Genomic DNA, 57671 nt, shown 5'->3' with positions numbered 1-57671 from the left:
TTATGAAATATTTTGTACTCAGCTATCTATTTTGGATACTTGTCCAGTAGCTCTCCCTTCTTTTAAATTATTTAATTTTAAACATTTGTATTTCAGTAAATCTTATTTCCTTTAATTTTTGCTTCTTAACTTTCATACCTCTTAAAAATAATGTTAACTGTAATTTTAAGATTATAATTTTAGCCTTGTTTAGTTGAAAAATTCTATATAATTATATTTTGCTATTTTAGAGTTTTTTATTTATATCCTATATAGTTCAAATTTTTTTATTAATTTTATTATAAATATTTTATATATTTCAACATATATACATGATATATCCGAAAATACTACATTAAAGTTCTACTTTAGTAGAACTTTTGAACGCAAAATACGCCAATTAAAAATATTTTCTTTGCTCTAAATAAATAACACTTGCTTCAAATAAATTACACTTACTTCAAATAAATAATCCTTATTTCAAATAAATTACACTTGCTTCAAATAAATAATCCTTGCTTCAGATAAATAACACTTGCTCTAAATAAATAATTATAATAAAATAGACCTATAATAATTACATAAAATCTATTATAATTATATAGAACCTTCTACAATTAAAATATTCTTTAACATATAATTATATTTTTCTTAAAATAAAAAACATTATATCTTAATTCTATTTTAGTAGAATTTTTTTGTCAAGAATATAATTAAATTTAATTAAAAAATATAAAAAAACGGAATTATTTAAAAAATTTAACAACCTTACAATAATTCCAAAATATTATTTCTATGAAAATTTTGATACCATAAGTAACTCAGCTATAAGCGCATGAAGCATAAGTTACTCTTTTTTAATAAAACTTGACAAGAAAAGAATTTATTATTATTCTACTCTAATAGAGTTACTTTGTCAATAAAGAATAAAATTATTTTCAAAATATTTTCATTCTTCATTCTTATCTGTTATTATCTTATAAAATATTACTTAGTCTGAGGTAATTTTAATGTTGTTTTTAGACCTTGACAATCAATACTCTTAATATCTAACTTACCCTTATGTGCATTAATAATACCTGCTACTATAAGAAGACCTAGACCATGATTTTGACCTTTAGCATATGCCTCACTCAAACCATTATGAGCCTTTAATAAACTATTAATTTTTTCTTGGCTCATGCCTCTTCCATCTGTCAATACAATATCTAAAATTGCACAATCTGGCTTTATATTTCTAAATATCCTAACAACTTCTTCATAACTTGATGCCAAAAATACTCTACTAAACCCCTCTTTTCTTAGGATTTCATCTATCATTTTCAGTAATTCCTTGTGCTCATCAATTACAAGTATTTTTTATCTTTTATTCACTCCATAACCATTACCCTCTTTTAGTATATCCATTACCCATTTTCACAAATTTGTCTCAATAGACTATTTAAGGTTATCGTAATGTAAACTTCAACTATCTGAAATGTAACTTATTTACGTATGACATTTAGATGACTCAAAGTCAATTATTTAAACTTTTAAAGTCTTCTAAAATATCTTATAATACTTTTAAATAATATAAAAGGGGGGTTGAATATATTTGAATCAAGATGTGGTGTCTGTTGTGACAGTTGTACAAGAAAAGAGCAAGTAAATTGCACTGGTTGCCCAACTATGGAAAAACCATTTTGGGGTGGAGAATGTAAGGTTAAAACTTGCTGTGAAGGTAAGGAACTTAATCATTGTGGGGAATGTGATATTTTCCCTTGTGATATGCTTTTAAATAAGGGAAAAGACCAAGGTTTTGACCCTATGATAAATATTGAGCAATGCAGAAAATGGCTTGAAGAAACAGTTTCTAATTAATTATCTTAGAATGTTTTGTTAAGTAATTTATCTAATCCTTTGTTAGGTAGTATATTTAGTCATTCGTTAATTGGTATATTTATACATTTATTGACTGGTATATTTAACCATATAGATAGATTTACATAAAACTTACGACTATTGACTTGTATATTTAACCATATGGATAGATTTACATAAAACTTACGACTAAAAAAGAGTTGAGTATTAGTTTTTATTATTTAAAAATGATATTCAACTCTTTTTTATGCCTAACTTTTTTGATTTTTTAATCTTTCCAATACCACCACTTTAATTTTTCTGGTTCTGGATTTTCAGTTGATGCAAAATATACTGCACATCGGTATACATATAACTAACATCTATCTATATGCTGTTCACGCATTAAGCATTCTTTTTCATACATTTGTGCTGGGTTTGCATCTTTAAGTGATTTAATCATTGTACACCCCAACATTATTGAAGATTTTCTGTTGCTTTTCCTACGACTAGAGTTTTTGCAATTCTCCACCTTTTTTCTGAATTTGATTCTTCGTATCAAATTATCAAAATCACTATTCATTCCGAGGTAATCTATCTCTTTTAAAAAAAGTACCTTCCAAGCTGTTTCACTAAGTGGCTATTTTATTATTTTTATTTTCCTTATCTATATAGTAATACATTTCATTATATAGTGATAGATTTCATTATTTATACAATGATATGTATTACAAAATTTAGATTAAGTAATATGTATTATAAAATTTAGATTAAGTATTTTATTTTAAATTTTAAATACAATTTAAAGTTTTGATTTGAAATATACTTTACATTACTTTATTAATAATTGAAATATTATATTTTATTTTGAAATACTATATTTCATTTTGAAATTATTGTATTTCATTTTAAAATACAAAATAGGTAAATAAAGTATCACTACTAACACTCTTTAAGAAAAGGTTTGTATAAATTTTTATTGAATTCATTTGATTCGTATTTAAATTGCAATAAATTACATAAAAAAATAAAAAAATTATTATTAATCCAAAAAGTTGGCATATTTCATGCTTTTATAATTTAATATAAATCTAAAATTTAATAAGGAGAAGAAAATGAATAAAAAACAGTTGATGAAATTCTTACTTGTTGCATCTATACCAATAATTGTATGGAGTTTGCCTACACCACAAGGATTAAAAAAAGAAACTTGGGATATTGTTGCTTTATATCTAGGTTTACTAGCAGGTCTTGTTATTAAACCATTTAAAGAACCAATAATTACTTTAATCATCGTAGGGGTAGCACTTATGTTCATGGATGAATCAATACTGCTTCATGGATACTCAGACAAGATGACTTGGTTTTTAGTTGTTGTAACGATTGTCTGTACAGCTTTTGTAAAGACAGGACTGGGAAAACGTATGGCGTACAACCTTCTACTAAGAGCAGGAGATTCTACTCTGGGACTTGGATACTTAATGATGATAAGTGATTTAATACTTAGCCCAGCTACAGGTTCAAATGCATCTAGAACAACTATTATATACCCTATATTTAGAAATATAGCAGAAGGTGCAGGTTCTAAACCTGATGATGAACCTAAAAAATTAGGTGCATATTTAACAGTATTAACATATGTAGTCTCTCAAGGTACAGCGGCACTATTTTTGACAGGTATGGCAACCAATGCTATAACAGTTTCTTTAGCAACTAGTATGTTAGGTGTTAACTTAACTTGGGGAACTTGGTTTATGGCATCAGTTGTACCAGCAGGTTTATTCTTACTAATAGCCCCACTTATAGTATATAAGATATATAAACCGGGCTTAACTCACCTAACAGATATTAAGCCACAAATAAGAAAAGACTTAGAATCATTAGGTGTTATTACAAAGCATGAAAAGATATTAGTTGTATTCTTTATTCTTGCAATTCTTGGATGGATGTTTGGTGAAAAAATACCTTTTGTAAACTTAAATATGCAGGTAGTAGGATTTGTATTCTTAGCATTGGTTCTTATAGCAGGGATTTTAGATTGGGATGATGTTATTGGTGCTAAAGGAGCATGGAATGTATTTATATGGTATGGTGCATTTTATGGTATTGCTGGTTCGTTAGCTGATGCAGGTTTTTATAATTGGCTAGCTGATAAATTAGGTACAGTACTTAATCTATCAAATGTAAATGGATTATTAGTTACAGTAGTACTATTGTTAGTGAGTTTGGCAGTTAGATACTTCTTTGTATCAAATAGTGCATTTGTAGCATCTTTTTATCCTGTACTATTTGCAATAGTTTTATCTACTAAAGCAAATCCAATGGTAGTCACATTATTACTAGCATTCTTTGCAAGTTATGGGGCTTTATTAACTCATTATGGAAATGGAGCTGGTCTTATAGCCTTTGCATCAGGATATGTATCTCAAAAGGATTTCTGGAAAGTAGGTACTATCATGGTAATGATTGCGTTAGTAATATTCCTAGTAATAGGTTTACCTTACTGGAAAATAATTGGATTATGGTAAGTATATATTAAATTTATATATTGGAGATGAATAACTATGCTAGATTTACTTATTATAAATGGTCATGTAATAGACCCTAAAAATAATGTAAATGGAAATAAAATAATTGCTATATACAATGGAAAAGTAACTGAATATAAACATGGTGATAAAGCAAAACACACAATAGATGCAAGAGGTAAATTTGTTTTTCCAGGGTTGATTGATGCACATGCTCATATGTTTGCAGATGGAACTGAAATTGGTATATATCCAGATAGTACCTACCTTCCAACTGGTGTTACTAGTGCAATTGATTGTTCTGCAGGAGTAGCAAATTACCAACTTTTTAAATCTTCAATTATAGCTAGAAGTAAAGTAAATATAAAAAGTTTCTTGCAAGTTTGCTCAGCAGGCTTGGTAACTACTAGTTACCATGAATGTATTGACCCAAAGTATTTTAATCATGAAAAAATAGAACGAATATACAATGAAAATAAAGATAATATATTAGGTCTAAAAATAAGATTAAGTGAAAATTTGGTAGATGGTCTAGGAATAGAGCCATTAAAAGAAACTATTAAAATAGCTGAAAAAATAGGATGTCCTGTTGAAGTTCATTGTACAAATTTACCAGTTCCTACAGAGGAAGTATTAAACATATTAAGACCAGGAGATATATTTGAACATGTATATCAAGGTGTTAAAAATACTATCCTCGACTCAAATGGCAATTTATATGAATGTGTGAAAAAAGCAAGGGAAAGAGGAATCATATTTGATACAGGAGAAGGTAGAAAACATGGTGATTTTGAAGTCATGTTAAAAGCAAAAGAACAGGGATTTATAGCTGATATTTGTAGTACAGATTTGGTACTAGAAAGCATGTTTAGAAGACCTATATTCTCTCTTCCAAACCTTATGTCTAGATACATATGTATGGGAATAAGTCTATATGATGTTGTAAAAATGACAACTCAAAATCCAGCTAAACTTATGAAAATGGAAAATCAGATAGGATGTTTATCAGAAGGTGCAAATGCAGATATAGCAATATTTGACATCATGGATGTTAAACAAATTTACACAGATTGGAAAGGTAGTAAATTCGAGGCAGATAAATTATTAAAAACAGAAATGACCATCAAAGATGGATTTATAGTATATTGTGCCCCAGATTACATATATGAAAATTAATTAGGAGGAAAAAAATGGGTTGGAAAATATTATTACCACAAGAAATAATGCAAGAAGGTAGGGATTACTTAGAAAGTAGAGGTCATGAACTAATAACTGGTTCAGGCATGGAGACTAAAGATATAATAAATGATATAAAAGGTATTGATGCAATTATAGTTAGGCTATCTAAAATAACGAGAGAGGTATTTGAAGCTGCTGATAATCTAAAAGTAATAGTGCGTCATGGTGCAGGATTTGATACTGTCGATTTAGAGGCAGCAAAAGAATTTGGTGTTCAAGTATTGTATTGTCCAGTAGCAAATAGTACTTCTGTTGCAGAGGTAACATTAATGTATATGTTATATTGCTCTAGAAATTATACAAAAGTAAGAAAAAGCTTTATAGATGACTACTATAAAGCTAAATTAAGAACGCCTAAATGTGAGCTTGATGGAAAAACTGTAGGAATTATTGGATGTGGAAACATAGGTTCAAGAGTTGCTAAGATGTGCATGGATGGATTTAATATGAAAGTAGTTGCATATGACCCATATAAATCATCTAAAGATTTTCCAATAGGTGTAGAAGTGACTAGAGATATAAATAAAATATACAAAGAAAGTGATTTCGTTTCTGTTCACTGTCCAACAACTTCTGTTACTAAAAATTTTATAGGAAAAGAACAGTTTAATATGATGAAAGAAACAGCATTTTTTATAAATGCAGCTAGAGGAAGTGTCGTAGATGAACAAGCTTTATATGAAGCATGTAGAGATAATGTTATAGCAGGTGCTGGTTTAGATGTGTTACAACAAGAGCCAGTAGACTCAAAAAATCCTATATTGTATTTAGATAATGTAGTGGTATCCCCTCATATAGGAGCAGCAACTAAAGAAGCTACTAATAGAGCCTCTTTACACTCTGCAATTGGGGTTAATGAGGTATTTGAAGGTAAAAATCCTACTTGGCCAGTAAAATTAATAGATTGGGATAATGCAACTATATACAATGATTAGTAAACACTTATTAGGAGGAATTTAAAATGGCAATAGGAAATAGAGTATATTTAAAAAGAGACTTACCAGATAAAGAACTTGTAAAAAGATTCAGCGTATTACCAGCAGCAAATGTGGGAGACTGTATGTATAGGTCAAGTGCATTAAGCTCAGAAATAAAGTTAATGTCTTCGCCAAAAAATAGAATGTGTGGAGTTGCATTAACAGTAAAATCAAGACCAGGAGATAATTTAATGCTTCACCAAGCCCTTAATATAGCTCAAGAAGGAGATGTAATAATACTATCTAATAATGGAGATAGAACACAAGCTATCATGGGAGAAATCATGTACAAATATCTTGCAGATTTCAAAAAAGTAGCTGGAATCGTAATAGATGGTCCAATAAGAGATATTGATGTCATATCAAAGTCTAGTTGTCCAATATATGCTACAGGAACTACTCCAGGTGGTCCATATAAGGAAGGTCCTGGTGAAGTAAATGTACCTATATCTATAGGTGGAATTGCTGTCAATCCAGGTGATATAATATTAGGAGACCAAGATGGTGTAATAGTAATCCCTAAAAATGATGCAGTAGACCTTATTGAGAAAGCAGAAGCAAATGCTAAACAAGACCACGCTAAGGTCGTAAAGGCTTCTGAAGGAACTGCAAATAGAGACTGGGTAAGGGAAACTTTAGAAAAAAAAGGCGTGGAAATTATAGATGATGTTTATAGAGTTCAATAATAAATGACCTCTATTCTATATCTATAAAATATTTATATATATAAATTTCAAAATACGATTAACTACCAATTTAGTTAATCGTATTTATTTTATTTAATGAATATTTTATGAGACTGTAAATTAATTTGTGCTTTTAAAGATAATTTCCACTTTATAGAAACAATTATTTATTTACTATTAATATTTCCCAATATATGAATTTTATTTTAATAAATTGTAAAAAATGTATACTGGGATATTTCTAAATATTTTTGGAAACCATATATATTATGGCAAATTTTTAGAATGTGATTTTTTAAAATTATATTCTATTATCAAAGAATATAGATAACTGATTATATATACGGATGATTTATCCATAAACTAACCCTTATTGGTGATTTGTTTTACTAAAATCAATTTACTTTATATGGGAATTAAACTTTAACTAGCACAATAGACCAAATAATCATGGAGTATTCGATTCGAAATACGTTGACCATAATGGTGTAAAATTTAATAGGTATTGGATTAATTTACAGATTTAAATTAATATGAATAGTTTAAATCAGTTGGAAACAGTGGGTTTATTTGCCTTAATGTGTAAAAAAATGCTTCTTCCATATGCTTCCACTATATTGAAATTAGATTTTTCTAAATTTTCCACAAATATATATTAAGAATATTTCTAATAATATATTCGAGAACATAATACAATTGGCAAATACTATATATGAACTCTCACTTTCAAATAGCTGATATTGCCAATTAGACCTTAATAATTCATCAATATACTCAACGAATAATCTGGATAATACAAAAGCAATAATTATAGCAAATATACCTATAATTACCATTTTAATACTAATCTTTATTTTTCTTTGATTCATTTATTCTCCACCCTCCCTCTTTACTTTGTTTCGTACAATATAACAATTATGACCTTATGATTTTATAATATTTTATTTATAATTTTATCATTTTTGTATTTTCTTTACTTGTTCATATCACTATTATATACGATTTTTTCATAGATTTAAAAGTATTATAATCCACTTATAATTAAGAAAAGAACTCTAAATAATTAGTGTTCTTTTCTTATCAACTTACGAAACCGTTGGCAACATGAAATATTTCAACGACACGTCGCTTAGGCGAAGTAAATTTTTTATTTATTATCGTTACATAGCATTTGTAATTAGTTTTATAATTTAGTTAAAAACTTTGAGAGGTGTTTTTAAATTGTCTAAAGTATTTTTTAATATTTTAGATGTATTAATTTTATTTTTCTCTAAAAAGTGTACTAATCTGTATTTTCTTTGCTTTTCTAAAGGCATTAAATGAAGAAATTTTTAATTCAAATTTGTTTTTATAATAACCTATGAATGTTTCTATTATTAAGAGTAAAAAATTTACAAATAAATATAAAAATACAATAATAAATATTTTTTCAATATTTTTATTACCTATTTGCAAAGAATTTATAATTTCTTGCATTAAATTAAGAGATAACAATGGTAAAATTGATAGTATTATTGAAGAAATCAAGCTAATAAAAATAAATTTTTTATCAGTATCTAATATTAATTTTATTATTCGTTTTATTTTTAAGATTTTATTATTTTTAATAATTATCACTTCCATTTTAATTAATAGTTACAGTTATATAAAGTTAAGTTATAATTGAAATAAACCATACATATAAATTTATTTTTAGAAATATTAATGACTTTTGATCTTTGCAAATATGATGTGTAATTAAATTATTATTTTCAAACTATTATTAAAATTCATTTTTTTATGAATATTCTATTTATTATTAGTATAATAATAGTTTTTTATAATTTCAACATTTATTTTTATACATAATAATACATATCTTTATAATAAAACTTATAATTTTATGTTATTAATATATGTTTCAAAAAATTATTACTATTAAATTTATAATTCTGCTACCTAAAAGAATAAAATCATGTTATTTTTTTAATATAATTTATTTTATCATTTAAAACAAATTAACAAAATATTAAAATTTTTACTCTTTATTATTAAATTCTACTAGCAAAGTTATCTGTATCTACTAATATCTTTACTCTTTAAATATTTAATATCTTAATCTATATTTGAATTTATTCTTGACAACAAAACTTGGCATGCTATAATAATATTAATACCAAGTAAACTTGGCATATATAAAAGGAGGTTTCTAAATGAATAAAGAAGAAATTTTAAAAAAGAGCCGCCAATCAAATAATGATGAAGGTATAAAATATATACAAGATAAAGGAAGATTAGTAGGTTATTTTGTATTTTGCTGTGTATATATTTTTATCATTCTATTTAATGCTTATGTAGATCAAAAAAGCTATGCTGCATCTTCATTATTTTGGGCATTTTTAACTGCTGAGACTATTCCAAAATATAAATTTACACATAAAAAATCTTATATTATTGTTGGAATTATAGGTACAATTATTACTATTTTTTATTTAGTTAATTTTGTACTCTTATCATTGAGGTAGTCCAATGAAAAAGAATTAATATTAAAAAACAACTTAAAAACAGCTATGGAAGAAATAAATTTGTCTCAGAGTCAATTAGCTGAATTAGTTGGTGTATCAAGTAACACTATCAGCTCAATAGAAACAGGAAAGTTCAATTCAACAGCAAAACTAGCACTTATTTCGTGTATAGCTTTAGATAAAAAATTTGAAAAATTATTCTATTTTTAATTATAGTAAACAATATAATAAATATAAAGTAAATTATCAGATGGATGAAATTAACTCTATAAAAGAATATTTTTTTACTATAGTATAATCAATAATAAACTCAGCTGTACGTCATTTATATATTTTTTCAAAAAAATCACCATATAATATATATATTTAAGTGGGTGTAACATGTTAAATAATAGAGATTTATTAATGGCTAATATGGTTAGTATTATAGTCCCAATTTCTCGATTCAACAAAGGAGAAGCTAATGGAATTTTTGATGAAGTAAAAAAAGTGGAAATAAAGTTGTTATTAAGAATAATATATCAACTTGTATTTTAATTACACCTGAAAAATATGAAGAAATAATAAATACTATAGAATATTATAAACTTATTCTTGCAACAGAAAACAGAATGAAAAATTTAATTGAATCAGAATTAATATCAAGAAATGAGTATTGGATAAAAAAGATAAACAATAAAAAAAGAGTAATGTAAAATAATTTGTGCTTCAAGGTTAATGAAAATAAAGACATAAAAAGGAGTGATAATTATAGCTACAGCAAAAAATATCATAAATGAATTCTATAATTTGAATGAAAACGAAAAGGAAGAAGTAATAAAAGAACTTTTAAATTTTAACGCAAAAAAAAATCTTGATAAAATGATGGATGATACAATAAATGATAATATTGAAGCTCTAAGAAAGTTGGCTGAATAACGTATATATCATTAACATTAGATGAGATTTTAAAATATCATCAAAAAATAATAACTGAAAGTGGTGGCTCTCAGGGTTTCAAAGATATAAAATTATTAGATAGTGCTCTTAATAGAGCAAATGCAACTTTTTCTGGAATTGACCTGTATAAAACAACTAAAGAGAAAATATCAGTTACAACACATAGTTTAATAAGTTTTTTTCTTCGATTCCTGAGATATCTCTAATATTTTTAGGAACGACTGCTGGGCTAAAGTCATTATCTCTGTCTCTTGGAACGTCTAGTTGCAAATCTCCAAATTGTGACTTTACAGTTTTTTTGCTATATCCATTTCTTCTATTAGTTGTATTCTTGTTATGGCTGTCACCCTTTTCATAACCTAGTTCCAATGCTATTTCTTGTTCTGACATCTCTTGTAATATATCTTTGAACATATCTCTTAGATAGCTACTTATATCTCCAGATTTTATAAATTCTCCATCTGATATAATTTCTTTGACTAATTGTTTTCTTAAAGTATTCATAAAAAATCTCCTTTACGACATTTGATTATATTTAAATCATTGCGATAAAGAAGATTTTTATTAACCTTGAAGCACAAATTATTTTACATTACCAAATACTTAACTACCAATTTAGTTAATCGTATTTATTTTATTTAATGAACATTTTATTTAATTATTATCTTGATTCAATTACTAGTTTATCTTATAGCCATCTTATTTAATGGCTATCTTAATTTAATTATCATCTTATGGACATCTTATTTAATAGCTACCTTAATTTAATTATTATCTTATAGGCATCTTATTTAATAGCTATCTTAATTTAACTACTAGTTTATCTTATAGCCATCTTATTTAATGGTTATCTTAATTTAATTACTAGTTTATCTTATAGGCATCTTATTTAATAGCTATCTTAATTTAATTACTAGTTTATCTTATGGACATCTTATTTAATGGCTATCTTAATTTAACTACTAGTTTATCTTATGGACATCTTATTTAATGGCTATCTTAATTTAACTACTAGTTTATCTTATGAACATCTCATTTAATTACTATTTTACTCAGCAATTATTTAATTTGAAAGCTTATACTTTTTAAGTTTACGCCAAAGGGTAGTAGTACTAATCCCTAATTGGCTTGCTGTAGTTGATTTTACTCCATTATTTTTCTCTAATGTTTCAAGAATTAATTTTTTTTCATAATCTACAATTTTATTGTCTACCAAAATAGGAGAATAATCTACTGTAGGAGCTGAACTTATATCCTTTTTAAAATGTGGTTCAGAAATTAATATGTCAGAAACTAAGTTCTCATCTATAAAATTATCATCACACATAACTACCAATCTTTCTACTATATTTTTTAACTGTCTTATATTACCAGGAAAATCATATCTACTTAATATTTTAAGTGCAGACTCAGATATTGAAACTGGTTTGTTGTAGTGAGATATAATAGAATATGTCAGTTGCTTGATATCTTCTTTTCGCTCTCTAAGAGGAGGTAAATCCAATTTCAACACACAAAGTCTGTAAAATAAATCTTCTCTAAAGTTATTATTGTCAATCTGTTCAACTAAGTTTTTATTAGTAGCTGTTATAACCCTTACATTAATAGGTACAACTTTAGTATCACCTATTCTAGTAACTTCCCTCTCCTGTAATACTCGTAGCAGTTTGACTTGAACATCTTTAGAAATCTCTCCTATTTCATCTAAAAATATAGTTCCATTATGTGCTAATTCAAAGACACCTGCTTTCCCTTCATTTCTAGCACCTGTAAAAGCACCCTTTACATATCCAAACAATTCACTTTCAAGTATATTTTCAGGTATAGCTGCGCAGTTTATAGCCACAAAAGGTCCATTAAATCTATTGCTATAATTATGTATACTTTGAGCAAATATTTCTTTCCCAGTACCAGATTCTCCAGTGATTATAATTGTAGAATCAGATTTGGCAAATTTTTTTGCCATATTTACTGAGTGCATCAATGCATCACTTGAACCTAATATATCGTTAAAAGTACTCTTTGCAAAATGAGATTTTGAAATCAGACTCTCCCTTATTTCTTTTTCTGTAGATTGAATGTTTTCTATGTCTTGTATAGTTGCAACACACCCAAAATGTAAGTTATCAATTATGATAGGAAAACACTGAACCTCCCATGACTAAAGTCACAGGGTTCCTGCTTCATAGAATTTTGCATACTAAAATATGTATTCTCCACAGGCTATCCCCGTAGTTCCTACGGTTCTTACATAAGTTATTTATTTTGAATTTTTATTAGTCTTAATCCTTCTTTTAATATATTTATACTTGCATTTATATCTCTATCGTGAGTTTCATTACAACTAGGACAAATCCATTCTCTTATATTTAAGTTTTTCACTTCCTCGTTTTTGTACCCACATTTATTGCATATTTGCGAACTTGCAAAGAACTTACCTACCTTTACAATTTGTCTATCATGCCAATTAGCCTTGTATTTTAATTGACGAACAAATTATGACCATGACACATCAGAAATAGAGAGAGATAGTTTACGATTTTTAATCATGTTCTTTACTTGTAAATCTTCTATGCAAATAATATCATTCTCTTTTATTAGTTTAGTAGATAGTTTTTGTAGAAAATCCTTCCTTTGATTAGCTATATGTTCTTGAAGTCTAGAAACTTTTAATCTTGCTTTATTTCTATTTAAACTACCGATTGTTTTTCTCGATAATTCTCTTTGTAATTTAGAAAGTTTGTTTAATGACTTCTTAAGGTACTTAGGATTTTCTATAAATTGTCCACAACTTGAGATACAAAATTCTTTAATTCCTAAATCTAGACCTATCTGATTATTAGTATTTTCAAATGTTTCAATATCTACATCAGTACAGCATAATGATACATAGTATCTACCACTTGGTTCTTTAGATACAGTAGCATTAAGTATTCTCCCTTTAGGGACTTGTTTATCCCTTACTTTAACCATACCAAGTTTAGGTAATTTTATATATTGACTAAAGTACATAATGTTTCCATTTGTAAAGTTCGTTTTATATGAAAATCTATTAGTTTTCTTTGATTTAAATTTAGGAAATCCTGCCTTTTCTTTAAAGAATTTTTCATATGCGTTTTCTAAATCTTTTAAGGCGTTTTGTAGTGAAAATTTGTCAGGTTCTTTAAGCCACTTTAATTCTTTTTTTAAATTGGTCAAATCAGAACTGCACTGTTTATAAGTAAAAGTTTCTTTATCATTTTTATAAACTTCTATTCTTTTAGCAAGATATTTATTATATACAAACCTACAACACCCAAAAGTTTTGTTAATTAACTCTTGCTGTTTTTTATTTGGATACATTCTAAACCTATAAGCTTTTTCCACTACTATCACCTCACTTTACCTGTTTTTTCTGATTAATTAATATATTTTCTTATCTGCTCCCCTGTATTTTATGATACAGTAGCAACTAAATATATTAATTAAATCTTCTTCAATTTCATTTGTTAATACTGGAAGTCTATATTTTACACACCATGCTATATGGTATTGTACTAAATATACATATCTGAGTCACTTCAATTTTTCATCACCCATCCTAATATTAACAAGTGCAATTTTTTTAAACAAGTATTTTGAAGAATTTTATATTTATTTTTAAATAACATATACAAGAACCATAAGTCCTAACTTTTATCATTTTTGAGGTTGTCGTTCACATAAGTTCGCTACTACCTATGCAGTTCTCTTATGAACTTCTTACACTTTCATGCAAGCACAGACTATATCTTATCCTTCGGCATTATCCGTTAAGGTCTACCCACTTCCACTACCAATAGCTTGTAGTGTACTTCCCTCAAGAGGAATAGTCGTTGAAGTTTCTCCTATTTAGAGCTTACCTGCTGATTGCCCATTTTAAAGTACTTAGGGTTTAACCTTATACCATCTAACCAATTTTTTCTACTTTCGTAACTTTCACACTTAGGTTTATTTCATCCTTATGTTTTAGTTTGATTAGCTTTAGGGGTTTTTAGCAATTCAAGTAGTATTGGATAGGTTCTATCCTATCTCTACATATAAGTTTCCCTATATGCTGACTATTTTAGCTACTAACTCATGACTAAAGTCACAAGTGTGTGTAGCTATTTTTTAATCAAATCTAATAATAATATCCTTTTTATTTAAAAATACACATGTTTATTATATCAGAAAATCCTAGTTTTAATTTCATAAATCTTTCTTTTAATACATTTATTAAAATTTAAAAGTATTCTTTATTACTGTTCATTTATATTTATTGTTTACTTTATTGGATATTTATATAGTAAATATATTACAAAATTGGTATACCCACACTTAGAATTTCAAAATAAAAATACATCTTTAATTAAATTAACAATGCTTACTTTGATAAAGTTACATTATTATTTGTAATATATATACTTTTCTTTCATTGCTTTTAATTACTAAAAATAGTTCACTATTATCTTCTTTTTTTAGATACAAGTACCTATCTTCTATACTTATTTTTATAGGATTTTCTTTAAACACTTTCTCTACTTGCTTCTTACGTTCCAAATCTCCTTTGGAATTATTTATATTCAATATTTTATTTTTGAAATCTTCTATATCTTGCTTTATAGTATCTATATTTTTATAATCTATAAACTTACCTATATTTGATTTTCTTATTTTGTTAAAATCATTATCTGAATATTTGTAGGTAATAAAACTTTCTCCATCTCCAAGAAAATCAGGCTCTGAATCTAATTTCACTACTTTTTCACTAGGTGAAGGTATATTTATATTCCAAAACTCGTTTAATCTTTTTGTATCACCAGATAAACAAATTGAAATCCACATCAATATAAAAATAAGTAAAAATGTAATGATAATTGTAATAAAAATAAGACTAAGTATTTTTTTTATATCCTTATTAATCATTCCAATATCTCCTTTATTTTTTAAGTATATATACTACATATCCTACCATATTGATGATGCTAATTTACATAATCATCTAAAGATTAGAACATGTTCATAAATATATTTTGATTATTTATAAAAAATTAATTTAGAGTACATCATCATACAGCAGATATAAAAAGGAAGTAAAACTTAAAATAAAAACTGGGATAAAAAGTATTAAATACTCTTCATCCCAGTTTTTATTTTAAGCTTCTTATTTTAGTAAGCTTTTGCCATTACTACCATACTATCTGCTTCTTTTCCACAGTAAACACACTTGTGACCTAATTTTTCTTGTTCAAAAGGTAAACATCTTATAGTTGCTCCTGTTTCTTCCTTAATCTTAGCTTCACACTCTGCATCCCCACACCACATAGTCTTTATGAATCCTGGCTTTTCTTCTAAAGCTTTTCTAAACTCATCCATATTTTCAACTACAGATGTATTGTCTTCTCTATGTTTTCTTGCTTTTTCAAACATATCATTGTGTATAACATCAAATAAATCATATACAGCATCAGCTAATCCTTCTAAAGGCATAGAATTCTTTTCTAAAGTATCTCTTCTGAATACCATAGCTTGATTGTTTTCTATATCTTTTGGTCCAATTTCAATTCTTACTGGAACACCTTTCATTTCCCACTCATTAAATTTCCATCCAGTTGTATAGTTATCTCTATCATCAACTTCTACAGTTACGCCTTTAGCTTTTAAATCAGCATATATTTTATCAACTGTTTCCATTACATTTCCTTTTTTAGCAGCTATAGGAACTATAACAACTTGAATTGGAGCTACTCTTGGTGGTAATACTAAACCTCTATTATCACTATGAGTCATTATAAGTCCACCTATAAGTCTTGTAGATGCTCCCCAAGATGTATGATATGGATTAGCTAAGTTTCCTTCTCTATCTGCAAAAGTAATATCAAAAGCCTTAGTAAAGTGTTGACCTAAGAAGTGACTTGTACCTGATTGTAATGCTTTACCATCATGCATCATAGCTTCTATAGTATATGTTCTTTCACCACCTGCAAATTTCTCGCTTTCACTTTTTTGACCAGCTACAACTGGCATTGCAAGTAATTCTTCACATAATGCTTTATATACTTCTAATTGTTGTATTGTTTCTTCTTGTGCTTCTTCTGCTGTTTCATGTAATGTATGACCTTCTTGCCATAAAAACTCAGATGTTCTTAAGAAAGGTCTAGTTGATTTTTCCCATCTAACAACTGAGCACCATTGATTATAAAGATATGGTAATTCTCTATATGATTTCAACCATTTAGCATACATTGTACATATTATAGTCTCTGAAGTAGGTCTTACACATAATCTTTCTTCTAATTTTTTATTTCCTCCATGTGTTACCCATGCAACTTCTGGAGCAAAACCTTCAACGTGCTCTGCTTCTTTGTTTAATAAACTTTCTGGTATTAATAATGGGAAATAACAGTTTTTATGTCCAGTTTCTTTAAATTTTTTATCCATAAATTCTTGCATTTTTTCCCATAAAGCATATCCATATGGCTTTACAACCATAAAACCTTTTACTGGTGCATAATCAACTAAGTCAGTCTTAGTTATTACATCTGTATACCATTGTGGGAAATCATCTTCCATTTTTGTTATTTCTTCAACAAATTGCTTTTCATTTTTTGCCATTTCAATTGCCTCCTCATTTATTATGTTTTTATAAAAAAACACCATTTTATATACTTATATAGATAAAATGGTGTTTATAAAGTACAACTCTATTATCTATATAATAGCCTTCTTTAAGTTATTATCCTAATCTAATATTATTTCTTTTATATCAATTATTTCTTTACCTTCTTTATGTCCAAGTTTAAATTCTACTTTACCTTCATTAACATTTTTGACATTTTCATTAATAGATTCCTCCTGAACATTAACTTCCTGAAAATATAAAAAACCTTTCGTCTCTATACAAGTATAGAGACGAAAGGTTTGATTTCCGCGGTACCACTCTAGTTAGCTATATGAATAGCTCTCTTTTGGGAATATAACGGTTCCTACCGTAAAGATTTTTATACCTTTAAGCTAAAAGACAGGTTCAAAGACTTCCTCTTGAAAACTTTCACCACCGTTTTCTCTCTGTGAAGATTTCATCATTTTACTATTTCTTTATCATAGCTAGTTTTATATTTATATTAATTTCACTTAAATTCACATATTATAGATATTCTATATAGGCCTATTATTTGATATCCATTAAACTTATTACTAATAATATATTAATTATTCTGACTTGTCAACAATAATAAACAAATACTTTGTGATGCTATACCTTGTTTTGCTCCTGTAAAACCAAGACCTTCTTCTGTAGTTGCCTTTATGTTTATATTATCAATATCCGTATTTAAAACTTTTGATATGTTTTTTCTCATGCTTTCAATATATGGAGCCATCTTAGGGCTTTGAGCAATTATAGTACTATCTATGTTTCCGATTTTATATCCTTTGCTTGCTGTTAGATTATATACATATTCTAATAACTTCATACTATTTGCTCCCTTATATTCTTCATATGTATCTGGGAAATGCTTCCCTATATCTCCTAAAGCTAAAGCACCTAAAATAGAATCCATTATTGCATGTATCAATACATCAGCATCAGAATGACCTAATAAACCTTTATCATGGGGTATCTCTACTCCACCAATTATAAGTTTTCTATCTTCTGTTAATTTGTGCACATCATATCCTAACCCTATTCTCATATAATTCTCCTTCTACTGTTAACTTCATCCCTTTTTTCCATATTTAATATTTGTTCTGCTATATTTAAATCTTCTGGACTAGTTATTTTTATGTTTTCATAAGAGCCCATTACCATAGTAACACTTTGCCCTATATTTTCCACCAACATTGAATCATCAGTACCATAATAATTGTTCTTATATGCTTGTTCATAAGCATCTATTATGAGATTATATTCAAAGGTTTGAGGAGTTTGAGCTGCCCACAATAAACTTCTTTCTGGAGTTTCTTGTACTGTCCCATCTGACACTATCTTTATAGTATCACTTACTGGAACGCCTACAACCACAGCCTTTTTTTCTTTAGCCATCTTTATAGATTCATTAATTATTCTATGGTCTACAAATGGTCTTGCTCCATCATGGATAAGTACTATATCACAATTTTTATCTAATTTTTTTAAGCCATTATATATTGAATCCTGCCTTTCCTTTCCACCATATGCTATTTTTATATTTTTAAAGTTATACTTATTTATTATATTTTCCTTAAAAAAATCCTCTTCTTCTTTTTTTATACACACCACTATTTCATCTATATTTATATTTTCATAAAAAACTTGAATTGTATGAGCAATAATTTCTTTTTCTCTTAATTTTATGAACTGTTTGTTTATATCTAAGTTCATTCTCCTTCCGCTTCCTGCCGCAACAATTATAACACTATACATGGTATCACCTCGTATTTTATTTTTAACCATCATTTATTAAAGTTTTTAATATTTTTTATTTTAACCATCTGATTAATTATATATTAAATTTTCAGTTGTATAAATAGTTAATGTCTATTTGCTAATGAAAAACATGTATATTTATTACAATATATATTGATTTTCAATAGTTTTGTTTTTAATTTTACAATTTTGTAATGCTTATTAATATACAAAAATATTAAAAACCTCTAGTTTGATATAAGATAATTTTATCAAATTAGAGGTTTTATATTAAAATATTAAATTAATTAAATCTATGTAATGTGGATAATTTTCTAAAATACTCTCTTTTATTTCTTCTTTAAAGAAATTCAATTCTAACAACTTGTCCATATTAATTACATTATCATCATAAGAAATAAAAAATTTTGATATTTTCCATCTGTTAACATGTATATTTATTCTACTTTCATTATCAAGTGGTAGCACTATTTGAAATTTAGGTGTTTTACCATATGTCCACTCTATCTTTTTATATTTATCTTCTTCTAGATTGTATATACTTTTAATATCTTCTTCATCTAATTCAAGTTCTCTTATATTTTTCATATTAGATTTTAAATATTCAACACAATAATCTAAAAAGTAATTTATATCTTTTTCAAATAAAAATTTAATATTTGTCACTTTACTTGAAACAGATTTAGTTGCATTTGATTCAGTTGATTTATTTGAATTTAGGTATTTAGTCAATTTATTTAAGTCTGAATCATAAAGAAGAGTTCCATGATAAAGAGAATTTTTTCTTTTTATAGACTGTGCTGAGCCTGAAATTTTTTTACCCTTTAAAAATAAATCTTTTCTTTCGGTTATAGATACATCTAACCCTAAGTTTAAGAGCATATCTTGCATAAACTTAGTATGTTCCAAAAAATCTATTTCATGAAGATGTCTATCTTTTTGTATGAATGAGATATTGATATTTCCTAAATCGTGATAAACAGTACCTCCTCCGGATATTCTTCTTAAAATAGGAATTTCTCTCTTTTCAATAACATCATGATGTATTTCCTGATATGGATTTTGATTTTTGCCAATAAAAATAGATTCCTCATTTCTCCATATGATTATAATATCATCATTATATTTCTCATTTAAAAATAGATATTCTTCTAATGCTAAATTAAAGTAAGGATTTGTGCTTTTGTTTAATAAGTAATACATAGAAATATAGACTCCTTTTTTATTTTATCTTATTGTTTATTTTAGACTTAAATAATTTTATATACTATTAGACTTCCTATTTTTCTTTTTTAATTATTAAACTTATTATATCATTATAAAACTCCTTAACATTATTGAATATCTATATTTTTACATTAATTTAAAAGTTTTATCTAGCTTACTTATCTTGACCATATACATTAAAAAATACATCTCTAGCTCTTTGAATTTCTTCGTCTGGCAATAATACTGGTGTGCCAATTGATTTTGCCAAGTAATATACTTTTGCTGAATCTTCCAACATTACAGCTGCTGTAAGGGCATGTCCTACAGATGGACCAACTGCTATTACACCATGATTTGCTAAAAGACACGCTCTTTTGTTTCCAATTGCTTCAACAACACATTTCCCCATTTTGTTAGATGTTGGTGGTGCAAATTTTGCGACAGGTACCGCGCCCCCTACTTCATTTGCAAGAGTTGTACTTGCACATGCTATAGGCTCATTTAAAATAGCAAAACAACTTGAGTATGTAGAGTGTGTATGAATTATACTATTTATATCTTCTCTATGTTTATATATATATAAGTGGTCTGGCAAATCCACTGATGCTTTCCATTTTCCATCTACAGTGTTTCCCTCTATATCCACTATAACAATATCACTTGGTATAAGGTTTCTATAGTCCATTCCACTTGGGGTAATTGCTATATATCCAGTTTCTTCATCTCTTCCACTTACATTTCCGCCTGTTAGTGTCACTAACTTATAATTTAAAAGGTCTAAAGATGCCTGTAATACTTCTTTTCTCAATTTCTCCAACAACATTAGTTAAATCCTCCAATCTATATATAGACACAACTTTTATATCTCTTAGTTGCACCTTATCATTTAGATACTATCTCTAATTTTATTTGAAAATTTCAAAAACTCAACATAAAACGTAAGATTACATTTTATCAATAGAAATCAATCCACTTCCATTTTAAAATTTTTACTTTTATACTCCTTTATTATCTAATCTCTTATTTCTAAATTTTAATGATTCTGGGTATAAACATTCCTCTAATGCAACAAAATAATTGTATAATTCTACATTGTTACTAAACATATTTGTTTTTATCCAATACCTCCCTTTAAAAAGGCTTCCATCATTAATTTTTAGATAAAGATTTTTATTATAAAGCTCTCGTATTCTTACTTTTTTGATATCTTTAATTTCATACTTATGTGTAGCAATAAATGAGATAAAATGTATACATTTGTTATCAATAATAATTTCTTTGGGATTACTTGAGGATACAAAAGTATTGAGTATCCCATAGGTACAGATAATTATCAATAAACTATATGTATTTACACTAAAATTTATATAGTTATTAAACAGTGCATAAATCAATATTAAAATCATAAAAAATCCTGGTACTATCACATTAATTAAGTATCTTATAGAATTATATTTATATTTTTTCATAATCCATACACCCCTAATAAAATTATTTTTATATTTCTTCTTCTAGAGATAGTTTTTTATTTTCACTTATTATCCTATTTCTATTGTAAATAGCCATTCCTAAAGCTATAACTCCAAAAACTACTCCTCCAATAACTTTATAATTCATAATTTTTACAAATACCCAACTTAACGGATTTGCACCATCACAAATACTTGAAATCATAGTTGCTCCTTCAGGCATTTTAAAACTAGCATTTAAAGCCATTTGAGTAAATAATGGAGCTAAATTAGTTGCTATTAATAATCCAGAAGTAATTATAAGTATTCCTATTATTAATGTTCTAAATACATTTCCTTTTGTAATTGGGACAATTAAAACAAGTGCAAATGGAATTACTGCTAAATCTGCAAATGGCAAAACTTTATTTCCTGGTAATATAGCTGCTATGAGTATAGTCAAAGGAACCAATACTAATGCAACTGATAATGTAACAGGATGACCTATCCCTACTGCTGAATCTAAACCTATATAAATCTTACCTCTATTTTTAAATCTCTTCTCAATAAATTCCTGTGCAGCTTCTGATACTGGTAATAATCCTTCCATTAATAGTGCTGCCATCTTTGGAATTAATATTAATACAGCTCCCATAGTTACACCTAATTGTAATATACCTTTTATATCATATTTCGCAGCAATACCAATTATTACACCTATTACAGACCCCATTATTAAAGGTTCTCCAAATAATCCAAACTTTTTTTGCAGTGTATCAGCATTTATCTCAATCTTATTTATACCTGGTATTAGGTCTAATAATTTATTTACTACTATAGCAATTGGAACAAATGCCTGCGTAAATCCATGAGGAAGAGATATTCCTGGCATCCCTAAATATTCCTCTATACCTGGAGCAGTTAAATCTGCCATTACCAATACAATTACCATATTTGCTACTGCTGCAAATACTCCCCACATTACACTTTGAGTAGCTCCTGCCACCAAAGCTCCTGTAAAAGCAAAATGCCAGTAGTCCCATATATCTACATCAACAGTTTGAGTGGTATTAGTAATTAGCATAACTATATTTACCACAAGACCTATTGGAATAATTAAAGCCCCTACTGTTGATGCAAAAGCTATAGCCGATGCTGCTGGCCATCCTACATCTATTATTGATAAACTTAACCCTAAATTCTTAACCATTTGTTGTGTAGCTGGACCTAAGTTATCTGTCAGCAAGGCTATAATAGTATTAAGACCTATAAATCCAACTCCCACGGTTAAACCAGCTCTTAAAGATTTTCCTAGTTTTGTACCTAACATCAAACCAAAAATACATATTATTATCGGCATCATTACTTGCGCGCCTAGACCAACAATGAAATTTAATATCTCCATATAAAGACCCTCCATTATTTAATTTTAAGTCTCTAAAACTTAGAATTTTAGAGACTAAATTCTTTAAAAGTTCTAATTATAATTCTAACTTTTCCAATACATCCTTGATTAATTTATCCATTCCGACACCAGTTAAAAAAGGCAATCCATTTATCACAGGTGTTTTTATACTACTAGATACTTGTGTAGTACAAATTATTAAATCATAGTCAGGTGCTTTTGATGCAACTTCTACTACTTTACATTGTGTAATATTAACCATATCCAATTTACCAATGTCTTGAAGCGCTTTCTTTAATTTGTTTATAGCAATTGTTGAAGTACATACTCCTGTTCCACATGCAACTAATATCTTTTTAGTCACATTACTCACCCCCATTAAAATTATTTTATTTTAAAGACACCTACAGTTGGAAATCTTCAATAACCTCTTCATGTTTTTAATATACTTTACATTTTTAATTTTTCAGTTTAGAGTTTAATAAATCACTCACACTTTCTTCATTTAAGTCAACAATATTATTTAGCATACTCTCATCTTGAAATATAGTCATGAGTTTTTCTAATAATTGCAATTGTTCTTGTGGCTCTTTCACTGCTAACATAAATATAACTTTTACATCAATTTCAGTATCATCTGTACCCATCATTATAAATTTTACAGGTTTATCCAGTATTCCAATTGCTATACCTGGCTCATTTACATGTACTATATCTGTATGTGGTATTGCCACTCCATATATTTCTGTTGGTAATCCTGTAGCATACTTTTTCTCTCTTGATACAACAGCCTGTATGTAGCTTTCTTTTACATACTGTTTATCAAACAAATGTTGTCCCAAAAACTTTAATGCATCTTCATTGTTAGATACTTCTATACCTTTAAAAATTAAATTACTACTAATTATTTGCATTGACTCCATCTAATATCATCTCCCTAATAAAATCTCTATCTTTAATGTTTTTTATCTGCTTAAATTCATCTGTTTCTATAAATGAGAGTAGAGTGTTTAATGGATTAAAACATTTTTGGTCTACAGCTAATAAAAGTATTATTTTTACTTTATTTTTACTCCATATAATAGAATTTTTCAAAATGGCTATACTTATAGCTGGTCTAATTACATCGATTCCATCTGTATGAGGTATTGCTATTCCACCTGATAATTCAGTAGGAAATAGGTTATCTCTTTCCACTACTTTTTTATAGAAATTTTTTGTCACATAACCTTTCTCTCTAAGTTTTTTACTCATATACTTTAGAACTTCTTCTTTTGATTTAACTTGTAAATCTACGAATATATCTTCTTTATGTATTAAATCCGATAATTCATATTTTTTATTTATCTCAAAGATTTGTTTTGTATCAATTAGATTGTTTATTTGATTTAATTTTACTTTATCATTTATATCTACTAGGCTAAAAAAAGGGATGTTTGCTATCTGAGGGTCAATTGTTCCAACTATAGCAATTACATTTTTATCATTACTTATTTGTTTTATCTCTAAATCAAGACTTGGATATTCAATCATACCTATAGGTTCTATATCAACCTTTTCAGTTATACCTCTAATATTTTCCTCTAGGATTTTTTTTATCTTACAAGCTCCTCCTAACCCAGTAATACATAATGTTAAAATTATAGGTTTTCTAGAATCTACTTTTGTATTGTTATATTTGCTAACTTTTTCTTTTACTTGTGGCTCTATACTTTTAACTTCATCAACTATTTCGTCTATTGTTAAATCTGGCAGAACTGCTCTTCGTATAACTTCTATAGAAAGCAATGTGTCAAATCTAGATATTGTCCTTATATTAATCCCAGTCTTTCCAGAGATAATGTCTCCGAAATATGAAAGTGAGCCCATATCTACTAATATAATTACACCTCTACCTTCATCAATATCTTTTATTACTTTAGTAGCTTCTTCAATCATTTCTTCTGGTTTCTTCTCAAATGGCATATCTAAATACCTTGCGTGGTTAATTCCTAATAGTTTATTTGTAACCTCACATACAGAGGATGCCACTCTTCCATGAGCCATAAGAAGTACACCTATCTTTTTTTGTTCAGATATATCTCTTCTACTACTCATTTTAAAATATATTGCTATTATACCTATTTCTTCTTTTGGTAAATTTATATTATACCTTTCCTTTAGATATTGAGCTACCTTTTCTGCTACAGAATATTCTAATGGGTAATTTCCTATTATTTCTTTCAAATGAGCATTTGATATTACTTTCCCCTCTTTTAATCTCTCAAAAGCTGCTTTTAAGTGAACTGCTAAACATAAATGTAAGTTTGGCTCTAATGAACTAAGATATTGTGATGCTATTTTGATTACTTCATAAGTTAGCTCTACTATATATTTTCCAACAATCGGACTTATATCTGGAAGATTATTGCTAATAGAAACTTTTTTAACTTGCTTTATGTATTTTTGAATACAACTTTCTAATTCTCCTCCAACGATTCTATTTATAACATCAAAATCTAAACCTTGTTCTAATAAATCAATATGTCTTCTTTCAGTAAGCTTGTATATTTCATCTGGAAAAGTATATATATCTTCATTTTTCTTTTCTATATCACCTTGAAGATTTGAGTCTATAATTAAGTCCCCATCTACATAATTTTCTATTTTACCTCTACAATTTCTAATTTTCATAAGACCTTGTTTAACATATCCAGGTACATCTGATATGCTTATATTTACTTCTTTCTGTTTGTTTGTAAGTTGGTTTAATAGTCCTCTGGCACAAGCTACTTGAATATCACTTCTAAGTTGACCTACATTACCTATACAATCGTAAAGCATAAGAGCTTTTAATACATCTGATTTTATATGTATGTTTGCTCCCATTCTTTGAGCTTCTATTAAGAAGAAGTTATTTATAATCTCAAATCTTTCATTTAATGGTCTTGCAACTAATTCTGGTATTTCAATTGTCACAGGTATACGTCTTTTAAATGTGTTAAGTAAATGAGAATCTATTGGCTCAGAAGTTGCTGAAATAATCATTACATCTATTTTATTTGTTAGCTTTGTTTCTCCTAACTTTCTGACCATCCCTTTATCAATCAATTGAAATAGTATTTCTTGACCTTCGTGAGGTAATCTATGTATTTCATCTATAAACAATATTCCTCCATCTGCTTTTGATACTAGTCCTTCTTTGGTCTCATCAGCTCCTGTAAAAGCACCTTTAACATGCCCAAATAATTGTGATAACAAAAGCTGTGGATTTTCTGAATAGTCTGCTGCATTAAAAACTATAAATGGTGCATTCTTAGGGAATCTAGATGATTCTACTGCAAATTTATACATACACTCTGCTAACTCACTCTTTCCAACACCAGTTGGTCCCATAATGATAGTATGAAGACCATGAGGTGGATAGAGAATTGCTGCTTTAGCTAGTTTTATAATTGTACTTAAGCTACCAGTACTACCTATCAGCTTATCAAATGCTATATCTGTGTTTTCTCTATTATTGTTTAGTTCTTCTTTTTTATCACCACTTTCTTTATCAAGCTTTAAGTCATCAGAATCTTGAATCTCTTTTAAATACTGTATAACTGTAAATCTTGATACTGTAAACCCAATGCTGTTCAATCTTCTTGTTATATCATTTTTATTTATAGTTTTTTCTTCTTTTAAAATATCTTTTATGGCTTTAATTAAAACAACTTTTCTTCTTTGCCTTGAATCTTCTATTTTTAATTCATTTCTCAAAAAGGTAACATCTTCTCTTCGAATATTTAACATACTTGAAATAGCTTCATCTGTTAAAGGATTTTTTTTATCTTCATTTTCAATTAAGTTTTTTATTCTTTGCCTCATTTATAATTGTTCCCTCCTTAAATTATTTATATAGCAACTTATATGCCATATATTGTTTTTTTTGTACCTATTATTGTTGCATAAAGTAATAACATTTAAATCAAGCTATTCTTTTATTGAAATATTAAGAAAATTTTTTTTTATATTTTACAAATAATACTTTTTTAAAAACAAAAAAATCTTTTTTTCTAATTACAATTGAAATTATTCTAAAATTAGGCTGTTATTTTATATTACTATCTTTTTTGTATAACAAAAACTACAAACATTCTATATTCTATATTTTTCCATAAAAAATACCCCTTATTGTGCAAATAAATTATTTGTACAACAAGGGGTATGGCTAAGTAAGTATTTTAAAACTTTATGATATAAGTTCATATTATTAATAATAAACTTACATTAACAATCTATTTTTATATTTATTTTTTAGGTAAATGCAAACATTCTCCATTTACATCTGCCAAAGCTTCCATCAAAGCTTCTGAAGTGCATGGATGACCAAATATCAACTCACTAGCTTCATCAGCAGGTATTTCTAATGCTTTAAATGACGCTGCATGATTTACAAGTTCTGCTACACCACATCCAAACATATGTACACCTAAAATTTCTCCATATTTAGCATCTGCTACTACTTTTACATATCCTTGCTCTTGACCAGAAGCTAAAGCTCTTCCATTTCCAGCAAAGTTAAACTTACCAACTTTTACATTACATTTTTTTCTAGCATCCTCTTCTGTAAGCCCAACTGATGCTACTTCTGGAATTGTATAAACACAACTAGGTAATGCACTTAAATCAACTTCTTCATTCATACCTAAGGCATTTGAAGCTGCTATCTCTCCCATTTTAAAAGCTGCATGAGCTAACATTACACCTCCAGTAACATCACCTACTGCATATATGCTTGGTATACTTGTTTCCATTTTGCTGTTTACAACTATTGAACCTTTATCTATTTTAATATCTAAGTCTTCTATACCAGAAAGATTAGCTTCTCTTCCTATAGCATATAGACATAAATCTGCTTTTATTGACTCTTCATCTTCAATGCACACTAATATTTTATTTCCTTCTTCTTTAAATTCAGAAACTTTCTTTTTAGTTAGTACATTTATACCTTTTTTGCTAAGAGAATATTTTAAAGATTCACTTAATTCTTTATCCATTCTTGGGATTATTCTATCTTCCATTTCTACTATAGTTACTTTAGAGCCTCTTGAATTGAATATCTCTGCAAATTCACAACCAATCACTCCACCACCAACTATCACTAATTCTTCTGGTACTGTTTCTAAGTCTAAAGCTTCTGTACTAGTTATTATTAAATTTGATTCTATTCCTTTTATAGGTAATACCCTTACCTTAGAACCTGTGGCAATTATTATATTTTCTGTATCTAAAACTTTTCCATCTGATAAGATTACTTTATGCTCTTCTTTAACATTGGCTTTAAGATTAAATACTTCTACATCTCTACTTTTTAATAGTCCACCAACACCAGCTGTAAGTTTTTTAACTACTCTATTTTTATATTTTATAGCCTTCTTGATGTCCTGTTCTTTATCTACAGTTACTTTTACGCCCCTCTTTGATAACTGGTCAATTTCTTCTAATATTTCTGCTGTTTTTATATAAGTCTTTGTAGGAATACAACCTCTATTTAAACAGGTACCTCCTAATATATTTTCTTCGACTAATGCAACTTTTCCACCTAAAAGAGCTGCTTTTAACGCTGACAAATAGCCTCCAGGTCCTCCGCCTATTACAACTACATCATAATCATGATTACACTCTTTTTTGTTTATTTTTTCTTCTTTAGCTTCTATGTTTTGATTCTCTTCAACTATATCTTCTTTTGACACATTTCCAGATAAATATTTAGCTTTTACTTCCTCTTGATTTTCCCCTTTTTCTGCTATTACACCTATTACTGTAAATACTGGTAATACTTCACCTTCTTCTTTATGTATGATTACAGCAAGTGTACCTTCTCCTTCTGACTCTATCTCCATATTGACTTTATCCGTTGTTATTTCTAATATAGGTTCTCCAACCTTTACTTCTTCGCCTTCTTGTTTTAGCCAAGATACTATAGTACCTTCTTCCATGGCTACTCCTGCTTTTGGCATTATGACTTCTACTGACATAGGCTCTCCTCCTATTTATTTTTCATATATTTTAATTAATCAAATTATATTCACATATAGTTACCTTTAAAAGTAATTCTTAATATATAAAAGCTTTAAATTTACTTAGATAATTATAACTATGTAATCTATTCAAACTATTATATCAGTAACGAAATATCAAAACCTATACAAGCATTGATAAAGGATTTTCTAACAATTCTTTTAAATCTTTTAAGAATTTTGCAGCTACTGTTCCATCTATTACTCTGTGGTCTGATGTCAATGATAAGTTCATTATAGGTTTTATTTTAGGCTCTCCATTTACTGGAACAAACCTATCTTGTGTAGCACCTACCCCTAGGATTGCACTTGAAGGCATATTTATTATAGGTGTAAATGTAGTTATACCATACATTCCGACATTACTTATCGTAAATGTATTACCCTCTTGGTCTGCTGGCATAAGTTTTCCTGTCTTTACTTTTTCGGCAAGTTCTTTGCTTTCTTTAACGATTTCTTTTAAAGACTTTTTATTTACACTTTTTACTACTGGGACATATAAACCTTCATCTAAGCCAACTGCAATAGCTATATTTATATCTTTATACCTAAATATACCCTCATCTGTCCATGCTGAGTTTAAGGCTTGATGATTTGGAAGTATTCTAGACACTGCCATTACTATTAAATCTGTCATAGTTAATTTCACTCCAACTGATTCTTTGACTGTATCTATTAACTTTGCTCTAAGTGACTTCAATTCTGTAGCATCTACCTCTATATTGAATGTAAATACAGGAGCACTGAAGTAACTTTCTGACATTCGTTTTGCTACAGTAGCTCTCATTGGATTTGGTTTTTCAAACTCTCCTTCTACTGTATTAAATACACTTGAATTTTCATTTTTAGACTTTGTCTCTTTGATGTCACTCACTTTAGATGTATTAGTTGATATAATAGTTTCTGGTGCCTTTACTTTTTCTAAATCACATTTTCTTATCTTTCCATTATATCCGGTACCTACAATAGTTTCTAAATCTATGTTTAAATCTTCTGCTATTCTTCTAGCTAAAGGAGTAGTATTTGTTTTATTGTCTTTTAAATAATTTAACACATCAACTAAATGAATTCTTCCATTTTCTCCACTTCCAATCAGCTTATCTAATTTTATATTGTCTTTTCTCGCTTGATTTCTAGCTGCTGGTGTGGCTTTTATTTTATTTGCCACCATATCTATCCCTCCTTATCTAACAATTAAAGATTTTATTGCTTCCTCTATTTCATCAACTCTTGGGACAACTGCTTTTTCTAACTCTGGATTATATGGTATTGGCACATCTTTTCCACAAATTCTCTTTACTGGAGCATCTAAATAATCAAATGATTCACTTTCTGTTATTAAGGCTGATATTTCTCCACCTAGCCCACCAGTCTTAGCTGCTTCATGGCAAATTAAAACTCTTCCAGTTTTGCATACACTTTTTACTATAGTCTCTTTATCCAATGGATATAAAGTTCTTAAATCTATAATTTCCACATTTATATTTTGTTTTGATAGTGTCTCTGATGCTTCTTCAACACTTTGTAACATCCTTCCATAAGTGATTACTGTAACATCAGTACCCTCTCTTTTAATATCTGCCTTTCCAATTTCAATTACATAATCATCTTCTGGCACAATACCTTTTTTTCTGTATAACAATTTATTCTCAACAAATATGACTGGATTATTATCTCTTATAGCTGCTTTTAATAACCCTTTAGCATCTGCTGGCGTAGAAGGTGCAACTACTTTTACTCCTGGAACGTGACAGAACCAAGCTTCTAAACTTTGTGAATGTTGTTCTGCTGAACCAGTTCCAGAACCACCTGGACATCTAACAACCATTGGAACTTGAGCTTTTCCACCAAACATATATCTCATTTTTGCTGCTTGATTTACAATTGCATCCATAGAAATTGTTACAAAATCCATAAACATGACTTCCATAATAGGTCTTAAACCAGTTGCTGCTGCTCCTGCTGCTGCTCCTGCTATAGCTGCTTCTGATATAGGAGTATCCCTTACTCTTTCTGGTCCAAATTCATCTATCATACCAACTGATACACCAAATGCTCCTCCATATATTCCTATATCTTCTCCCATAAATATTACATTTTCATCTCTTCTCATTTCTTCTGACATTGCTTCTTTTATTGCTTGTGCATATGTTAATTCTCTTGTACTCATTTTTATTTTCCTCCTTTACTATTCTTAGTCTGCATATACATCCTCTAATAAAGACTCTATTTTGGGATTTGGACTATTTTGAGCAAACTCTACTGCATCTTCTATTGATTGTTTTACAAATTCTTGAATTTTATCTAATTCATTTTCGTTAGAGATACTATTTTCAATAAGATAATTTCTTAAAAATTCAATAGGGTCCTTTGCTTTCCATGATTCTATTTCTTCTTTTGTTCTGTACACATTTGCATCTGATTTTGAGTGACCTAACCATCTATAAGTTCTACTCTCAATCAATACAGGTCCTTCTCCTCTTCTGCATTTCTCAGCAGCTTTTTGTACTGTTTCGTATACTTCTATTGGATTGTATCCATCTATTGATATTCCCTCTATTCCATAAGAAACTGCTCTAGTGGCAATACTTTCTATATTCATATGACGTTTTATACTTGTTGACATACCATATAAATTATTCTCACAGTAAAATATTATTGGTAACTTCCATATTGAGGATAAGTTTATTCCTTCATGAAAAGTACCTTCATTTGATGCTCCATCACCAAAACTACATAAAACTATTTTACCTGTTTTTTTATACTGCTGTGTAAGTGCAGCTCCTGGAGCTATTGTAAGACCTCCACCTACAACTCCATTTGCCCCTAAGTTACCTGACTCAATATCTGCTATATGCATTGAGCCTCCTTTTCCTTTACAAAATCCTGTCTCTTTACCCATAAGTTCAGCCATCATTTTGTTTAGGTCTATTCCCATACCTATAAATTGACTATGTCCTCTATGAGTTAATGATACTAAATCTCCTTTTTCTAAAGCCATTACAGCTGCCACACTTGATGCCTCTTGACCTACAGATAAGTGAGTTGTTCCATGTACCATACCTCTTGCAAAAAACCAACTAACCTTCTCTTCAAATTTTCTAGCCTGATTCATTCTCTTATACATTTCAAGCAATGTTTCTTTTGATATTGACATATACATTCCCTCCTGTTAACTTTTATCTATCTTTCTATTAGTCACAATCTTCTAATAATTTAAGTGCTAAACTGTGATTAATTGCCAAACTATTTATAAACTTTGCTTTTAATGATGCCTTTATTGCTTCTATTTTTTCATCCCCTGAAGCTACACCTATAGTTCTTTTTATCTTTTTTAAATTTTCTAGCTTTACTCCTAATACTCTTTGATTAAATTCAAGTATTGAAGTTTTCCCCTCTTTATCAAAAGCCTGCAAACAAATTGCACCTATTGAGTTGTATTTTTTTAAGTCTTCTATATCTTCTTCATTCATATATCCAGAAGCCATTATGGTTGAGTTTAAACTCATAGGATTTCCTATCCCTACGATTGCTATAGTTGTTTTATCTATTAAGTCTAGTACTTCTTTAATTTTTTCATCTTTACAAAGCTTCTCTTTTGTAGACAAGTCAGACATAACAGCTGGAGCATGTAATAGTTTAAAATCACCTCCAAAAGCCCTTGCTAAACTCACTGCTATTTGATTTGCATGAATATCTATTTCATTATCTCCAATCCCACCTAATAGGGGTATGAATGTAACATTTTTACAGTTATTTTTTTCTACATATCTAGGTATTTCTTTTAGTGTCGTTCCTATTGAAACACCTATTATATCATTTTCCTTTACTACTCTAGTTAAATATTCAGATACAGCTCTTGCTAGTTCTTGTTTTTGTGTTAGTGAATCCTGTTTATCATCTACTACTATTACTTCTTTTAATTTATATTTTCTTTCTAGACTTCTCTCTATTTTTTGATAGTCATTTTTCAAAACATCAACTATCTGTATTTTTACTATTCCTTGCTCAAAAGCTTCTTTTAATATTCTTGATATTGTTGGTCTTGATATTCCCAATTGATTTGCTATTTCCTGTTGATTCAAATTATCTTCATAATAAAGTGAACAACACTTCATCATTAATCTTAAGTCTCCAATTTTTTTCATTTGCTTTCCTCCAAAATCAAGCCTTTTCAGTTATATTTACATTTGTTCAATCATTTTACTTAATTTCAGTAACATTATAGAAGGGGTTCATATAAAAAGTCAACTGTTTTTTTGTATAATAAAAAAACGGTGATACTTTTCTTGTACCACCGTGTCCTTAAACAGTTGAAACATTACCACTTAATTCATATTATATATTATTTCTAATTGCTAAATGTCATCTTCATAAAATCGAAATCAATAGTCCACTTATAGTTCTTCAAATAATAATAACTTATTAGACCATCTCTAAAAAAACAACAACTTAATCATTTAGGGTTTTCTTATATTTTTATTATTCGTTTTTCTAAAAACTCTTCAATACATAATGAATATATAATAGTTTTTTATAAATAATAATTTACAACAATTCTTGATTAAACTTAAGACTTAATGAAAAATATTTTTACTATTTAGTATTTAATTCATTAAGTATAGTATCATACTCTTTGTCAAGCTTATAAAAAGACATTATTATAGTTTGTAATATTGTTATAAATATAGGTAGGTATATAAAACATACTTTTATTGATAATATAGCTAAATCACTTTGAGTAGCTGATGTCCCTACATAGCCACCAATTGATAGTACTGCACCTAATATTGCTGAACCTAACCCATTTCCTACTTTAAACCCAAAACTAGATGCACTATTTATAAGCCCCTCCGTTCTATATCCAGTCTTCCATTCTCCATATTCAATAGTATCTGAAACAATAGCAAACATCGTCGCTGCTATTCCAGCACTCCCTATTCCCTTTATAACACTTGCAGATATTATTCCAATATAGTTTTGTCCAGCTATTATAAACATAATATTTGACGATATTAATATTATTGAACCTACTATTAATACATTTCTTTTTCCAAATTTTTTTATAAAAGGAGCAACCATAAACATAGCTATAATTTGAGATATATTTGAAACCATGTTTATAGGACCAAATAATTTTTCATCTCCTAAAATAAACTTTGCATAATATACAGATGAACCACCATTTAGTGCAAATACAATAAATATGCAAACTAAGCATAATGTTATTTGTATCCAGTACTTATTTCTAAATAAAGATTTAATGCCTATTTTAAATGGTATTACTTCATTCTTATCTTGCTTAAATGCTTTTACTCTTTCCTTGGTTCCAGCAAATGTTATAAAAAATACCATTATAGATGCTACTCCAAATACAAAAAAGGTTTTAGTCCATGCTGATAAATTATTTCCAAAGTATTCAACTAAAGGTAATGTAAGCCCATTTATTATTAAAGTACCACAAGTGGCTAATATCATTCTAAATATACTTAATACTCCTCTTTCATACTGGTCTTGAGTTATAAGTGAATTTAGTGTTGCATAAGGTACATTGATTGCTGTATAAATAACAGTAGAAACTAAGTTATATGTAATAAAAATATAAATCAATTTAGAAGTGACACCAAGACTTGATGGAACAGAAAATAATAAGACTGCTGCTAAAGCAAAAGGAATCGACATTCGTAAAATCCATGGTCTAGCCTTACCGTGTTTAGATTTAGTCCTATCTACTATAACTCCCATCGTTAGGTCACTAAATCCATCCAATATTCTAGACACAAGCATAATACTACCTACAGCAGCTGCACTAACATCTGCGTAATTAGTATAATAAAATAATAAAAATGCTGACATTGCTGAGTATATGATGTTACACCCTAAATCTCCACATCCATAAGAAAATCTTTCAAAAAATGAAGTTTTTCCATATTTAACTGTGCTTGTTTTAATATTGATTTCTGTATTCATAATATTATCCTCCTTATCGCAAAGTATTTCTCCCAATGCTTATATTTCAGAGCATAAGTTTTACCTTTGCTCTGAAACGTTTAGGGTTATTTTTTATTAATCTACATCCTTTGATTCATCTGCTATATATTCAAAGAAGTCAAAATCAGCATAGTGTTTATGCTTTACACGATCTGCACAAGTTAATCCTACAAATGTGCCTGTAAATTCTCCATATTTACAGTACTCATCTGAAAACTTAGTTGTGTCAAATATCTTTCCTATTCTTTGATAGTTTTTTTCATCATAACTCCATTCGAAATATAACTTACGACCTTGTATATGCAAACGAAGATATATTGGTATATCTTCTATTGGTGTCCTAGTATTTAAAAACTCCGTTTTCTCTCCATTTTCAAGATGTATTATTGATAGTGCGCTTTGACCCAATGTTTCACTATAGTACTTTCTTAGATTGATATAATTCATATTATCGTAATACATTATCAAACCTGCACTATGCTGATGTACCTCTGGATAAAACTCCATTTTAGTAGTTATTCTTGCATATACTGAAGTTAACTTTCTTGCCAATATGCTCACTCTATTTAATGATGTTCTTGATTCTTGTCCTCTAATCCTTACATATCCTGGTCTAGACTTAACATCTGCAAATGATAATGGTGAAATCCTAGGGGCATAGTATTGTAAACCTAATTCATCTGAATCAAAGTCATCAAAACTTGGTATAGATGAAACTAAATGTTCTTCTAGTTTACTTTCGGATACATATTCTTTTGCCAAATTACTTTCATCTTCCATTCGAAGCCAGTTATCCTCTGTCCATTTCATTTTTTGAATAGCTGTTTCTCTACCTAAAGTACACCTTAACTCTGGTACAAATGGTCTAGATGTTAGATGAACTAAATATACTTCACCTGATTGTGTTTCTATATAGCTTCCATGACCAGATTTTTGAAGTTTTGATTCTGGATTATAGTATTTAGGCTTTAGATGATCAGGGTCATGTCTTTCATAAAAATCGCCTGGAATTGAGGTTACAATTGGATTCATTGAATCTTTTTCATAAGGGCCCCATATATTTTTAGCTCTTCCCATAGTTACCCCATGACCATATCCAGTTCCACCTTCTGCACACATTATATAATAATAATCTCCACGCTTAGTTATATGTGGTGCCTCAATACAGCCTCTATCAGTTCCTCCTGACCATATTCTCTTTGGATATCCTACTATTTCTTTTTTTTCTGTACAATATTCCACTAAACATATAACACCAGGTTTTTCATATCCTTCTCTAGTCTCCCAGTCTAATGATGAAATCCATTTTTTACCATTATCATCATGAAAAATAGATGCATCAAATCCTGATGAGTGTAAGTACACTGGTTCACTCCACTCTCCCTTTATATCTTTTGATGTAATTAAATAGTTATCAACATCAAAATATCTTGCGTTCATAGAGTTCATAATTCCATAAACTATGTAAAATAAATCTTCTTCTTCACAATAAGTCAAACAAGGTGCCCAAATTCCTTTAGACGAGGGAAGCTTCCTTAAATCTATTCTTGTTTCATCTGTTAAAATATGAGTATATAGCTCCCAATTTTTCAAATCTTTAGAATGATAAACAGGTATCCCCGGAAACCATTCAAAAGATGAAACTACAAGATAATAGTCATCTCCCTTCCTACAAATACAAGGGTCTGGATTAAAGCCTGGAAGTATAGGGTTTTTAATCATATTTTTTCCTCCAATTTTAGTTTAATATTCTATAGGATACCATTCTTGAGCTACACATTTGCCTAGGTCCCAACTATCCCAACCTATCCAGCCTTCTTCATTAACTGTATCTAGTAATAACTTGTAATTCCAATAGTAGTGACCACTTCCATTTCTCCATGCATCAAGCTGTGCTTTTGCTATTTTCCTATATAATTCTCTTTTTTCATCTTTTGATAACTTATCTATGTTTGATTTAATCCCATTTAAAGGCGATTGACCTCCAGCTGTATCTGTACCACAACCATATGAATTAAATAAGCTCCACTCTCCACATATAATAGGAAAATATTTTTGCATTTGTAAAATATCCTTAGCATAATTTTCTTTAATATATTTGACATAACTATCAATATTTTGCTCACATCCATCTGCTTCAGCTAACATCAAATACTGGTGTGTATCTAGAACAACATTTTTAAACTCTTCCTCTCTCATAAAATCTGCCCATGCTTTTAATTCAAATGCATCATGGAATACTATAACGTTTTCCTCGCTCATATAAGGACGCATTACTTTATATGCTTTTATATAAAAATCACGTAAAAATTCTAATGAATTAGGTTTACTTCTTCTTGCCATCTCTTTATCTACAGCCTTAAATCGTTTCGGAACATTCATTAGGTTCCACATTCTTTCTGTTATGGGTTCATTTAAAATTTGAATTCCATACAATTCACTTCTCATCCCATAACGTTTTGCAAGCCTTTCTAATACATTTAACGTAAATTCTACATATTCTGGATTTTGTGACCAGTTACATACCCCTGATATTCCTCCATTATCAAATCCATTTTGACTTCCTGGAACCGTATGTAAATCTATCAATATACTAAGTCCATACTTATCTGCCCAAACAAATGCTTTATCAAGTTCTTTAACACATCCTATAAATGGTTCGCAATCTCCAAAAATAAAATATGGTACTGGTATACGAACTGAATTAAATCCCATAGATTTAATCGTTGCAAAATCTCTCTCTGTTATATATTCACTACGATGAAGCTTAATTCTAGATTCATATACCTCCCTTGAAAGTTGTCTTGGTAAATAGTATTCATCTTCTGCTTCTGTACCTTCAAATAACCTTGGGGTCATCCATTTTTCTAGAACTAACCAACCTCCTAAGTTTACACCTTTTATATACACATAAAATCCTCCAATCGTATCTTATTTAAATAGGTATATTTTGCACTTATACTAAAATATTTTTTTAGATTATTTTAATATACAGTTATTATATTTGATTTTATTTGTTTTCTTAAGTATGTTTATTGTCTAATTTATTAGTTGATATTATCTTTTTATTATTGAATATTATAAATTTACTAATTATAATATAAAATTATAGGGAGGAGATTATTATGAACAGAAATAATTTTTCACATGAAATAGTTGAACCTATTGATAATTTAGATGTTAATTTTAAACTATTTGATGATAGTGGTAGTTATGTAGCAAATCATTGGCATAATTCATTAGAAATAATTTATATAACTTCTGGTGATTTACAAATTAACATGGAAGGCTACACTTATAATTTAAAAGCTAATGAGTGTATGTTCATTAATTCTGGAGTTATTCATTCAACTAGATGTATTTATGAAAATACCTCTATATTATTGCAAGTACCATTATCTTTTCTAAGTAAATACATTCCTGATTTTAAAAATTGCTATTTTGACTTTAAGGTCAATGTTAATGACAATAACTATAAAAAAAATTCAAATAAAGTTAAACTTATATTAGAAAACATGAGAGAAATCAAACTTAGTTCTCCTCCAGCAGCTAATCTACGCTTTACGAGCTTATTATTTGAACTTTTATTTGAATTATATACAAACTTCAAAATAGATATAGGTAATAAAAATATGAGAAATACAGCACTTGACTTATCAAAATTTGAGCCAGTTTTGGAATACACAAAGATTAATTACAAGACTCCTATTTCTATTAACAAAATCGCTAAGGTAGCACACTTACAACCAGAATATTTTTGTAGAAAATTTAAACAGTATATGGGACAGACTTACTTAGAATATTTAAATGATGTACGTATTTCTCATATTTATAAAGACTTAATTAACACAAATGATACCTTGTGTAGTATATTAGAAGCTCATGGATTTACTAATACAAAATTATTTTACAGAATTTTTAAGGAAAAATTTAAGTGTACCCCTAAACATATAAGAAAAAAATCTATCTAAAATATAATATTCTATATTACCTATCTTTGTAATTAAAAAAGGAGTTGTTCTTAAAATTTGATTAGAAAAAATCAATTTTAAGACAACCCCTTTTTGTATAATAATTTATTTTTATAAACTTTCTTCTTAACTTTATTTTATAAAAATGAAGTTAAATTAATGTGTTCTTTACATAGTATCCATACATGGCTTATTCTTTTAATGCTATCAGATTTATACTTAATATTATCATAGGTACAATTACATAAATAAAGGCTGTAGCTGATGACACAATCCCAGAATCGTTCACTAAAAGAGTTACTAAACATCCTGCTATTGATGCTATAAATCCTTTAAATACAATTGGATATTCATCAAGCAATTGCTTAAAATATCTAATCTGATTAATCATAAGAACTAAGATTACCCCTATTCCAGTTAGTAGTATATTAACCCATGTACTGGTTTGAGCTAGTTTTAAATTCATCTCTATCTTTCTACTAAATGTTTGTATTATTTCTCCTGGTCCATTAAAGTAAATTTCTTTTACAAACACACCTAAATGTGAATTACTTCCTGAAATCATATCTATTGCTACAAAGACCCCTAATACAAATAATACTGCTATACCTAATAATACAATTTTTTTGAAATCTATCTTTATATTATATATCAATAGTATAAATAGTAAAAATGCAACACATTCAGAAATAGCACTTCCAACATTTGCCCCCATAATTGGAGATGCACTTGTAATTAAGATAGCCAAAGAAAAAACTATTACAGACCATTTTGGTATATTTTTATATGTAAGTAAAATTACAAATGTAAATATTGAACTACCTATTGCCACACCCTGATATTCATTTCCTACTCCATAATATCTAGCTCCAATTATGCAGTCATAACTCATGACATTACTTTTCATTAAATACGAACCAAGTGCAGAATCAATAACCACAATCAATATAGTTAATCCAGTAAAGAACAGCATATTTTTTAAATCGTTCTTTATTAAAACTTTACTTATAAGATATATCGTAAGTGTTATTATAATTATTCCTAAAGATATTGCTAATGGCGTTTTGAAATTCATTATTGGGGTTATCATAAATGATAGTGGCATTACTATTCCTATTTTTAAAAGTTCCTTTAATATAAAAAATGTTGTTTCTTTATAATTTTTTGATATATGCTTTCTAAATAAAATTGCAATCATAGCAACTATCCATGACAAGAAAACTATACTTACAAAACCATTAAGTATTGTAGACCTTATGCTTGAAATAGATACTATCTTTTGATATTCATCCATCAAATATTCTTTATTATCATCTCTGCTAATAGGTTCATATTTTCTTCCAACCATATTTTGATTTTTTATATTAAAATTATCTAATATTTCAACTCCCACATCTAGATTTGTTACAATACCCTCTCTTCTGGTAGTTGAAGATGATAATAGACCTTTTCCATCACCATTTAATTTTATTATTGGAGAAAGTCTTCTTTTGTTTTTATAATCTAAGTCACTTGGAAATGCACTTGATATATAAACAGTGTCATTTTCTCCAACCATAGAAAATACATTTTTTAAGTATACATCTATATTTTTTTCTATGCTATTTTTCATGTTAACATATGTTTTTTCGGTTAAATTTGGTTTATATAAATCTAATCTATATGTATCTCCAAGCTCCACAAAAACTACATCATTATTTTTGTAAGCTTCTTTAGTCTCTGTAATCAATTTATTATAATCAGTTGATATTCCATAAGGCATAGATAAATCTTTCTTATTTATATTATCTACGTTTCCATTAGGAATTCTCCCATACTCATCCATTGCAACTAGGCATAAGTTTCTATTTTTTATAAGCTGACCATTTTCAATTATATCTGCATTTCCCAACACAGATACTTTTAACCCATTGTCAGATAAACTTTGACCTAATGACCCTAATACAGAACCGTACTCCCCAAAGTTTAAATTTTCATTTATAGACTTATTTATAGTTAAATTATTTATACCTTTTGCGCTTTTTCCTGTAGCCGATTTAAAAGCTATGTCTCTATCTTTACTTGAGCTCTCAAAATTAATATCTTCTTCATTAGCTACATTAGCTCTTCCACCAGCACCCATACTAGCATATGATCGTCTGTCATCATTACCTTTATCACCTCTTATGTTCATTAGACCTATATATCCCCTACCATCTAGTTCTTCTCTCAATGATTTTATTTTTAACATATTGCTCATACTAGTTCTATTCATATCTATAAATATCACTTTTCCATATGTCGGTATATCATCCGCAAAATTATATTGACTCATCGATATTAATATTATGATAAATGTTGCTAAGAAAGATATAATCTTTTTTCTCATAAATTCTCCCTGCTTTCTGATTTAAATCCTCACCTTTAAGAATACATTAAACATTGTCGTTATAAATAAATAAATTTGGACCATCTATTTAAAATAAACAGCCCAAACTATTGGTTTATTTGAATATATTAATTTTTAGGTTTTGCAAATATCATTCTACCTGCAGGAGTTTGAAGAACAGAAGTAACGAGTACTTTTATAGTCTCATTCATATGTTTTCTTCCTCCATCAACAACTATCATAGTTCCATCATCTAGATATGCAACACCCTGTTGAGCCTCTTTTCCTTCTTTAACCACTTGAACAACCATATCTTCACCTGGTATAGCAACTGGTTTTATAGCATTAGCTAACTCATTTATATTTAATACTTCAACACCTTGGAATTGAGCAACTTTATTTAAGTTATAATCGTTTGTAACAACTTTTCCATTTAAAACCTGAGCAAGCTTTAACAATTTACTATCAACTTCTGCTATATCATCAAAATCTCTCTCACTTATTTCAACTTCTATATTTAATTCTTTCTGAATTATATTTAATATATCCAGACCTCTTCTACCTCTTACTCTTTTTAAATCATCTGAAGAATCTGCAATATGTCTTAGTTCCTCCAAAACAAAAGCAGGAATAATAAGTTTTCCTTCTATAAATCCGGTCTTACAAATATCAGCTATCCTTCCATCAATTATTACACTTGTATCTAATACTTTTGGAGGAATGGCTTTTATGTCTTTTTTATTCTCTTTCTCTTTATCTTTAATAGGATTTGCTAATCTTCCTAATTTTCCAATATTAAATAAATCATTTTTACTTTTAAGCGCAACTTTCATTCCAAGATATCCTAGGAATAAATATAATAATAAGGATAATATTCCACCTACTATTGGTATTCTATTTACTAATCCACTTAATAAATATGCAATAACAAATCCTACTATAAGACCCATAGACCCTAACAATATATCAGTCTGAGGATATTTTGACAATTCTTTATCCACTATTTTAGCAATTTCTTTTACTTTATTTACAACCCATGGTTCTATAAGATATCCTAAAATGGCTATTATTATACCTGCTACTACAGCTGCGATATAACCATATGTTTCTTTTCCAAATGTTAATATTTCAAAATCTTTCATTAATGTTAAATAGGTCGTTATACCTATTGTAAATCCAAGTAAAATAAACAATATTCTTGTTACTTTCCTTATCAATGCTTCACCCCCTAGTTATACTTATCTATTATAGACCAAAGTGTATATTATATTCAAGAAAAAAGTAGTAAAATTCATTTAAAATTCATCATATATGTCTATCTAATAATACTAATTGTTTCATTTTTATGAGTCCATTTTTTATATATGTTGCTCTTATTTCACCTATTCCTTCAACTTCATCTAGTTCTTCAATAGATGCATCTAGAATTTGTTGAAAGTTTTCAAAATAATTTACTAAGTTTTCTATTATTGCTGTTGGTAGTCTATGTATTTTACTAAGAATTCTATAACCTCTTGTTTTTATAGGCATATCCATGCTTTCTGAAAAACCACTATACCCTAATAGTTTTGCCATATTAACTAATTCTATTAATTCTTCTGAGTTTAAGTTTTTGACCTTTTTCATAAGTTCTTTTATCTCTGTATTTTCTTTATTATAATCTTTGAATATTAATTTCTGGTCTATTCTAGTTGTACCCATTAATTCTTCTAACTGCATGCTTACTAAAGTTCCTTCATCACCCAATTCTATCATATATTTTTCAATTATACTTGTAACCCTCATTACCATTTCCATTTTTTGCATAACTAGGGCAACATCATAAATAGTTACCAAATCATTAAATTCTAAAGCATTTAAATTTGTTATAGCTTGGTCTAATACTGTCTTATATTTTTCTAAAGTTTGTATAGCCTGATTTGCCTTAGTAAATATCTTAGATATATCTTCGACTACATACTTCTCATTTCCTTTATAAACTGTTATAACATTTCTTCTTTGTGAAATTCCTATGACTATAGCACCAGTTTGCTTTGCTACTCTTTCCGCTGTTCTATGTCTTGTTCCTGTTTCTGATGTTTCTATAAAATAATCCGGTATAAGTTGTGCATTAGCAAATAGTATTTTCTTTACATCACCACTTAAAACTATAGCTCCATCCATTTTAGCTAACTCATATAGATATGCAGGTGAATACTCTGCATTTATAGCAAATCCACCATCTACTATTTTCATTACATCTTCATTGGTTGCAATTACAATCAATCCACCTGTTTTAGCTCTTAGTACGTTGTTTAGACCTAATCTAAGTGGAGTTCCAGGAGATATCATTTTTAATGCATATAACATATTTTTATTATCTAAAAAATTCTCCATATTTATTGATTCCTCCCAAGTACTATATTTATAGCTTGTCTTAAGTTATCTGCCGGCCATATTTCTATGCCTTTAGTATCTTTTACGACTTCATAATTACTTCTAGGAATTACTATTTTTTTAAATCCAAGCTTCTTACACTCAGCAATTCTCTTTTCTATAAAGCTTACTGCTCTAACTTCTCCTGTAAGCCCCACTTCTCCTGTAACAGCTATATCTTCATCTATTGGTATATTTCTAAAACTAGATGCTACAGAAATAGCTATCCCCAAGTCAATTGAAGGTTCATTTATCTTTATTCCTCCAACTATGTTTATATAGACATCTTGATTTTGTATTTGCAAACCAACACGTTTTTCTAATACTGCTAGCAACATACCTACTCTATTGTAATCTACACCTGTAGATGTTCTTTTTGGTATACCAAAACTTGTAGGTGAAACTAATGCTTGTAATTCAAGTAACATCGGTCTCGTACCTTCTACCGTAGATATTATTACTGAACCTGCTACATCTTTTGGTTTTTCAGATATTAAAATTTTAGATGGATTATCAAGTTCTACTAATCCCAAATCTCTCATTTCAAATACTCCAAGTTCATTAGTTGAGCCAAATCTATTTTTAACAGCCCTTACTAATCTATAAGTATTATATCTTTCTCCTTCAAAATATAGAACAGTATCAACCATATGCTCTAATAATTTTGGTCCTGCTAGTGAACCTTCTTTTGTAACATGCCCAACTATAAATGTTGAAATTCCCATTTTTTTAGAAATTTTCATGAATTTTGAAGTACCTTCTTTAATTTGGCTGACAGTTCCTGGTGCCGAGGATATTTCTGGACTAAAGACAGTTTGAATTGAGTCTAGAATTATTAATTCTGGATTTACGCTTTCTAAATAAGATTCAATTATACTTAAATTATTTTCAGCAAATATATATAAATTTTCTGAGTTAATACCTAATCTTTTAGCTCTCATTTTTATTTGAGATTCTGATTCTTCTCCAGTTATATATAAAACAGTTTTTCCTAAATTAGCAACATTACTAGATACTTGGATTAAAAGTGTTGATTTACCTATACCAGGGTCTCCACCAACAAGTACTAAAGAGCCTTTAACTATACCTCCTCCAAGTACTCTATCTAATTCATTTATATCTGTTGTAAACCTCTCTTCTTCTTTACTTTCTATTGAATTTATACTAACTGGTTTAGATGAGGATTTATCTATTATAAAGACCTCTTTTTTGGTGCTTTTTTGGTCTACTTCTTCTACAAATGTATTCCATTTTGTACATTCCGGACATTTACCAAGCCATTTAGCTGTTTCATATCCACAAGATTGACATACATATTTTGTTTTTATTTTTGCCATACTTTTATCATCCTTAATTTATTATTCTATACTATAATTTTAGCATATATGAAAGACAATATGTAAAGATTAAATAAAATAATTAAGGACAATGAATTATTATAGATTCATTGCCCTTAAAATTTTGTTTAAATCATAAAACTTGTATTTGCAATATTTTAAAATGCAACTCTATTAAATTATTTAGTTTCAAAAACTATTTTCTCATCTTTGACTTTTGCCACTACATTACTTCCCTTTTTCACATTGCCTTTTAAGATTGCCTCAGATAGCTCATCTTCCAACTCTTTTTGTAAGGCTCTTTTAAGAGGTCTCGCTCCATATTCTAAGTCAAATCCAGATTTAGAAATTAATTTAACAGCCTCATCACTCATTTCTAATTTTATATCCATTTCTTTTAGTCTGTCTTGTAGTTTTGCTGCCATTAAAAGTATTATTTTTGATATGTGATTTTCATTTAATGAATGGAAAACAATTATATCATCTATTCTGTTTAAAAACTCTGGTCTGAATCTTTGTTTTAATTCACCCATTATATTTTCTTTCATTTTTTCATATTGAGATTTTTCTTCTTCGTCTCCTTTAGCTATACTAAATCCTAAAGTTTTTTGTCTACCAATTGTAGATGCACCAACGTTTGATGTCATTATTACAATAGTATTCTTAAAATCTACAGTTCTTCCTTTTGAATCAGTTAATCTACCATCATCTAGAATTTGTAATAGAATATTAAATACATCTGGGTGAGCTTTTTCTATCTCATCAAATAGGATAACTGAATATGGATTTCTTCTTACTTTTTCAGTTAATTGACCACCTTCATCGTGACCTACGTAACCTGGAGGTGAACCTATCATTCTTGATACAGCATGTTTTTCCATATATTCAGACATATCTATTCTAATTATTTGATTTTCATCTCCAAACTGTACTTCTGCCAATGCCTTAGATAATTCTGTCTTACCTACTCCTGTAGGACCTAAAAATAAAAATGAACCAATTGGTCTATTCGGGTCTTTAAGACCTGCTCTTGACCTTCTAATTGCCTTTGAGATAGATTTTACTGCTTGTTCTTGACCTATGACTCTATTGTGCAGTATTTCCTCAAGTCTTAAAAGTCTATCAGCTTCTTCTTCAAGAATTTTATTAACAGGTATTCCTGTCCATAATCCTACTACCTCAGCAATAACTTCTCCATCAACTAAATCTGAATGTTTAGATGACTTATTCCATCTTTGTCTAACATCTTCTAATTGTTTTTTAAGCAGACCTTGTTCATCTCTTATTTTTGCTGCTTTCTCAAAGTCTTGACATCTTACTGCTTCTTCTTTTTCTTTATCTATATTTTCTATTTCTAATTCTAATTTTTTTAATTCTGAAGGAGGTGTATTTTCTTTTAATCTTACTTTTGATGCAGCTTCATCAATCAAGTCTATAGCTTTATCTGGCAAATATCTGTCTGATATATATCTAGTTGATAATTCTACAGCTGCCTTTATGGCGTCATCAGTTATTTTAACTTTATGATGAGCTTCATATTTATCTCTCAATCCTTCTAATATTTTTATTGAATCTTCTTTAGTTGGCTCATCTACCATAACTGGCTGGAATCTTCTTTCTAGGGCAGAATCTTTTTCAACATGCTTTCTATATTCATCAATCGTTGTTGCACCTATAACTTGTATTTCTCCTCTTGCTAAGGCTGGTTTTAATATATTTGATGCATCTATAGAACCTTCTCCTGTAGACCCAGCTCCTATTATTGTATGCATTTCATCTATAAATAAAATTATATTTCCATTTTTAACAACTTCATCTACAACCTCTTTAATTCTCTCTTCAAATTCTCCTCTATACTTAGCCCCAGCTAATAATGAACCCATCTCTAAAGAATATAAAGTTTTGTTTTTTAATGTTTCTGGAACATTTCCTAAAGCTATATTTGTTGCCAGACCTTCAGCTATAGCTGTTTTACCTACTCCTGGGTCTCCTATCAAGACTGGATTGTTTTTAGTCCTTCTACTTAATATTTGTATTACTCTTTGTATTTCTTTTTCTCTACCTATTACAGGGTCTATTTTATTCTGCTTTGCATATAGTGTAAGATTTCTTCCATATTTATCAAGCACTTTAGATTCTGCTTGATTCTGGTTGCCCGTGTAACTATTTTCTGCTTTGTATTGATTTTTATCACTAATACCCATCATATCAATTGTTAATTGGGCTAGAGTCCTATCATTTACTCCAGCATAATTTAAAATCTTATTAGCTATTCCTTCACCTTCTTGAATAATTGCTAACAATATATGCTCAGTCCCAATATAATTTGTTTTCAACTTATTTGCAAACATACCTGATAATTCAAGTATTTGTTTACTTCTTGGGCTTAATACTATCTCTTCTGAGATTTCTTCTCCCTTACCTTCCATATCAACTATTTTTCCTTCTAAATAAGCTTCTGTAAATCCAACTTTACTTAGAACTTTAGAAGCTATACCTTCTTCTTCTCTTAAAAGACCTAAAAGTATATGTTCACTTCCAACAATATTGTGTCCTAAGCTTTTAGCAGATTCAAACGCTAAATCAATTGCCTTCTTAGCTCTTTGTGTAAATCTATTGAAGTTCACAATTCATCCCTCCTCTTAATTTTTCCAAAGTTTCTCTAATGTATGTTGCTCTATTTATATCTCTATCCTCAACATCATCACTCTTATACATTATTGACTGATGTGCTGGTTGTATACCTATCATAAGTTGTTCTATAGCCCTTAAATCTAGTTTATCTATATAGTTCATTTCTATTCCCATTTTTATATTAGATAGATGACTCATTGCTTCTGCACTACTCATTACTCTTGAATTTTCAAGTGTCCCTATTGACCTAAATATTTTATCTTCTAGTTTTATACCTAAATTTTTTTGCAATATTTCTCTAGCTTTTATTTCTTTTGAAATTGCATCTTTTGCAAGTCCACTTACATTTTCTATAATATTAGACTCTGTTCTTCCAAGTGTAAGTTGATTAGATATTTGATATATATTTCCTAATGCTTCTGTTCGTTCTCCATATATACCTCGGATTGCTATACCTATCTGTGATGAAATTTTATAAAGTTCATCCATATAACCTAGCTGACTTAATGCTGGCAAATGCATCATTACGGAAGCCCTCATTCCTGTTCCTGTATTAGTTGGACAAGATGTTAGATAACCTAGCTTTGTACTAAATGCATATTCTAAACTTGACTCTAACAAATCATCTATTTCATTTGCCATACTATATGAATATTCTAAATTCAAATCATCACATATTGTTTGTATTCTTATATGGTCTTCTTCATTTATCATTATGCTTACAGTTTTATCTTTTTTCACTATAACTGCACTTTTATCATTTTCTGCTAAATCTGGGCTTATTATATGTTCTTCAACCATAAGCATTTTTTTAGATTGGTCTAAATCTTCAATTTTATAGAAATCAAATTCTTCTTTTTGTTCTAAACTAGAACTCATAAATGCATTTTTTACTTTTTCTATTATTTCCATAGCACATTCTTTATCTAATCTATTTGGAAAAGGATAATTATTTAAATTTCTAGCTAACCTAACTCTTGATTTCATGACTATGTTCTCTTTCATAATATCACTCCAATCTTAGTCAATAGAACCTTTTAAATATTTAATTTTGTCTCTAAATTGAGCAGCTAATTCATACTCTTCATTTTTTATAGCTCTATCTAAATCTTCTTTTAGTTCTTTAATCTCATTTTCCACACTTATCTTATAAAAAGATTTTTTAGGTGCTTTGCCTGTATGTTCTATATGCCCATGTATATTTTGAAGCATTGGATTTACTTGACTACTAAATGCATTGTAACATTCATTACATCCAAATCTTCCATTGTTCTTAAATTCACTATATGTCATATTACATTTAGGGCAAACTAGCTTTTCTTCAAGTTCTTTTTTAGGCTGAAAACCTAAATTAGAAAATATATCCATCATTGAAAAAGGCATATCTAAATTAAAATTCATTTCTGTATTCCCTTTTGCACATTCACTACATAGATACATCTCAGTCTTTTCTCCATTGACTATCTTATTGTAATATACAGATGCTTTATTCTTATTGCATTTTTGACATAGCATAAATTATCACTCCTCTATACTAAATAATCCTATTATTATATTCTTTAAAATGTTAGACCTTACCTTCTCCTTTAATTCATAGATTGGCATACATAATGATTTATCATCTATTGCATATAATATTAATTTTAATTCTTTTTCACTAATTAAACCTGACTCTCTTAAACCTTGTAATAACTCTTTTGCTTTCTTATATGATATTTGACTTCCTATTTTTTCATTTAATAGTTCTCTAATATGCCCATCTTTACTTTTTCGTATTTTTTCTATTTGAACATATCCTCCGCCACCTTTTTTACTTTCAATATAATATCCTTTATCTATTGTAAATCTTGTTGTTAAGACATAATTTATTTGTGATGGTGCACAACTAAACAAGTTTGCTAGTTCATTTCTTTGAATTTGTATGCTATTGTCTTCTTCCATCAAATCTTTAATAAATTTTTCAATTATATCTGTCATAGTTGCCATTAATCTCACCACACACCTTTTTATTTTTGACTTTCTTTGACTATTATTTTACACCTATTATTTAAATTTTTAAAGCCCTAAATTGCATAAATTTAAATTTTTTATAGTAACTTATATATGAATCTATTTTTTCATTAATTATGAGTTTTTATTTATTATGCTTATGATAACTAAACACTAAAGTTTTTGCTTCATGATTAGATTTCAATATTTTAAACATTTTATATTTTAGATATACCTTCTCATCTTTATTATTAAACATTTTGAAAAAAATAATAAAAAAATACTTTCTTTTTATTAAAACGTTTAAGAAAGTATTTTTTATTTTTTTATCCATTAAAAATATATAAAAACTAGGTATATGTTTACTTCAAATAAACTTATACCTAGTTCAAATCCTAAAAATATTTTTAATATTGTCTATTAATTGTTTATTATTCTATTTTATTTATTCTTGTTTATTACTTTGCAGTAGCTAACCCAATTATTTTTTCTGCAAATTGTGATGGAACCTCTCCATATCTCTCTAGTTCCATTTCAAAGTATCCTCTACCTTGTGTCATTGCTCTTAAATCTATTGCATATTTAAATGTCTCTGCCTGTGGAGCTTCTGCAAATATTATTTGTTTACCTTTGTTATCTGGTTCCATTCCAAATATTTTTCCTCTTCTCTTATTTATATCACCCATAACATCTCCCATATATTCTTCTGGAACAGTTATCTTAAGTTTCATTATAGGTTCTAGTAGTATTGGGTGTGCTTCTTCCATACCTTTTTTAAAGGCTGCACTTGCTGCCATCTTAAAGGCCATTTCAGAAGAGTCTACATCATGGTATGAACCATCGTAAAGTGTAGCTTTTATATTTGTAACTGGATAACCTGCTAATATACCTTTTTGCATGGAATCTTTTAGACCTTTTTCAACTGCTGGTATATATTGTTTTGGTACAGAACCACCAAATATTTCTTCTGTAAATTCAAAATCAGATTCACATCTTTCAAATCTTATTTTTACATCTCCATATTGACCATGACCACCTGATTGTTTTTTATGTTTTCCTTGCACATCAGCTGTCCCTTTTATAGTTTCTCTATAAGGAACTTTAAGGTCATTCAATTCAACATCAACACCAAATTTATCTTTCATTTTATTTTTAATTGTTTTTATATGAAGTTCTCCTTGACCTCCTAAAAGGGCTTGCTTTGTCTCTGTATTTCTATACCAATGTAATGTAGGGTCCTCTTCTACCAGTTTATTTAATACAGATGCTACTTTTTCTTCATCCCCTTTATTCTTAGGAGTTACTGCATAATATATTTGTGGTTTAGGAAAATCTATCTTTTCTAAAACTTCTGCATCTTTATCTGCAGATATAGTGTCTCCTGTTTTTAGAGAATTAACTTTAGTTATAACTACTATATCACCAGCTTTAGCTTTTTCTATTTCTACTAATTCACTATTTCTCAATGTATATATATTAGCTATTTTTTCTTTTACATTTTTATTTATATTAAAAATATCTTTATCCTTAGAAAGTACACCCTCAGTAATTTTTATATATGACATCTTTCCAACAAATGGGTCAACCATAGTTTTAAATACTAATCCCCTAAATGGTTTGCTTTCCTCTGTAAAGATAGGTTCTAAATAACTTGATATTGTATCTAATATTTCCTTTGTACCTATATTATTTATAGTTGAACCACATATTACAGGTATAATATCACCTCTTTGTATACCTATAATAATACCTTTTTGTATCTCTTCTGTAGTTAATTCTTCACCATTAAAATATTTATCTAATATTTGGTCATCAGTTTCTGCTATAAGCTCCATTAATGCCTCTTTAACACTCATAGCTTGTTCCTTGAACTCACCTTCTAAATCATCTATGTTTTCAAATACATTATGTAACTTTACAAAGTTTTTATCTTTGTATATAGGACTTATCATAGGAACTATCTTATTATTGTATTTTTCTCTTAACATTGCTATTGCATCTTTATATCTTGCTTTTTCATTATCTATTTTATTTATAAACATTATCTTAGGAATACTCTCAGTTAGTTCTAATGATTTCTCTGTACCAACTTGAATAGGTGCTGTTGCATCTATTACTATTATTGCTGCATCACTTGCTCTAAGAGATGACACAACGTCTCCGCTAAAGTCAAAATATCCTGGGGTATCCAATAAGTTAAACTTATAATCATTATACTCTATAGGTATTAATCCCATGCTATAAGTCATATTTACCTTGTCTGTTAATTTAGGTATCTTATTAGTGTTTGCTGTGTAAGCTATAGTTTCGATTAGATTTGTTTTTCCACATCCGCTATGTCCTAATACCGCTACATTTCTCAACATTTTACTATCATAAACCTTCATATAAGCACCCACCTTTTAAATTTATGTATTTTCTCTTAGCTGTTATTTCCTAAGAAATATTATGGAAAATATTTACTATATTTAGAATTTTTAGATAACATTTTCCTTACTAACTTTATTTCTACATATGGAGGTGATTGTCCTCTTTTTTTAACAAATATTTAATTTAAATAAATAAAAACACTCTGAAACATTTTTTATTAAACATTTCAGAGTGTTTTTTTAATTATCTTAATTCAATTACTTCATTATCATTAATAATTGTTTATCTTCAACCATATCATCTTCTTTTACTTTGATTGACTTAATTACTCCATCAGTCTTAGCAACTATTATAGTTTCCATCTTCATAGCCTCTATAACTATTAATGGTTGATTTGCTTTTACTTCATCCTCTTCTTTAACCATTATTTTTATAACTTTTCCTGGAATACTTGCTCCAATTTGAAGGGGGTCATTCATATCAGCCTTTTCAACATTATTAATTTTTCCAGAGAAGTTCTTATCTTTTATCTCTACTTCTCTAACCATTCCATTTAACTCAAATCCTATAGTTCTAAATCCATTTTCCTTAACTTCACCGATTTCAACTAATCTTATTGTTAATACTTTACCTTCTTCTATTTCTACTTCACATTCTTCATTTTTATTTAATCCATAGAAGAATACATCACTTTCAAGTTTAGATATATCATTATAGTGTTGTAAATGTTTGATATAATCTTCATATACTTTTGGATATAAAGCATAGCTTATAACATTTCTTATATTAGCATTTATATCATATTTTTCATTTAGATATTTAGCTATTTCATCAAAATCTTCTGCTGGTAATAATGAACCTGGTCTTACTGTGATAGCTTCTTCACCTTTTAAAACTACCTCTTGTAAATCTTTCGGTATTCCACCTTCTGGTTGACCAATCATACCTTTACAGTAGTCCACAACAGAGTCTGGGAATGATAAGTTTTTACCTTCTTCTATTATATTGTCTTTATCTAATTTATTTTTAGTCATAAAGATAGCTAAATCTCCTACAACTTTTGAAGATGGAGTTACTTTTATTATATCTCCTACAACTTCATTAGCTTCTTTATATTTTTCTTTAACTTCATCAAATCTATTAACTAATCCTAAACTATCAGCTTGAGGTTTTAGGTTTGTATATTGACCTCCTGGTATTTCAAAATTGTATATTTCTGCACAAGAATTAGTTAAATCACTTTCAAATTTATTATAAACTTTTCTTAAATCCTTATAATATTTTCCTAACTCATCATATCCAAATAAATCTATACATGTGTCTCTTTCTGTATTCTTAAGAGCCTCTACTATAGCATTAAGTGATGGTTGACTTGTAAGTCCTGCCATAGATTCTAGTGCAGCATCAATTATGTCTACACCAGCTTCTGATGCCATTAAACAAGTTGCTACACCATTTCCACTTGTATCATGAGTGTGTAAATGTATTGGTGCTTTTACATTTTTCTTTAACTCTTTAACTAGTGTATAAGCTGAATATGGTTTAAGAAGCCCTGACATATCTTTTATTGCTATTATATCTGCTCCTAAACTTTCTAGTTCTTGTGCCATTTTAATATAATATTCCAGATTATATTTAGTTTTAGTCTTATCTAGTATATCACCTGTGTAACACATAGTTGCTTCAACAATTTTTCCAGTTTCTAAAGCTGTATTAATAGATGGTTTCATATTTTCAACCCAGTTTAATGAGTCAAATATTCTAAATACATCTATACCTTGTCTAGCAGATTCTTTTGTAAATTCTTCTATTACATTATCTGGATAGTTTTTATATCCAACTCCATTTGATGCTCTAAGTAACATTTGAAACATTATACTTGGTATTTCTTCTCTTAGTTTTTGCAATCTACGCCAAGGAGATTCTTTTAAAAATCTATATGCAACATCATAAGTAGCTCCACCCCACATTTCAAGTGAGAATAAATCCTTTTGATATTTTTCTGTTGGCTTAGCTACTTTTAATAAGTCATATGTTCTTATTCTTGTTGCTAATAATGATTGATGTGCATCTCTCATTGTTGTATCTGTTAATAATAATTTCTTATCATTTTTTATCTTTTCTATATACGCAGATTTACCTAACTTATCAAAAAGTATTTTACTTCCTTCTGCCTTTGAACCATCCTTATCCATTCTTGGGTCATGTAATGCGTCAAATAATGGCTTTTCTTTACAAGCATTATCATTTACAATTACATCACCTATGAACTGAAGTAATTTTGTTCCTCTATCTTTACTTTCTGTTATTTTAAATAAATCTGGATTTTCATCTATAAATTTAGTACTACATTTACCATTTGAGAATATAGGATTATTTAAAACATTAACTAAGAATCCTACATTAGTTTTAACACCTCTAACTCTAAGTTCTTTTATAGATCTTATAGTTTTATTTATTGCTCCTTGGAATGTTCTATCCCAAGATATTGTTTTAACTAATAAACTATCATAGTGAGGACTTATGTTTGCTCCTGTAAATCCATTTCCTCCATCTAGCCTTATACCAAATCCTGAACCAGTTCTATAAACTTGAATTTTACCTGTATCAGGCATGAATTTATTCTTAGGGTCTTCTGTAGTTATTCTACATTGGATAGAGTATCCCCTTATTTCCACATCATCTTGTGATTTTATATTGATTTCTTCACTATCTAAGCTGTATCCTTGGGCTATTAGTATTTGGCTTTGAACTATATCTATTCCTGTAACCATCTCTGTTACAGTATGTTCAACCTGTACTCTTGTGTTCATTTCTATAAAGTAATGTCCACCATTTGCATCTACTAAGAATTCTAATGTTCCGGCATTAGAATAACCCACATGCTTTGATAACTTAACTGCATCCTCACATATTTCTTTTCTTACTTTATCATCTAGTGAAAAAGCTGGTGCATATTCTATTATTTTTTGGTGTCTCCTTTGAACAGAACAATCTCTCTCATATAAGTGAACTATATTTCCATAGTTATCTCCTAATATTTGAACTTCTATATGTTTTGGATCAGCTATATATTTTTCTATAAATATGATATCTTCTCCAAAAGCTTTTCTTGATTCACTACAAGCAGTTTCATATTCAAGCTCTAAGTCTTCTTCGCAGTGTACAATTCTCATACCTCTACCGCCACCACCATTAGATGCTTTTATCATAACAGGATATCCTATTTTGTTTGCAACTTCTTTTGCTTCCTCAGTACTTCTTATTGCTTTTTCTACTCCTGGTATAGTTTGAACATTAACTTCTTTTGCGATTTTTTTAGAATTTATCTTATCCCCCATCATATTCATTACTTTAGATGATGGTCCTATAAAAGTAATTCCATTCTCTTCACACTTACGAGCAAATTCTGCATTCTCTGCTAAAAAACCATATCCCGGATGTATAGCATCAACTTTTTTTCTCTTTGCTAAATCTATTATTCCATCCATATCTAGATATGCATCTATCGGCCCTTTACCTTCTCCTATCAAATATGATTCATCTGCTTTTGTTCTAAATAATCCATATTTATCTTCTTTACTGTATATACCAACACTTTTTATTCCCAATTCTGAACAGGCTCTAAATATCCTTATAGCTATTTCGCCTCTATTAGCTACTAGTATTTTATTAAACTTTTTAAGCATACTCTATTCTTCTCCTTTATTGTTTGTGTAATATTAAAGATTATAGACTAAAATACTTTATTTTTGAAGATGTTTAAGAAAGTTCCTTAATTAATAAGATAAATTTATAAATATAAGTAATTTTTAGACTGTGTAAACTCAATTTACCTCACTAAAATTAAGGCATTTTTTATGGAATTTCAGATGAATTTATGCGAAAATTTCTATAATTGACCTAATTTTATACTATTTTTTTCTATGTTTACATAATTATTTACATCTTTACGTAAGATTTTATATATTTTTTTAATATAGTTCATATCTATTCATATTCTAATCTATTTGTCTAGATAGCCTCTTTACTACATCAGAAAGTTTTAAATGACCTAAATCTGCATATGCTACAGCTAGTATTATTTTTATAACTCCATCTACTTCATCTAATTTATATGCTCTAGCATTTATTATTGTGTATTTTGGCATAAGTTCTTCTAAATCCAACGCAAGTTCATCAGATAAAGTCATATATTCATCAAATTTCTCCTCATCAGATAAACTAACAGAATCATATTGCTCATTTATAAGAGCATCTAAGTAGTTTAAATCTATGCTTAGTTGATATGCTATTACATCTTCTCTTTTTGTGCTTTTACTTAAATCCTTTTCGACTTTAAATTTACTATTTTTATCTATAGTTATTTTGAGTTCTTCACTATCAATTATTTCATTTCCTATTACTATATACAAGTTTCTTACCTCCTAAATATAAAAACTTTTTCAATCAAAAATAAAACCTCTAGTAAAATTACTAGAGGTTTGCACTGGTGGGATTAACAGGGCTCGAACCTGTGACCCCCTGCTTGTAAGGCAGGTGCTCTCCCAGCTGAGCTATAATCCCTCGATATTTATATGGTGCGCCCAAAGGGACTCGAACCCCTAACCTTCTGATTCGTAGTCAGACACTCTATCCAGTTGAGCTATGAGCGCATTTTATTGGAGGCGACACCCAGATTCGAACTGGGGATCAAGGAGTTGCAGTCCACTGCCTTACCACTTGGCTATGTCGCCGCCTTTTTGGTGATCTATCCGCGACTCGAACGCGGGACACCCTGATTAAAAGTCAGGTGCTCTACCGACTGAGCTAATAGACCATGCTATTTGGGGTGGATAATGAGAGTCGAACTCACGACCTCCAGAGCCACAATCTGGCGCTCTAACCAACTGAGCTATACCCACCTTATATTTATAATCTAATGTGGTGGGCCATCAGGGACTCGAACCCCAGACCTACCGGTTATGAGCCGGGCGCTCTAACCAACTGAGCTAATGGCCCACATTAAATTTTAGTAGCGGTAATAGGAGTCGAACCTATGACCTCTCGGGTATGAACCGAACGCTCTAGCCAACTAAGCTATACCGCCATATTCTGGTGCCCAGAGGCGGAATCGAACCACCGACACGGGGATTTTCAGTCCCCTGCTCTACCGACTGAGCTATCTGGGCATTTGGCGGAGAGGGTGGGATTCGAACCCACGGCCCCTTTCGAAGTCACTGGTTTTCAAGACCAGCTCCTTAAACCACTCGGACACCTCTCCATTGGTGATCTATCCGCGACTCGAACGCGGGACACCCTGATTAAAAGTCAGGTGCTCTACCGACTGAGCTAATAGACCATACTATTTGGCTGGGGATGCAGGACTCGAACCTACGCATACATGAGTCAA

46 protein-coding genes, 10 tRNA genes, 2 pseudogenes and 1 other annotated feature are annotated in these 57671 nt (G+C 28.8%); of the genes and pseudogenes, 11 read left to right on the top strand and 47 right to left on the bottom strand.

Annotation, left to right across the window (positions count from 1 at the left end):
* Positions 1 to 966 precede the first annotated feature (966 nt).
* Complete coding sequence (locus IR152_RS02695) at positions 967 to 1326, bottom strand: ATP-binding protein (protein ID WP_227450475.1); 360 nt, start codon at positions 1324 to 1326, stop codon at positions 967 to 969.
* A gap of 237 nt (positions 1327 to 1563) precedes the next feature.
* Between IR152_RS02695 and IR152_RS02690 the strand changes: the two genes are divergently transcribed.
* Complete coding sequence (locus tag IR152_RS02690; RefSeq protein ID WP_255624361.1) at positions 1564 to 1839, top strand: DUF3795 domain-containing protein; 276 nt, start codon at positions 1564 to 1566, stop codon at positions 1837 to 1839.
* A 355-nt stretch (positions 1840 to 2194) separates the two neighbouring features.
* Here the strand turns inward: IR152_RS02690 and IR152_RS20340 are convergent, their stop codons facing one another.
* Positions 2195 to 2401 carry a helix-hairpin-helix domain-containing protein gene (locus tag IR152_RS20340; protein ID WP_255624359.1) on the bottom strand — a complete coding sequence of 69 codons (207 nt, stop codon included), beginning with the start codon at positions 2399 to 2401 and terminating at the stop codon, positions 2195 to 2197.
* A gap of 532 nt (positions 2402 to 2933) precedes the next feature.
* On the opposite strand from IR152_RS20340, the gene IR152_RS02680 reads away from it, so the two are divergent.
* Genes IR152_RS02680 through IR152_RS02665 form a run of 4 tightly spaced genes read left to right on the top strand, consistent with a single transcriptional unit; the run spans position 2934 to position 7248 of the window.
* Positions 2934 to 4346 carry a DASS family sodium-coupled anion symporter gene (locus IR152_RS02680; RefSeq protein WP_227450283.1) on the top strand — a complete coding sequence of 471 codons (1413 nt, stop codon included), beginning with the start codon at positions 2934 to 2936 and terminating at the stop codon, positions 4344 to 4346.
* A gap of 36 nt (positions 4347 to 4382) precedes the next feature.
* A complete protein-coding gene (locus tag IR152_RS02675; RefSeq protein ID WP_227450282.1) occupies positions 4383 to 5522 on the top strand; it encodes an amidohydrolase family protein in 1140 nt (379 codons plus the stop codon).
* A 14-nt stretch (positions 5523 to 5536) separates the two neighbouring features.
* Positions 5537 to 6520, top strand: a complete 984-nt coding sequence (locus tag IR152_RS02670) for a hydroxyacid dehydrogenase (protein ID WP_227450281.1) — start codon at positions 5537 to 5539, stop codon at positions 6518 to 6520.
* Positions 6521 to 6546: 26 nt separating this feature from the next.
* Positions 6547 to 7248 (top strand): RraA family protein, encoded by a 702-nt coding sequence (locus tag IR152_RS02665; protein WP_227450280.1) that lies wholly within the window; start codon positions 6547 to 6549, stop codon positions 7246 to 7248.
* A gap of 623 nt (positions 7249 to 7871) precedes the next feature.
* Here IR152_RS02665 and IR152_RS02660 read toward each other — a convergent pair.
* Entirely contained in the window at positions 7872 to 8117 is a 246-nt protein-coding gene (locus IR152_RS02660) for a hypothetical protein (RefSeq protein ID WP_227450279.1), read from the bottom strand.
* 1323 nt (positions 8118 to 9440) lie between these two features.
* On the opposite strand from IR152_RS02660, the gene IR152_RS02655 reads away from it, so the two are divergent.
* The 4 genes from IR152_RS02655 to IR152_RS02640 all read left to right on the top strand — a co-directional run bounded on the left by IR152_RS02655 (position 9441) and on the right by IR152_RS02640 (position 10670).
* On the top strand, positions 9441 to 9752 hold the full coding sequence (locus IR152_RS02655; RefSeq protein WP_227450278.1) for a DUF6442 family protein: 312 nt from the start codon (positions 9441 to 9443) through the stop codon (positions 9750 to 9752).
* A 45-nt stretch (positions 9753 to 9797) separates the two neighbouring features.
* Positions 9798 to 9962, top strand: a complete 165-nt coding sequence (locus tag IR152_RS02650) for a helix-turn-helix transcriptional regulator (protein WP_227450277.1) — start codon at positions 9798 to 9800, stop codon at positions 9960 to 9962.
* 171 nt (positions 9963 to 10133) lie between these two features.
* Positions 10134 to 10289: a hypothetical protein gene (locus IR152_RS02645; protein WP_227450276.1), complete on the top strand. Its 156-nt coding sequence runs from the start codon at positions 10134 to 10136 to the stop codon at positions 10287 to 10289.
* 204 nt (positions 10290 to 10493) lie between these two features.
* Positions 10494 to 10670, top strand: coding sequence for a hypothetical protein (locus IR152_RS02640; protein WP_227450275.1), 177 nt, complete (start codon positions 10494 to 10496; stop codon positions 10668 to 10670).
* Positions 10671 to 10844: 174 nt separating this feature from the next.
* Here IR152_RS02640 and IR152_RS02635 read toward each other — a convergent pair whose 3' ends face one another.
* From IR152_RS02635 to IR152_RS02620, 4 genes and pseudogenes are all read right to left on the bottom strand, one after another.
* Positions 10845 to 11195: a transposase gene (locus IR152_RS02635; protein WP_227450274.1), complete on the bottom strand. Its 351-nt coding sequence runs from the start codon at positions 11193 to 11195 to the stop codon at positions 10845 to 10847.
* A 559-nt stretch (positions 11196 to 11754) separates the two neighbouring features.
* Positions 11755 to 12696, bottom strand: a complete 942-nt coding sequence (locus IR152_RS02630; protein ID WP_227450473.1) for a sigma 54-interacting transcriptional regulator — start codon at positions 12694 to 12696, stop codon at positions 11755 to 11757.
* A 251-nt stretch (positions 12697 to 12947) separates the two neighbouring features.
* A pseudogene (gene tnpB, locus IR152_RS02625) lies at positions 12948 to 14066 on the bottom strand (IS200/IS605 family element RNA-guided endonuclease TnpB).
* Between the two features lie 27 nt (positions 14067 to 14093).
* A pseudogene (locus IR152_RS02620) lies at positions 14094 to 14225 on the bottom strand (transposase); the annotation flags it as partial.
* A gap of 217 nt (positions 14226 to 14442) precedes the next feature.
* Here IR152_RS02620 and IR152_RS19895 point away from each other — a divergent pair.
* Positions 14443 to 14565 carry a hypothetical protein gene (locus IR152_RS19895; protein WP_131046108.1) on the top strand — a complete coding sequence of 41 codons (123 nt, stop codon included), beginning with the start codon at positions 14443 to 14445 and terminating at the stop codon, positions 14563 to 14565.
* 524 nt (positions 14566 to 15089) lie between these two features.
* On the opposite strand, the gene IR152_RS02615 is transcribed toward IR152_RS19895, so the two are convergent.
* From IR152_RS02615 to IR152_RS02525, 19 genes are all read right to left on the bottom strand, one after another.
* A complete protein-coding gene (locus IR152_RS02615; RefSeq protein WP_227450273.1) occupies positions 15090 to 15617 on the bottom strand; it encodes a hypothetical protein in 528 nt (175 codons plus the stop codon).
* A gap of 243 nt (positions 15618 to 15860) precedes the next feature.
* Entirely contained in the window at positions 15861 to 17306 is a 1446-nt protein-coding gene (gene proS / locus IR152_RS02610; protein ID WP_227450272.1) for a proline--tRNA ligase, read from the bottom strand.
* 290 nt (positions 17307 to 17596) lie between these two features.
* Positions 17597 to 17805: a binding site (T-box leader), on the bottom strand.
* A 94-nt stretch (positions 17806 to 17899) separates the two neighbouring features.
* Positions 17900 to 18385, bottom strand: a complete 486-nt coding sequence (gene ispF / locus IR152_RS02605; RefSeq protein WP_227450271.1) for a 2-C-methyl-D-erythritol 2,4-cyclodiphosphate synthase — start codon at positions 18383 to 18385, stop codon at positions 17900 to 17902.
* Positions 18382 to 19095 (bottom strand): 2-C-methyl-D-erythritol 4-phosphate cytidylyltransferase, encoded by a 714-nt coding sequence (gene ispD / locus IR152_RS02600; protein WP_227450270.1) that lies wholly within the window; start codon positions 19093 to 19095, stop codon positions 18382 to 18384. The genes ispF and ispD overlap by 4 nt, the downstream gene beginning before the upstream one ends.
* 273 nt (positions 19096 to 19368) lie before the next feature.
* The gene (locus IR152_RS02595; RefSeq protein WP_227450269.1) at positions 19369 to 20301 is read right to left on the bottom strand and encodes a biotin/lipoate A/B protein ligase family protein; all 933 of its coding nucleotides are present in this window, start codon (positions 20299 to 20301) and stop codon (positions 19369 to 19371) included.
* Positions 20302 to 20479: 178 nt separating this feature from the next.
* The gene (locus tag IR152_RS02590; RefSeq protein ID WP_227450268.1) at positions 20480 to 21130 is read right to left on the bottom strand and encodes a class II aldolase/adducin family protein; all 651 of its coding nucleotides are present in this window, start codon (positions 21128 to 21130) and stop codon (positions 20480 to 20482) included.
* A gap of 172 nt (positions 21131 to 21302) precedes the next feature.
* Positions 21303 to 21776, bottom strand: coding sequence for a hypothetical protein (locus IR152_RS02585; protein ID WP_227450267.1), 474 nt, complete (start codon positions 21774 to 21776; stop codon positions 21303 to 21305).
* 28 nt (positions 21777 to 21804) lie between these two features.
* Positions 21805 to 23160, bottom strand: a complete 1356-nt coding sequence (locus IR152_RS02580; protein ID WP_227450266.1) for a PTS transporter subunit IIC — start codon at positions 23158 to 23160, stop codon at positions 21805 to 21807.
* 76 nt (positions 23161 to 23236) lie between these two features.
* Positions 23237 to 23539: a PTS sugar transporter subunit IIB gene (locus IR152_RS02575; RefSeq protein WP_255612305.1), complete on the bottom strand. Its 303-nt coding sequence runs from the start codon at positions 23537 to 23539 to the stop codon at positions 23237 to 23239.
* Positions 23540 to 23618: 79 nt separating this feature from the next.
* A complete protein-coding gene (locus IR152_RS02570) occupies positions 23619 to 24083 on the bottom strand; it encodes a PTS sugar transporter subunit IIA (protein ID WP_227450265.1) in 465 nt (154 codons plus the stop codon).
* On the bottom strand, positions 24061 to 27009 hold the full coding sequence (locus tag IR152_RS02565) for a sigma 54-interacting transcriptional regulator (RefSeq protein WP_227450264.1): 2949 nt from the start codon (positions 27007 to 27009) through the stop codon (positions 24061 to 24063). Before IR152_RS02565 ends, IR152_RS02570 begins: the two co-directional genes overlap by 23 nt.
* 422 nt (positions 27010 to 27431) lie before the next feature.
* The gene (gene lpdA, locus IR152_RS02560; RefSeq protein ID WP_227450263.1) at positions 27432 to 29162 is read right to left on the bottom strand and encodes a dihydrolipoyl dehydrogenase; all 1731 of its coding nucleotides are present in this window, start codon (positions 29160 to 29162) and stop codon (positions 27432 to 27434) included.
* Between the two features lie 166 nt (positions 29163 to 29328).
* Complete coding sequence (locus IR152_RS02555; RefSeq protein WP_227450262.1) at positions 29329 to 30375, bottom strand: 2-oxo acid dehydrogenase subunit E2; 1047 nt, start codon at positions 30373 to 30375, stop codon at positions 29329 to 29331.
* Between the two features lie 12 nt (positions 30376 to 30387).
* Positions 30388 to 31374 (bottom strand): alpha-ketoacid dehydrogenase subunit beta, encoded by a 987-nt coding sequence (locus tag IR152_RS02550; RefSeq protein WP_227450261.1) that lies wholly within the window; start codon positions 31372 to 31374, stop codon positions 30388 to 30390.
* A 24-nt stretch (positions 31375 to 31398) separates the two neighbouring features.
* Positions 31399 to 32361, bottom strand: a complete 963-nt coding sequence (locus IR152_RS02545) for a thiamine pyrophosphate-dependent dehydrogenase E1 component subunit alpha (protein ID WP_227450260.1) — start codon at positions 32359 to 32361, stop codon at positions 31399 to 31401.
* Between the two features lie 37 nt (positions 32362 to 32398).
* Positions 32399 to 33352, bottom strand: a complete 954-nt coding sequence (locus IR152_RS02540; RefSeq protein WP_227450259.1) for a sugar-binding transcriptional regulator — start codon at positions 33350 to 33352, stop codon at positions 32399 to 32401.
* Positions 33353 to 33800: 448 nt separating this feature from the next.
* A complete protein-coding gene (locus tag IR152_RS02535) occupies positions 33801 to 35174 on the bottom strand; it encodes an MFS transporter (protein ID WP_227450258.1) in 1374 nt (457 codons plus the stop codon).
* 96 nt (positions 35175 to 35270) lie between these two features.
* On the bottom strand, positions 35271 to 36917 hold the full coding sequence (locus IR152_RS02530; RefSeq protein ID WP_227450257.1) for a glycoside hydrolase family 43 protein: 1647 nt from the start codon (positions 36915 to 36917) through the stop codon (positions 35271 to 35273).
* 21 nt (positions 36918 to 36938) lie between these two features.
* Positions 36939 to 38105, bottom strand: a complete 1167-nt coding sequence (locus tag IR152_RS02525; RefSeq protein ID WP_227450256.1) for a glycoside hydrolase family 5 protein — start codon at positions 38103 to 38105, stop codon at positions 36939 to 36941.
* 215 nt (positions 38106 to 38320) lie between these two features.
* On the opposite strand from IR152_RS02525, the gene IR152_RS02520 reads away from it, so the two are divergent.
* Positions 38321 to 39166: an AraC family transcriptional regulator gene (locus IR152_RS02520; protein ID WP_227450255.1), complete on the top strand. Its 846-nt coding sequence runs from the start codon at positions 38321 to 38323 to the stop codon at positions 39164 to 39166.
* A 190-nt stretch (positions 39167 to 39356) separates the two neighbouring features.
* Here the strand turns inward: IR152_RS02520 and IR152_RS02515 are convergent, their stop codons facing one another.
* From IR152_RS02515 to IR152_RS02415, 21 genes are all read right to left on the bottom strand, one after another.
* A complete protein-coding gene (locus IR152_RS02515; RefSeq protein WP_227450254.1) occupies positions 39357 to 41534 on the bottom strand; it encodes a hypothetical protein in 2178 nt (725 codons plus the stop codon).
* A 128-nt stretch (positions 41535 to 41662) separates the two neighbouring features.
* Complete coding sequence (locus tag IR152_RS02510; protein ID WP_227450253.1) at positions 41663 to 42751, bottom strand: PIN/TRAM domain-containing protein; 1089 nt, start codon at positions 42749 to 42751, stop codon at positions 41663 to 41665.
* Between the two features lie 88 nt (positions 42752 to 42839).
* Positions 42840 to 43910 (bottom strand): DNA integrity scanning diadenylate cyclase DisA, encoded by a 1071-nt coding sequence (disA, locus tag IR152_RS02505; protein WP_227450252.1) that lies wholly within the window; start codon positions 43908 to 43910, stop codon positions 42840 to 42842.
* A gap of 2 nt (positions 43911 to 43912) precedes the next feature.
* A complete protein-coding gene (radA, locus tag IR152_RS02500) occupies positions 43913 to 45286 on the bottom strand; it encodes a DNA repair protein RadA (protein WP_227450251.1) in 1374 nt (457 codons plus the stop codon).
* Between the two features lie 179 nt (positions 45287 to 45465).
* Entirely contained in the window at positions 45466 to 47913 is a 2448-nt protein-coding gene (locus IR152_RS02495; protein ID WP_227450250.1) for an ATP-dependent Clp protease ATP-binding subunit, read from the bottom strand.
* A complete protein-coding gene (locus IR152_RS02490) occupies positions 47900 to 48925 on the bottom strand; it encodes a protein arginine kinase (protein WP_227450249.1) in 1026 nt (341 codons plus the stop codon). The genes IR152_RS02495 and IR152_RS02490 overlap by 14 nt, the downstream gene beginning before the upstream one ends.
* A 15-nt stretch (positions 48926 to 48940) precedes the next feature.
* The gene (locus tag IR152_RS02485; RefSeq protein ID WP_227450248.1) at positions 48941 to 49435 is read right to left on the bottom strand and encodes a UvrB/UvrC motif-containing protein; all 495 of its coding nucleotides are present in this window, start codon (positions 49433 to 49435) and stop codon (positions 48941 to 48943) included.
* A 6-nt stretch (positions 49436 to 49441) separates the two neighbouring features.
* Positions 49442 to 49906: a CtsR family transcriptional regulator gene (locus tag IR152_RS02480; RefSeq protein ID WP_227450247.1), complete on the bottom strand. Its 465-nt coding sequence runs from the start codon at positions 49904 to 49906 to the stop codon at positions 49442 to 49444.
* A gap of 461 nt (positions 49907 to 50367) precedes the next feature.
* Complete coding sequence (locus tag IR152_RS02475) at positions 50368 to 52296, bottom strand: elongation factor G (RefSeq protein WP_227450246.1); 1929 nt, start codon at positions 52294 to 52296, stop codon at positions 50368 to 50370.
* A 240-nt stretch (positions 52297 to 52536) separates the two neighbouring features.
* Positions 52537 to 55968, bottom strand: coding sequence for a pyruvate carboxylase (locus IR152_RS02470; protein WP_227450245.1), 3432 nt, complete (start codon positions 55966 to 55968; stop codon positions 52537 to 52539).
* A gap of 312 nt (positions 55969 to 56280) precedes the next feature.
* A complete protein-coding gene (locus IR152_RS02465) occupies positions 56281 to 56694 on the bottom strand; it encodes a hypothetical protein (protein WP_227450244.1) in 414 nt (137 codons plus the stop codon).
* Between the two features lie 75 nt (positions 56695 to 56769).
* Positions 56770 to 56845: transfer RNA gene (locus IR152_RS02460), tRNA-Val, on the bottom strand.
* Between the two features lie 12 nt (positions 56846 to 56857).
* A tRNA-Arg gene (locus tag IR152_RS02455) sits at positions 56858 to 56934 on the bottom strand.
* 7 nt (positions 56935 to 56941) lie between these two features.
* A tRNA-Cys gene (locus tag IR152_RS02450) sits at positions 56942 to 57015 on the bottom strand.
* A 7-nt stretch (positions 57016 to 57022) separates the two neighbouring features.
* Positions 57023 to 57098, bottom strand: a tRNA-Lys gene (locus IR152_RS02445).
* Positions 57099 to 57106: 8 nt separating this feature from the next.
* Positions 57107 to 57183: transfer RNA gene (locus tag IR152_RS02440), tRNA-His, on the bottom strand.
* Between the two features lie 20 nt (positions 57184 to 57203).
* A tRNA-Ile gene (locus tag IR152_RS02435) sits at positions 57204 to 57280 on the bottom strand.
* Positions 57281 to 57294: 14 nt separating this feature from the next.
* Positions 57295 to 57368: transfer RNA gene (locus IR152_RS02430), tRNA-Met, on the bottom strand.
* A gap of 6 nt (positions 57369 to 57374) precedes the next feature.
* Positions 57375 to 57450, bottom strand: a tRNA-Phe gene (locus tag IR152_RS02425).
* 3 nt (positions 57451 to 57453) lie between these two features.
* Positions 57454 to 57542: transfer RNA gene (locus IR152_RS02420), tRNA-Ser, on the bottom strand.
* 2 nt (positions 57543 to 57544) lie between these two features.
* Positions 57545 to 57620: transfer RNA gene (locus IR152_RS02415), tRNA-Lys, on the bottom strand.
* Positions 57621 to 57671 lie beyond the last annotated feature (51 nt).

This window comes from Clostridioides sp. ES-S-0108-01 (genome assembly GCF_020662285.1).
Classification (GTDB): domain Bacteria; phylum Bacillota; class Clostridia; order Peptostreptococcales; family Peptostreptococcaceae; genus Clostridioides.
The sequence above is the reverse complement of the archived record's forward strand: the minus strand, read 5'-3'. Positions and strand labels throughout refer to the sequence as shown.

Excerpts from the sequence above, each read along its gene's own strand:
- IR152_RS02615 (WP_227450273.1), bottom strand. The coding sequence starts at position 15,617 with ATGATTAATAAGGATATAAAAAAAATACTTAGTCTTATTTTTATTACA.
- IR152_RS20340 (WP_255624359.1), bottom strand. The coding sequence starts at position 2,401 with ATGAATAGTGATTTTGATAATTTGATACGAAGAATCAAATTCAGAAAA.
- IR152_RS02660 (WP_227450279.1), bottom strand. The coding sequence starts at position 8,117 with ATGAATCAAAGAAAAATAAAGATTAGTATTAAAATGGTAATTATAGGT.
- IR152_RS02545 (WP_227450260.1), bottom strand. The coding sequence starts at position 32,361 with ATGTCAATATCAAAAGAAACATTGCTTGAAATGTATAAGAGAATGAAT.
- proS (WP_227450272.1), bottom strand. The coding sequence starts at position 17,306 with ATGGCAAAAAATGAAAAGCAATTTGTTGAAGAAATAACAAAAATGGAA.
- IR152_RS02675 (WP_227450282.1), top strand. The coding sequence starts at position 4,383 with ATGCTAGATTTACTTATTATAAATGGTCATGTAATAGACCCTAAAAAT.
- IR152_RS02665 (WP_227450280.1), top strand. The coding sequence starts at position 6,547 with ATGGCAATAGGAAATAGAGTATATTTAAAAAGAGACTTACCAGATAAA.
- IR152_RS02540 (WP_227450259.1), bottom strand. The coding sequence starts at position 33,352 with ATGAAAAAAATTGGAGACTTAAGATTAATGATGAAGTGTTGTTCACTT.
- IR152_RS02515 (WP_227450254.1), bottom strand. The coding sequence starts at position 41,534 with ATGAGAAAAAAGATTATATCTTTCTTAGCAACATTTATCATAATATTA.
- IR152_RS02655 (WP_227450278.1), top strand. The coding sequence starts at position 9,441 with ATGAATAAAGAAGAAATTTTAAAAAAGAGCCGCCAATCAAATAATGAT.
- IR152_RS02490 (WP_227450249.1), bottom strand. The coding sequence starts at position 48,925 with ATGAAAGAGAACATAGTCATGAAATCAAGAGTTAGGTTAGCTAGAAAT.
- IR152_RS02595 (WP_227450269.1), bottom strand. The coding sequence starts at position 20,301 with ATGTATTACTTATTAAACAAAAGCACAAATCCTTACTTTAATTTAGCA.
- IR152_RS19895 (WP_131046108.1), top strand. The coding sequence starts at position 14,443 with ATGCAAGCACAGACTATATCTTATCCTTCGGCATTATCCGTTAAGGTC.
- IR152_RS02550 (WP_227450261.1), bottom strand. The coding sequence starts at position 31,374 with ATGAGTACAAGAGAATTAACATATGCACAAGCAATAAAAGAAGCAATG.
- IR152_RS02565 (WP_227450264.1), bottom strand. The coding sequence starts at position 27,009 with ATGAGGCAAAGAATAAAAAACTTAATTGAAAATGAAGATAAAAAAAAT.
- radA (WP_227450251.1), bottom strand. The coding sequence starts at position 45,286 with ATGGCAAAAATAAAAACAAAATATGTATGTCAATCTTGTGGATATGAA.
- IR152_RS02580 (WP_227450266.1), bottom strand. The coding sequence starts at position 23,160 with ATGGAGATATTAAATTTCATTGTTGGTCTAGGCGCGCAAGTAATGATG.
- IR152_RS02645 (WP_227450276.1), top strand. The coding sequence starts at position 10,134 with ATGTTAAATAATAGAGATTTATTAATGGCTAATATGGTTAGTATTATA.
- IR152_RS02520 (WP_227450255.1), top strand. The coding sequence starts at position 38,321 with ATGAACAGAAATAATTTTTCACATGAAATAGTTGAACCTATTGATAAT.
- ispF (WP_227450271.1), bottom strand. The coding sequence starts at position 18,385 with ATGAGAATAGGGTTAGGATATGATGTGCACAAATTAACAGAAGATAGA.
- IR152_RS02680 (WP_227450283.1), top strand. The coding sequence starts at position 2,934 with ATGAATAAAAAACAGTTGATGAAATTCTTACTTGTTGCATCTATACCA.
- IR152_RS02535 (WP_227450258.1), bottom strand. The coding sequence starts at position 35,174 with ATGAATACAGAAATCAATATTAAAACAAGCACAGTTAAATATGGAAAA.
- lpdA (WP_227450263.1), bottom strand. The coding sequence starts at position 29,162 with ATGTCAGTAGAAGTCATAATGCCAAAAGCAGGAGTAGCCATGGAAGAA.
- IR152_RS02670 (WP_227450281.1), top strand. The coding sequence starts at position 5,537 with ATGGGTTGGAAAATATTATTACCACAAGAAATAATGCAAGAAGGTAGG.
- IR152_RS02635 (WP_227450274.1), bottom strand. The coding sequence starts at position 11,195 with ATGAATACTTTAAGAAAACAATTAGTCAAAGAAATTATATCAGATGGA.
- IR152_RS02480 (WP_227450247.1), bottom strand. The coding sequence starts at position 49,906 with ATGGCAACTATGACAGATATAATTGAAAAATTTATTAAAGATTTGATG.
- IR152_RS02575 (WP_255612305.1), bottom strand. The coding sequence starts at position 23,539 with ATGGGGGTGAGTAATGTGACTAAAAAGATATTAGTTGCATGTGGAACA.
- IR152_RS02590 (WP_227450268.1), bottom strand. The coding sequence starts at position 21,130 with ATGTTGTTGGAGAAATTGAGAAAAGAAGTATTACAGGCATCTTTAGAC.
- IR152_RS02470 (WP_227450245.1), bottom strand. The coding sequence starts at position 55,968 with ATGCTTAAAAAGTTTAATAAAATACTAGTAGCTAATAGAGGCGAAATA.
- IR152_RS02650 (WP_227450277.1), top strand. The coding sequence starts at position 9,798 with ATGGAAGAAATAAATTTGTCTCAGAGTCAATTAGCTGAATTAGTTGGT.
- IR152_RS02530 (WP_227450257.1), bottom strand. The coding sequence starts at position 36,917 with ATGATTAAAAACCCTATACTTCCAGGCTTTAATCCAGACCCTTGTATT.
- IR152_RS02585 (WP_227450267.1), bottom strand. The coding sequence starts at position 21,776 with ATGAAAAAATATAAATATAATTCTATAAGATACTTAATTAATGTGATA.
- IR152_RS02570 (WP_227450265.1), bottom strand. The coding sequence starts at position 24,083 with ATGGAGTCAATGCAAATAATTAGTAGTAATTTAATTTTTAAAGGTATA.
- IR152_RS02475 (WP_227450246.1), bottom strand. The coding sequence starts at position 52,296 with ATGAAGGTTTATGATAGTAAAATGTTGAGAAATGTAGCGGTATTAGGA.
- IR152_RS02485 (WP_227450248.1), bottom strand. The coding sequence starts at position 49,435 with ATGCTATGTCAAAAATGCAATAAGAATAAAGCATCTGTATATTACAAT.
- IR152_RS02555 (WP_227450262.1), bottom strand. The coding sequence starts at position 30,375 with ATGGTGGCAAATAAAATAAAAGCCACACCAGCAGCTAGAAATCAAGCG.
- disA (WP_227450252.1), bottom strand. The coding sequence starts at position 43,910 with ATGGAGAATTTTTTAGATAATAAAAATATGTTATATGCATTAAAAATG.
- ispD (WP_227450270.1), bottom strand. The coding sequence starts at position 19,095 with ATGTATAGTGTTATAATTGTTGCGGCAGGAAGCGGAAGGAGAATGAAC.